48 protein-coding genes, 2 tRNA genes and 1 pseudogene (1 of these 51 running past the window's edge) are annotated in these 57671 nt (G+C 72.4%); 16 read left to right on the forward strand and 35 right to left on the reverse strand.

Annotated elements, in window-relative coordinates:
• The first annotated feature begins 197 nt into the window (after positions 1-197).
• Entirely contained in the window at positions 198-2027 is a 1830-nt protein-coding gene (locus P3T37_RS19495; protein WP_280725010.1) for an alkyl sulfatase dimerization domain-containing protein, read from the forward strand.
• 59 nt (positions 2028-2086) lie between these two features.
• Here P3T37_RS19495 and P3T37_RS19500 read toward each other — a convergent pair whose 3' ends face one another.
• On the reverse strand, positions 2087-2815 hold the full coding sequence (locus P3T37_RS19500; RefSeq protein ID WP_280725011.1) for a VTT domain-containing protein: 729 nt from the start codon (positions 2813-2815) through the stop codon (positions 2087-2089).
• 339 nt (positions 2816-3154) lie between these two features.
• Here P3T37_RS19500 and fbaA point away from each other — a divergent pair, with 339 nt between their 5' ends.
• Positions 3155-4177 carry a class II fructose-bisphosphate aldolase gene (fbaA, locus tag P3T37_RS19505; RefSeq protein WP_280725012.1) on the forward strand — a complete coding sequence of 341 codons (1023 nt, stop codon included), beginning with the start codon at positions 3155-3157 and terminating at the stop codon, positions 4175-4177.
• 163 nt (positions 4178-4340) lie between these two features.
• Entirely contained in the window at positions 4341-6437 is a 2097-nt protein-coding gene (locus P3T37_RS19510; RefSeq protein WP_280725013.1) for a glycosyltransferase family 39 protein, read from the forward strand.
• A 45-nt stretch (positions 6438-6482) separates the two neighbouring features.
• On the opposite strand, the gene P3T37_RS19515 is transcribed toward P3T37_RS19510, so the two are convergent.
• The 5 genes from P3T37_RS19515 to purS all read right to left on the reverse strand — a co-directional run bounded on the left by P3T37_RS19515 (position 6483) and on the right by purS (position 11024).
• Positions 6483-6902 carry a DUF3151 domain-containing protein gene (locus tag P3T37_RS19515; protein WP_280725014.1) on the reverse strand — a complete coding sequence of 140 codons (420 nt, stop codon included), beginning with the start codon at positions 6900-6902 and terminating at the stop codon, positions 6483-6485.
• A gap of 22 nt (positions 6903-6924) precedes the next feature.
• Positions 6925-7773: a sterol carrier family protein gene (locus tag P3T37_RS19520; RefSeq protein WP_280725015.1), complete on the reverse strand. Its 849-nt coding sequence runs from the start codon at positions 7771-7773 to the stop codon at positions 6925-6927.
• Positions 7774-7837: 64 nt separating this feature from the next.
• Complete coding sequence (gene purL, locus P3T37_RS19525) at positions 7838-10093, reverse strand: phosphoribosylformylglycinamidine synthase subunit PurL (protein ID WP_280725017.1); 2256 nt, start codon at positions 10091-10093, stop codon at positions 7838-7840.
• Positions 10093-10770 (reverse strand): phosphoribosylformylglycinamidine synthase subunit PurQ, encoded by a 678-nt coding sequence (gene purQ / locus P3T37_RS19530; protein WP_035799480.1) that lies wholly within the window; start codon positions 10768-10770, stop codon positions 10093-10095. Before purQ ends, purL begins: the two co-directional genes overlap by 1 nt.
• Positions 10767-11024 (reverse strand): phosphoribosylformylglycinamidine synthase subunit PurS, encoded by a 258-nt coding sequence (gene purS, locus P3T37_RS19535; protein WP_083974979.1) that lies wholly within the window; start codon positions 11022-11024, stop codon positions 10767-10769. The genes purQ and purS overlap by 4 nt, the downstream gene beginning before the upstream one ends.
• A 451-nt stretch (positions 11025-11475) precedes the next feature.
• Here purS and P3T37_RS19540 point away from each other — a divergent pair, with 451 nt between their 5' ends.
• The 3 genes from P3T37_RS19540 (at position 11476) to P3T37_RS19550 (ending at position 12164) form a co-directional block, all read left to right on the forward strand.
• On the forward strand, positions 11476-11793 hold the full coding sequence (locus P3T37_RS19540; RefSeq protein WP_280667422.1) for an Lsr2 family protein: 318 nt from the start codon (positions 11476-11478) through the stop codon (positions 11791-11793).
• Positions 11794-11973: 180 nt separating this feature from the next.
• A tRNA-Gly gene (locus tag P3T37_RS19545) sits at positions 11974-12046 on the forward strand.
• A 42-nt stretch (positions 12047-12088) separates the two neighbouring features.
• A tRNA-Gly gene (locus P3T37_RS19550) sits at positions 12089-12164 on the forward strand.
• Between the two features lie 102 nt (positions 12165-12266).
• On the opposite strand, the gene P3T37_RS19555 is transcribed toward P3T37_RS19550, so the two are convergent.
• The 4 genes from P3T37_RS19555 to purD all read right to left on the reverse strand — a co-directional run bounded on the left by P3T37_RS19555 (position 12267) and on the right by purD (position 18313).
• Positions 12267-13166 carry a phosphoribosylaminoimidazolesuccinocarboxamide synthase gene (locus P3T37_RS19555; RefSeq protein WP_280725018.1) on the reverse strand — a complete coding sequence of 300 codons (900 nt, stop codon included), beginning with the start codon at positions 13164-13166 and terminating at the stop codon, positions 12267-12269.
• Between the two features lie 76 nt (positions 13167-13242).
• Positions 13243-14814, reverse strand: a complete 1572-nt coding sequence (locus P3T37_RS19560; RefSeq protein ID WP_280725019.1) for a N,N-dimethylformamidase beta subunit family domain-containing protein — start codon at positions 14812-14814, stop codon at positions 13243-13245.
• A gap of 134 nt (positions 14815-14948) precedes the next feature.
• Positions 14949-16514 carry a hypothetical protein gene (locus tag P3T37_RS19565; protein ID WP_280725020.1) on the reverse strand — a complete coding sequence of 522 codons (1566 nt, stop codon included), beginning with the start codon at positions 16512-16514 and terminating at the stop codon, positions 14949-14951.
• Between the two features lie 536 nt (positions 16515-17050).
• The gene (gene purD, locus P3T37_RS19570) at positions 17051-18313 is read right to left on the reverse strand and encodes a phosphoribosylamine--glycine ligase (protein WP_280725021.1); all 1263 of its coding nucleotides are present in this window, start codon (positions 18311-18313) and stop codon (positions 17051-17053) included.
• Between the two features lie 369 nt (positions 18314-18682).
• On the opposite strand from purD, the gene P3T37_RS19575 reads away from it, so the two are divergent.
• Positions 18683-19477 (forward strand): SLATT domain-containing protein, encoded by a 795-nt coding sequence (locus P3T37_RS19575; RefSeq protein WP_280725022.1) that lies wholly within the window; start codon positions 18683-18685, stop codon positions 19475-19477.
• Positions 19478-19491: 14 nt separating this feature from the next.
• Here P3T37_RS19575 and P3T37_RS19580 read toward each other — a convergent pair whose 3' ends face one another.
• The 3 genes from P3T37_RS19580 to P3T37_RS19590 all read right to left on the reverse strand — a co-directional run bounded on the left by P3T37_RS19580 (position 19492) and on the right by P3T37_RS19590 (position 21918).
• Positions 19492-20139, reverse strand: coding sequence for a hypothetical protein (locus P3T37_RS19580; protein WP_280725023.1), 648 nt, complete (start codon positions 20137-20139; stop codon positions 19492-19494).
• Positions 20140-20214: 75 nt separating this feature from the next.
• Positions 20215-21006 carry a GntR family transcriptional regulator gene (locus P3T37_RS19585; protein WP_280725024.1) on the reverse strand — a complete coding sequence of 264 codons (792 nt, stop codon included), beginning with the start codon at positions 21004-21006 and terminating at the stop codon, positions 20215-20217.
• A gap of 114 nt (positions 21007-21120) precedes the next feature.
• Positions 21121-21918, reverse strand: a complete 798-nt coding sequence (locus tag P3T37_RS19590; protein ID WP_280725025.1) for a carbon-nitrogen family hydrolase — start codon at positions 21916-21918, stop codon at positions 21121-21123.
• Positions 21919-22086: 168 nt separating this feature from the next.
• Between P3T37_RS19590 and P3T37_RS19595 the strand changes: the two genes are divergently transcribed.
• Positions 22087-22920 carry a maleylpyruvate isomerase family mycothiol-dependent enzyme gene (locus P3T37_RS19595; RefSeq protein ID WP_280725026.1) on the forward strand — a complete coding sequence of 278 codons (834 nt, stop codon included), beginning with the start codon at positions 22087-22089 and terminating at the stop codon, positions 22918-22920.
• Between the two features lie 191 nt (positions 22921-23111).
• Entirely contained in the window at positions 23112-23948 is an 837-nt protein-coding gene (locus tag P3T37_RS19600; protein WP_280725198.1) for a Bro-N domain-containing protein, read from the forward strand.
• Between the two features lie 50 nt (positions 23949-23998).
• Here the strand turns inward: P3T37_RS19600 and P3T37_RS19605 are convergent, their stop codons facing one another.
• The 3 genes from P3T37_RS19605 to P3T37_RS19615 all read right to left on the reverse strand — a co-directional run bounded on the left by P3T37_RS19605 (position 23999) and on the right by P3T37_RS19615 (position 28059).
• Positions 23999-25357 (reverse strand): MFS transporter, encoded by a 1359-nt coding sequence (locus P3T37_RS19605; protein ID WP_280725027.1) that lies wholly within the window; start codon positions 25355-25357, stop codon positions 23999-24001.
• A 78-nt stretch (positions 25358-25435) separates the two neighbouring features.
• Entirely contained in the window at positions 25436-26683 is a 1248-nt protein-coding gene (locus tag P3T37_RS19610) for a M64 family metallopeptidase (RefSeq protein ID WP_280725028.1), read from the reverse strand.
• Between the two features lie 137 nt (positions 26684-26820).
• The gene (locus P3T37_RS19615; RefSeq protein ID WP_348533258.1) at positions 26821-28059 is read right to left on the reverse strand and encodes a benzoate/H(+) symporter BenE family transporter; all 1239 of its coding nucleotides are present in this window, start codon (positions 28057-28059) and stop codon (positions 26821-26823) included.
• Positions 28060-28251: 192 nt separating this feature from the next.
• Here P3T37_RS19615 and P3T37_RS19620 point away from each other — a divergent pair, with 192 nt between their 5' ends.
• Positions 28252-29073, forward strand: a complete 822-nt coding sequence (locus tag P3T37_RS19620; protein ID WP_280725029.1) for a hypothetical protein — start codon at positions 28252-28254, stop codon at positions 29071-29073.
• Between the two features lie 81 nt (positions 29074-29154).
• On the opposite strand, the gene P3T37_RS19625 is transcribed toward P3T37_RS19620, so the two are convergent.
• The 3 genes from P3T37_RS19625 to pdhA are packed head-to-tail and all read right to left on the reverse strand — an operon-like array spanning position 29155 to position 32704.
• The gene (locus P3T37_RS19625; RefSeq protein WP_280725030.1) at positions 29155-30567 is read right to left on the reverse strand and encodes a dihydrolipoamide acetyltransferase family protein; all 1413 of its coding nucleotides are present in this window, start codon (positions 30565-30567) and stop codon (positions 29155-29157) included.
• A gap of 12 nt (positions 30568-30579) precedes the next feature.
• Complete coding sequence (locus tag P3T37_RS19630; RefSeq protein ID WP_280725031.1) at positions 30580-31551, reverse strand: alpha-ketoacid dehydrogenase subunit beta; 972 nt, start codon at positions 31549-31551, stop codon at positions 30580-30582.
• Between the two features lie 7 nt (positions 31552-31558).
• The gene (gene pdhA / locus P3T37_RS19635; RefSeq protein ID WP_280725032.1) at positions 31559-32704 is read right to left on the reverse strand and encodes a pyruvate dehydrogenase (acetyl-transferring) E1 component subunit alpha; all 1146 of its coding nucleotides are present in this window, start codon (positions 32702-32704) and stop codon (positions 31559-31561) included.
• Positions 32705-33064: 360 nt separating this feature from the next.
• On the opposite strand from pdhA, the gene P3T37_RS19640 reads away from it, so the two are divergent.
• Both P3T37_RS19640 and P3T37_RS19645 read left to right on the forward strand, forming a co-directional pair.
• The gene (locus tag P3T37_RS19640) at positions 33065-33724 is read left to right on the forward strand and encodes a response regulator transcription factor (protein WP_280725034.1); all 660 of its coding nucleotides are present in this window, start codon (positions 33065-33067) and stop codon (positions 33722-33724) included.
• A 153-nt stretch (positions 33725-33877) separates the two neighbouring features.
• On the forward strand, positions 33878-34969 hold the full coding sequence (locus P3T37_RS19645) for a phosphotransferase (protein ID WP_348533259.1): 1092 nt from the start codon (positions 33878-33880) through the stop codon (positions 34967-34969).
• 9 nt (positions 34970-34978) lie between these two features.
• Here the strand turns inward: P3T37_RS19645 and P3T37_RS19650 are convergent, their stop codons facing one another.
• The 4 genes from P3T37_RS19650 to P3T37_RS19665 all read right to left on the reverse strand — a co-directional run bounded on the left by P3T37_RS19650 (position 34979) and on the right by P3T37_RS19665 (position 40585).
• Positions 34979-36823 carry a protein kinase gene (locus tag P3T37_RS19650; protein ID WP_280725035.1) on the reverse strand — a complete coding sequence of 615 codons (1845 nt, stop codon included), beginning with the start codon at positions 36821-36823 and terminating at the stop codon, positions 34979-34981.
• Between the two features lie 95 nt (positions 36824-36918).
• Positions 36919-38382, reverse strand: coding sequence for a protein kinase (locus P3T37_RS19655; RefSeq protein ID WP_280725036.1), 1464 nt, complete (start codon positions 38380-38382; stop codon positions 36919-36921).
• Between the two features lie 362 nt (positions 38383-38744).
• Positions 38745-39326: a bacterial proteasome activator family protein gene (locus P3T37_RS19660; protein ID WP_280725201.1), complete on the reverse strand. Its 582-nt coding sequence runs from the start codon at positions 39324-39326 to the stop codon at positions 38745-38747.
• A 134-nt stretch (positions 39327-39460) separates the two neighbouring features.
• On the reverse strand, positions 39461-40585 hold the full coding sequence (locus P3T37_RS19665) for a hypothetical protein (protein WP_280725037.1): 1125 nt from the start codon (positions 40583-40585) through the stop codon (positions 39461-39463).
• Between the two features lie 253 nt (positions 40586-40838).
• Between P3T37_RS19665 and P3T37_RS19670 the strand changes: the two genes are divergently transcribed.
• Positions 40839-41606, forward strand: a complete 768-nt coding sequence (locus P3T37_RS19670) for a ferritin-like domain-containing protein (RefSeq protein WP_280725038.1) — start codon at positions 40839-40841, stop codon at positions 41604-41606.
• 5 nt (positions 41607-41611) lie between these two features.
• On the opposite strand, the gene P3T37_RS19675 is transcribed toward P3T37_RS19670, so the two are convergent.
• The 8 genes from P3T37_RS19675 to P3T37_RS19710 all read right to left on the reverse strand — a co-directional run bounded on the left by P3T37_RS19675 (position 41612) and on the right by P3T37_RS19710 (position 49859).
• A complete protein-coding gene (locus P3T37_RS19675; protein ID WP_280725039.1) occupies positions 41612-42355 on the reverse strand; it encodes an ABC transporter ATP-binding protein in 744 nt (247 codons plus the stop codon).
• Entirely contained in the window at positions 42352-43188 is an 837-nt protein-coding gene (locus P3T37_RS19680; protein ID WP_280725040.1) for an ABC transporter ATP-binding protein, read from the reverse strand. The genes P3T37_RS19675 and P3T37_RS19680 overlap by 4 nt, the downstream gene beginning before the upstream one ends.
• Positions 43188-44531 (reverse strand): branched-chain amino acid ABC transporter permease, encoded by a 1344-nt coding sequence (locus P3T37_RS19685; protein ID WP_280725041.1) that lies wholly within the window; start codon positions 44529-44531, stop codon positions 43188-43190. Before P3T37_RS19685 ends, P3T37_RS19680 begins: the two co-directional genes overlap by 1 nt.
• The gene (locus tag P3T37_RS19690) at positions 44528-45457 is read right to left on the reverse strand and encodes a branched-chain amino acid ABC transporter permease (RefSeq protein ID WP_280725042.1); all 930 of its coding nucleotides are present in this window, start codon (positions 45455-45457) and stop codon (positions 44528-44530) included. Before P3T37_RS19690 ends, P3T37_RS19685 begins: the two co-directional genes overlap by 4 nt.
• 86 nt (positions 45458-45543) lie before the next feature.
• Positions 45544-46725, reverse strand: coding sequence for a branched-chain amino acid ABC transporter substrate-binding protein (locus P3T37_RS19695; RefSeq protein WP_280725043.1), 1182 nt, complete (start codon positions 46723-46725; stop codon positions 45544-45546).
• A 194-nt stretch (positions 46726-46919) separates the two neighbouring features.
• Positions 46920-47702 carry a hypothetical protein gene (locus tag P3T37_RS19700; RefSeq protein ID WP_280725044.1) on the reverse strand — a complete coding sequence of 261 codons (783 nt, stop codon included), beginning with the start codon at positions 47700-47702 and terminating at the stop codon, positions 46920-46922.
• 117 nt (positions 47703-47819) lie between these two features.
• Entirely contained in the window at positions 47820-48752 is a 933-nt protein-coding gene (locus P3T37_RS19705) for a helix-turn-helix transcriptional regulator (protein WP_280725045.1), read from the reverse strand.
• A gap of 129 nt (positions 48753-48881) precedes the next feature.
• Entirely contained in the window at positions 48882-49859 is a 978-nt protein-coding gene (locus P3T37_RS19710) for an NAD(P)H-quinone oxidoreductase (protein ID WP_280725046.1), read from the reverse strand.
• Between the two features lie 217 nt (positions 49860-50076).
• On the opposite strand from P3T37_RS19710, the gene P3T37_RS19715 reads away from it, so the two are divergent.
• From P3T37_RS19715 to P3T37_RS19725, 3 genes are all read left to right on the forward strand, one after another.
• The gene (locus tag P3T37_RS19715) at positions 50077-52044 is read left to right on the forward strand and encodes a hypothetical protein (RefSeq protein WP_280725047.1); all 1968 of its coding nucleotides are present in this window, start codon (positions 50077-50079) and stop codon (positions 52042-52044) included.
• Positions 52045-52159: 115 nt separating this feature from the next.
• Positions 52160-52780, forward strand: a complete 621-nt coding sequence (locus P3T37_RS19720; protein ID WP_280725048.1) for a cyclodeaminase/cyclohydrolase family protein — start codon at positions 52160-52162, stop codon at positions 52778-52780.
• Positions 52777-53622: a bifunctional 5,10-methylenetetrahydrofolate dehydrogenase/5,10-methenyltetrahydrofolate cyclohydrolase gene (locus P3T37_RS19725; protein WP_280725049.1), complete on the forward strand. Its 846-nt coding sequence runs from the start codon at positions 52777-52779 to the stop codon at positions 53620-53622. The genes P3T37_RS19720 and P3T37_RS19725 overlap by 4 nt, the downstream gene beginning before the upstream one ends.
• A gap of 4 nt (positions 53623-53626) precedes the next feature.
• Here the strand turns inward: P3T37_RS19725 and P3T37_RS19730 are convergent, their stop codons facing one another.
• From P3T37_RS19730 to P3T37_RS19745, 4 genes and pseudogenes are all read right to left on the reverse strand, one after another.
• Complete coding sequence (locus tag P3T37_RS19730; protein WP_280725202.1) at positions 53627-54664, reverse strand: potassium channel family protein; 1038 nt, start codon at positions 54662-54664, stop codon at positions 53627-53629.
• Between the two features lie 86 nt (positions 54665-54750).
• Entirely contained in the window at positions 54751-55995 is a 1245-nt protein-coding gene (locus P3T37_RS19735; protein WP_348533260.1) for a molybdopterin molybdotransferase MoeA, read from the reverse strand.
• Positions 55992-56926 (reverse strand): annotated as a pseudogene (locus P3T37_RS19740) (NTP transferase domain-containing protein). The gene P3T37_RS19735 and the pseudogene P3T37_RS19740 overlap by 4 nt, the downstream one beginning before the upstream one ends.
• A 19-nt stretch (positions 56927-56945) precedes the next feature.
• Positions 56946-57671: the 3' portion of an MBL fold metallo-hydrolase gene (locus tag P3T37_RS19745; protein ID WP_280725050.1), read on the reverse strand. The gene runs 252 nt beyond the window's last position; 726 of the gene's 978 nt are visible here — the last part of the coding sequence; its start codon lies beyond the right edge, outside the window; the stop codon is at positions 56946-56948.

Here is a 57671-nt window from a genome sequence, read left to right on the forward strand (position 1 = left end):
CGTCGGCCCCGCCGAGCCCCGCCCCCCCGGGGGCGGCCGCCGCCCCCCGCGGCGCCCCCCGGGGGGGGGGGGGGGGGGTTTTGCGTGTGCCCGCGCCCCCCCCCCCGGGCCGTCCGCCGTTTCCGGAGCGGTCGGGACCGCGCCGAGAGGCCCTTCAGCACAGGAGAAAACACCCATAGTGTGACAATCTCGCCCACATGACAGCCACAGCTCCCTCCTTCGACGACACCGAGGACTTCGCGGACGCCGACCGCGGGTTCATCGACCGTCTCGACCCGGCCGTGGTCACCGCGGACGACGGTCGAGTGGTCTGGGACAACGACGCCTACGCGTTCCTCGACAAGCCCTGCCCCGAGACCGCCGACCCCAGCCTCTGGCGCCAGGGCGCACTCACCGCCCGGCAGGGGTTGTACCAGGTCACCGAGGGCATCTACCAGGTCCGCGGCCTGGACCTGTCCAACATGACGCTGGTCGAGGGCGACCGCGGAGTCATCGTCATCGATCCGCTGATCTCCGCCGAGACGGCCGCGGCCGCGCTGCGGCTGTACCGACGCAACCGCGGCGACCGGCCGGTCACCGGGCTGATCTACACCCACTCGCACGGCGACCACTTCGGCGGCGCCCGCGGCGTGCTGCCGCACGGCCATGAGCCCGTCCCGGTGATCGCCCCGCAGGGCTTCCTGGAGCACGCGGCCAGCGAGAACGTCTACGCCGGCAACGCGATGACCCGCCGCGCGGTCTACATGTACGGCGCCCGGCTGCCCAAGGCGCCGGACGGCCAGATCGGCTGCGGCCTGGGGATGACCACCTCACTGGGCACCGTCACGCTCATCGCGCCCACCGTGGACATCACCCGCACTGGCCAGGTGGAGACCGTGGACGGCGTGCGGATCGTCTTCCAGCTCACCCCGGGCACCGAGGCACCGGCCGAGATGAACTTCCACTTCCCCGACCGCAGGGCGCTCTGCCTGGCCGAGAACGCCACCCACACCATGCACAACGTGCTGACCCTGCGCGGCGCCGTGGTCCGCGACGCCCGGGTCTGGGCGCACTACCTGGACGAGGCGCTCGCCCTCTTCGGCGCCGACTCCGACGTCTCCTTCGCCTCGCACCACTGGCCGACCTGGGGACAGCAGAGGATCGCCCGCCACCTCACCGTGCAGCGCGACCTGTACGCCTACCTGCACGACCAGACCCTGCGGCTGCTCAACGCCGGCCTGACCGGCCCGGAGATCGCCGAGGAGCTGGAACTCTCCCCCGAGCTGGTGAAGTCCTGGGCGCTGCGCGGCTACTACGGCTCGCTCAGCCACAACGTCAAGGCGATCTACCAGCGGTACATGGGCTGGTACGACGGCAACCCGGCCCACCTCTGGGAGCACCCGCCGGTCGAGCTGGCCAAGCGCCACACCGACGCGCTGGGCGGCGTGGACGCCACCGTCGCCAAGGCGAAGGAGTACGCGGCGGGCGGCGACCAGCGGTTCGCGGCGACCCTGCTGAACCACGCGGTCTTCGCCCGGCCCGACCACCAGGACGCCCGGCTGGCGCTGGCCGAGGTCTACGAGGTGCTCGGGTGCGGCGCCGAGAACGGCACCTGGCGCAACGTCTACCTGACCGCCGCGATGGAACTGCGCGGCACCCCCGCCACCGTCGAACTCCAGGTGGCCAACCCCGAGATGTCGATGGCCCTCACCGTGGGGCAGCTGATCGACTCGCTGGCCGTCCGGGTCAACGGACCGCGCGCCTGGGGCACCGCGCTGACCGTCGACTGGCTGCTCGGCGACGAGCGGCGCGGCTGGCGGCTGACGCTCTCCAACGGCGCGCTCACCCACCGCAGCGCCGCCCTGGGCAGATCGCTGGGCCGGGAGCCGGCCGACCTCACCCTCAAGCTCGGCAAGGCCCAGCTGCTGGGCCTGCTCGCCGGGGGCGGTCTGGACGGGATCGAGCACAGCGGCGACCCGAAGGCGCTGACCCGGCTGTTCGACCTCCTCGACACCCCGGACCCGAACTTCCCCGTCGTCACGCCGTAAACGCCTCGGCCCCCGCCACGGCGATCGTGGCAGGGGCCGAGTCGTTCACGGGCGGGGCGTCAGCCGCGGCGGTGCCGACCGGCGGTCTCCGCCTCCGGCTCGGCCGCGAAGCCCGCGCCCGCGGCGCCGGCGATCTTGCGCTTCTTGCGCTCGCGGACGACCTCGACCAGGATCGGCGAGATCGAGAGCAGGATGATCAGGGCCATCGCCGGGATCAGGTACTTGTCGATCACCGGGGCCATCGAGTCGCCGAAGAAGTAGCCGATGCTGAGCATCACCTCGGTCCAGATCACCCCGCCGACCAGGTTCCAGACGAAGAACGTCCGGGCCGGCATCTCCAGCGTCCCGGCCACCGGGTTGAGGAAGGTCCGCACGATCGGGATGAAGCGGGCCATCACCACGGCCTTCGCCGGCCCGAACTTCTCGAAGTACTCCTCGGCCTTCACGACGTACTCACGCTTGAAGATCTTCGAGTCGGGCCGGTCGAACAGCTTCTTGCCGACCTTCGCCCCGATCAGGTGGCCCAGCTGCGCGCCGGCCACCGCGCAGAGCGGCGCGGCGATCAGCAGGACGGCGATCGGCATCTGCACGCCGGGACCGAACGCCTTGGCCGCCGCGCTGGAGGCGGCCACACCGGCCAGGATCAGCAGCGAGTCCCCGGGGAGGAAGAAGCCGATCAGCAGGCCGGTCTCGGCGAAGATGATCGCCAGCAGTCCGATCGTCCCGACCGAGGCGACCAACGACTTGGCGTCCAGGAGGTTGACCGCGAGTTCGGTGGAGGTAGTCACCGGCGCAGAATAGCGCGGACGGGTGGCCGGAACCTTACGACCCGGCCCGGTTCGCGACCGCATCGTCCCTTTCGTCCTCCGGCACGGCCGGTTACCGTCCCGACTGGCGGGCGGGGAGGTGAAGCCGGGGCACGAGTCTGGAAAGATGGCACAGGCGTCCGGGCCGCGGTCGCACCTCACCCGCTCCCACCACCCTCGACGGGGCGGAGCACCGCGGCAGCCCGGCGCCGTCGCACCCTGGTACAGCCGCACCGCCGCGAACAGTACCGAGGACGTACCGAGGCGTACGAGCGCCAGACAGGCCGACCGTACGCCGCACACCGACAGGAGCGGATTCGCATGCCCATCGCAACTCCCGAGGTCTACACCGAGATGCTGGACCGGGCCAAGGCGGGCAAGTTCGCCTACCCGGCCATCAACGTCACCTCGACGCAGACGCTGCACGCGGCGCTGCGCGGCTTCGCCGAGGCCGAGAGCGACGGCATCATCCAGATCTCGACCGGCGGTGCCGAGTTCCTGGGCGGCCAGCACAACAAGGACATGGTGACCGGCGCCGTCGCGCTCGCCGAGTTCGCGCACATCGTGGCCGCCAAGTACGACATCACGGTCGCCCTGCACACCGACCACTGCCCCAAGGACAAGCTGGACGGCTACGTCCGCCCGCTGATCGCGATCTCCGCCGAGCGTGTCGCCAAGGGCCAGAACCCGCTCTTCCAGTCGCACATGTGGGACGGCTCCGCCGAGACCCTGGCCGACAACCTGGCCATCGGCCAGGAGCTGCTGGCCCAGGCCGCCGCCGCCAAGATCATCCTTGAGGTCGAGATCACCCCGACCGGTGGCGAGGAGGACGGCGTCTCGCACGAGATCAACGACGAGCTCTACACCACCGTCAACGACGTGGTGCGCACCGCCGAGGCGCTGGGCCTGGGCGAGAAGGGCCGCTACCTGCTGGCCGCCTCGTTCGGCAACGTGCACGGCGTCTACAAGCCGGGCAACGTCGTGCTCCGCCCGGAGCTGCTGCGCGACCTCCAGGACGCGATCGGCCAGCAGTACGGCAAGAAGGACCCGTTCGACTTCGTCTTCCACGGCGGCTCCGGCTCCAGCGCCGAGGAGATCGCCACCGCGCTGGAGAACGGCGTCGTGAAGATGAACCTCGACACCGACACCCAGTACGCCTTCACCCGCCCGATCGCGGACCACATGTTCCGCAACTACGACGGCGTCCTGAAGGTCGACGGCGAGGTCGGCAAGAAGAGCACCTACGACCCCCGCACCTGGGGCAAGCTGGCCGAGGCCGGCATGGCCGCCCGCGTGGTCGAGGCCACCAGGAGCCTGCGCTCCGCGGGCACCCGCCTGAAGTAGTCCGCACGCCCCTGAGCCCCGGTCCGGCATCTGCCGAGCCGGGGCTCGGTCGTTTGACTCGACCATGACCGAGGCAAAATCTTCCCCTTGTCCCGGTATGAACTTCGCCAGCCGGTCGCGTCCCGCTGACGATCTCTCAGCAACGCCGCGTTGTCTGCTACGTATGGCTACCACCGAACTACTCACCGCCCCCGACCTGCCATCCGCCGCCCGAGCGGTCCGCCGCGCACCGTGGAGATCCCCCGCAGGGCAGCCCGCATACGCCCGTCCTGCCCTGCTCGGCATCGCCGCCCTCGCGGGGGTGCTGTTCTTCTGGGGGATCGGCCGCAGCGGCTACCACGTCTTCTACGCCAACGGCGTGCGCAGCATGACCGAGAGCTGGAAGGCCTTCGTCTTCGGCTCCTACGATCCGGCCAACACGATCACCCTGGACAAACTGCCCGGCTTCCTCTGGCCGCAGGCGCTCTCCGCCCGGCTGCTGGGCTTCCACCCCTGGGCGCTGACCCTGCCGCAGGCCGTCGAGGGCGTGCTCTCGGTGCTGGTGCTCTTCCGGACCGTACGGCGCTGGGCCGGCGCCGACGCCGCGCTCCTGGCAGCCGCCGCCTTCACGCTGACGCCGGTGGTGGCCGGGCTGTTCCGGACCGCCGTCGAGGACCCGGCCTTCACCCTGCTCCTGCTGCTCGCGGCCGACGCGGCGCAGCGGGCCGCGCGCAGCGGGCGGCTGGGACCGCTGCTGCTGGCCGGCGTCTGGGTCGGGCTGGCCTTCCAGACCAAGATGCTGGAGGCCTGGGCGGTACTGCCGGCCCTGGGCGCGGTCTACCTGCTCTCGGCGCCGGTCCGGCTGCGCCGACGTCTCGGGCACCTGGCCCTGGCCGGTCTGGTGACGCTGGCCGTCTCGGCCTCCTGGGTGGCGATGGCGACCCTGACGCCCGCCGCCGACCGGCCCTACATCGACGGGACGACCAACAACTCGGCGTACAGCATGGTCGTCGGCTACAACTTCCTGAACCGGTTCTCCTCGGTCGGCCTCAGCGCCCAGGAGACCGGCAGCGTGGTCTCCACCCGCGGCGGCGGCCCGGCCCCGCACCCCTCGGGCGCCGCGCAGACGCCGGGCCCGGGCGGCGGCCAGCAGCACGCCGGCGGGCCGATGGGCGCGGACGGCGGCTGGACGAAGATGTTCGGCTCCCAGTTCGCCCCGCAGACCGGCTGGCTCTACCCGCTGGCGGCGATCGCGCTGCTCTGCGCGCTGGCCTGGCGGCGCCGCGAACCGCGCACCGACCCGCTGCGGGCCGGCTACCTGCTCTGGGGCTGCTGGCTGGCCGTCTTCTTCGCGGTCTTCAGCGCGGGCAGCGTCGGCGGCCACAGCTACTACATGGGCGTGATCGCCGCCCCGCTGGCCGCGCTGAGCGGTGCCGGAACGATCCTGCTCTGGCAGGCCTACCGGGACGGCGGACGGCGGGCCTGGGCGCTGCCCGCAGCGGTCGCCGCCACGGTGGCCTGGAGTGCCTGGCTGGCCCGGGACTTCCCCGGTTTCCTGCCCTGGCTGGCCCCCACCGCGCTGGGCACCGGCGCGCTCGCACTGCTGCTGCTCGGCGCGGCGAAGACCGCCCGGCTGGGCGGGCGCGGGATCGGCCGGGTGCGGCTGGCGACGGTCGGCCTGTTCACCGCGCTGGCCGCGGTGCTGGTCGGTCCGGGTGCCTGGGCCGCCTCGGTGCTGGACCCGGCGTACGGGAACTCCGGGATGGGCACCGTCGGCCCCGAGGCGCGGCACGGCTTCGGCAGTCGGCCGCAGCCGGCCGGCCCACCGCCGGCCGATGCTCCCGCGACGTCCGGCTTCCCGAGTGGCTCGACCCGGCTGACGGCCGCCCAGCAGGCCCTGTACGACTACCTCCGGGCCCATGACGAGGGCGCCCGCTACCTCTTCGCCGCGACCAGCTGGTCGGCCTCCTCGCCGTACATCCTGGCCACCGGCGCCGAGGTGCTCCCGATGGGCGGGTTCACCGGGCAGGTGCCGGCCCCCTCGCTCGACCGGGTACGCGCGCTGATCGGCGGCGGGCAGCTGCGCTTCGTGATGATCGCCAAGGGGTTGGGCTCCCAGGTGACGGGCGCCAAGGGTGCCGGGCCGACCGAGGCGATCGCCTCCTGGGTCCGCGCCAACTGCACCCTGGTCCCGCCCGCCGCCTACGGACAGCCCGCCGAACAGCCCGCCGAGCGGACCGCCGACAAGGCGGCGGAGCAGCCGCTGTACCGCTGCTCCTAGGGTTTGTACGGTCCGCCGGGGCCGCCCGGCGGACCGTACCGGTGCCTACTGCTTGAGCTCGGCGAAGGCCTCCGCGCTGCTGTCGTTGAGGAACTCCCAGCAGCGGTTGGCCTCTTCGGTCTCCTTGATGGACTCGGCGGCCCGGGCCAGCGCGGCCAGGCAGCGCAGGAAGCCGCGGTTGGCGCGGTGGTCCCACGGGATCGGCCCGTGCCCCTTCCAACCGGCCCGGCGCAGCGAGTCGAGCCCGCGGTGGTAGCCGGTGCGCGCGTAGGCGTAGGCCTCGACCGAGCGGCCCGCAGCGAGCGCGTCGTCGGAGAGCATGGCCCAGGCGAGGCAGAACGTGGGGAAGTCGGCAGCCACCTGGGTGGGCGAAGCCGACTGTTCGGCCATCATCCGGTAGGGCTCGTCCTCCTCCGGGAGGAAGGTCGGTTCGGGTCCGCCGAGAAGGTTCTTGTGAATCGCCATGCAGGCAGTCTGCCAGAGGCTCTCAGCCCAGGATCGGCAGATGGGCCGCGAGATCGCTGCGCTCCCCGCTGGCGCTGACCACCGCCGCGTCCAGCGCCGCGGCCCAGTCGAGTCGCCCGGTGGCCAGCCGGATCCAGCTGAGCGGGTCGGTCTCGACCACGTTGGGCGGGGTGCCGCGGGTGTGCCGGGGGCCTGCCACCGCCTGCACCACCGCGTACGGCGGAATCCTCAACTCGACCGATCCGCCGGGTACTTGGTCGGCGAACGCATCCGCGAGCAGTCGGCAGACCGAGGCCAGCGCGAAGCGGTCGTGCGGGAAGTCGGCGAGCCCGAGCGCGTCCGCCAGATCGTCGGCGTGCACCACCGCCTCGACCAGCCGGGTGACCAGCATGTCGGCGAGCGTCATCGACCCCAGTCGGATCTCGAACCGGCGCTGCCCGTCGGCGACTTCGGGCCCCGCCAGCAAGGTCAGCAGGGCGTCGGCCGCCGCGTCGAACTCCGCCGCCACCGCCGCCGGTCCGGCTGCGAACGCCTCGGCCGCGTGCTCCCTGGCTCCGGCGTCCAGCAGTTCGGCCAGCCCGCCCACGCCGGCTGCCCAGGCGCTCAGCGAGAGCGGTGCACGCCCCTCCAGCGGCCGGTCCAGGTGCCGTGGCACCCAGGCCAGTTGCAGCGCCAGATGGGCGACGAGCTCGCGGACCCGCCAGTCCCCCAGCCGGGTGGGCAGCGCGAGCAGCCGCTCCGCCTGCTCGTCCGCGCAGAGCCGCCGCACCGCACCGCGCAGCGCCTCGGTCTGCGCGGCCAGTGCGGCCCGCACCTTGACCGGGTCATAGCTGCGGGCACGACGGGCAGCGGTACCGCGGGAAGTCGCCATGGGCCCACGCTACGCCGAAGGGCGGCCCGCCCCGGAATCCGGAGTGGGCCGCCCTTCGCACGGGTCACGCGAGCAGCGCCTCGATCACGCCGGTGTGCGCGTCCTTCAGCTCGGCCAGCGAGACGGTGAACTCGCCCTGGATCTCCAGGACATCGCCGTCCACCACGCCGATCCGGGTGGCCGGCAGGCCACGCGCGCCGCACATGTCGTTGAACCGGAGCTCCTCGCTGCGCGGGATCGCGACGACCGCGCGACCCGCCGACTCGGAGAACAGGAACACGAACGGGTCGAGACCGGCGGGCACGATCACCCGCGCGCCGTTGCCGCCCTTGAGGCAGCTCTCCACCAGCGCCTGGGCCAGGCCGCCGTCCGAGAGGTCGTGCGCCGCGTCGATCATGCCGTCGCGCGAGGCGGCGATCAGGATCTCGGCGAGCAGCCGCTCGCGCTCCAGGTCGACCTTGGGCGGCAGGCCGCCCAGGTGGCCGTGCGCGACCTCGGACCAGGCGGAGCCGCCCAGTTCGTCGGCGGTGTCACCGAGCAGGTAGAGGTGCTGGCCCTCCTCGGCGAAGCCGATCGGGGTGCGCCGGTTCACGTCGTCGATGACGCCGAGCACCGCGACCACCGGGGTCGGGTGGATGGCGGTCTCGCCGGTCTGGTTGTAGAGCGAGACGTTGCCGCCGGTCACCGGGGTGCCCAGGATCTGGCAGGCGTCCGCCAGTCCGCGGCAGGCCTCGGCGAACTGCCACATCACGTCCGGGTCCTCGGGGGAGCCGAAGTTGAGGCAGTCGGAGACCGCGAGCGGCTTGGCGCCGCCCGCGGCGACGTTGCGGTACGCCTCCGACAGCGCCAACTGCGCACCGGCGTACGGGTCCAGCTTGGCGTAGCGGCCGTTGCCGTCGGTCGCCACCGAGACGCCGAGGTTGGTCTCCTCGTCGATCCGGACCATGCCGGAGTCCTCGGGGGTGGCCAGCACGGTGTTGCCGATGACGTAGCGGTCGTACTGGTCGGTGATCCAGGACTTGGAGGCCTGGTTCGGCGAACCCGCGACCGCCAGCAGCGCGGCCTTCAACTCCTCGCCCGTGACCGGGCGCTGGAGCCGCTCGGCGGTCGGCGCGTCGGCCTGCAGGGCGTCCTGCCAGGACGGCCGGGCGTACGGGCGCTGGTAGACCGGGCCGTCGTGCGCGACGGTGCGCGGGGGCACGTCCACGACCTGCTCGCCGTGCCAGAAGATCTCCAGGCGCTCGCCGTCGGTCACCTCACCGATCACGGTGGCGATGACGTCCCACTTCTCGCAGATCTCCAGGAACCGCTCGACCTTGCCGGGCTCGACGATCGCGCACATGCGCTCCTGCGACTCGCTCATGAGGATCTCCTCGGGCGAGAGCGAGGAGTCGCGCAGCGGGACGGTGTCCAGCTCGACCCGCATGCCGCCGGAGCCGGCCGAGGCCAACTCCGAGGTGGCGCAGGAGAGTCCGGCGCCGCCGAGGTCCTGGATACCGAGCACCAGCTTCTCGGCGAAGATCTCCAGGGTGCACTCGATGAGGAGCTTCTCCTGGAACGGGTCGCCGACCTGGACGGCCGGGCGCTTGGCCGGGCCGGTGGCGTCGAAGGTCTCCGAGGCCAGCACGGAGACGCCGCCGATGCCGTCGCCACCCGTCCGGGCGCCGTACAGGATGACCTTGTTGCCGGCGCCGCTGGCCTGCGCGAGGTGGATGTCCTCGTGCTTCATCACGCCCACGCAGAGCGCGTTGACCAGCGGGTTTCCCTGGTAGCAGGAGTCGAAGACGACCTCGCCGCCGATGTTCGGCAGGCCCAGGCAGTTGCCGTAGCCGCCGATGCCCGCGACGATCCCGGGCAGCACCCGCCGGGTGTCGGGGTGGTCGGCCGCACCGAAGCGCAGCGGGTCCATCACCGCGACCGGCCGGGCGCCCATCGCCAGGATGTCGCGGACGATGCCGCCGATCCCGGTGGCCGCGCCCTGGTAGGGCTCGATGTAGGACGGGTGGTTGTGCGACTCCACCTTGAAGGTGACCGCGTAGCCCTGGCCGACGTCCACCACACCGGCGTTCTCGCCGATCCCGACCAGCATGGCGTCGTTGGCCGGAGCCTTCTCGCCGAACTGCTTGAGGTGCACCTTGGAGCTCTTGTACGAGCAGTGCTCCGACCACATGACGGAGTACATCGCCAGTTCGGCGCCGGTGGGGCGGCGGCCGAGGATCTCCTTGATCCGGGCGTACTCGTCTGCCTTCAGGCCGAGTTCGGCCCAGGGCTGCACCGCGTCCGGAGTCTGTTCGGCGTTCTTGACCGTGTCGAGGGACATCAGGCGCTCACCAACTGCTTCAGTACGGACGTGAAGAAGCCCAGGCCCTCGGTGGTCGGGCCGGTCAACGGCTCGATCGCGTGCTCCGGGTGCGGCATCAGGCCGACGACATTGCCGGCCGCGTTGCTGATGCCGGCGATGTCCCGGTAGGAGCCATTGGGGTTGACGTCGAGGTAGCGGGCGACAATGCGGCCCTCCGCCTCCAACGCGTCCAACACGTGCTCATCGGCGACGAATCGGCCTTCGCCGTTCTTGAGCGGGACCACGATTTCCTGGCCCTGGGTGTAATCCCCGGTCCAGGCGGTCGAGGCGTTCTCGATCCGCAGCTTCTGGTCGCGGCAGATGAAGTGCAGCGAGTCGTTGCGGGTGAGCGCGCCGGGCAGCAGGTGCGATTCGCAGAGCACCTGGAAGCCGTTGCAGATACCGAGGACGGGCATTCCCAGCTTGGCCTGCTCGATGATGGTGTCCATCACCGGCGAGAACCGGGAGATCGCTCCGCAGCGCAGATAGTCGCCGTAACTGAATCCTCCGGGCAGGACGACGGCGTCGACCTGATGGAGATCCTTGTCACGGTGCCAGAGGGCGACCGGCTCGGCGCCGGCCAGCCGAACGGCGCGCTGCGCGTCCCGGTCGTCGAGGGAACCCGGAAAAGTGACGACGCCGACGCGGGTGGTCACTGCGACTCCTCCACCCGAACGGTGAAGTCCTCGATCACGGTGTTGGCGAGGAAGGTCTCAGCTGCTTCGCGGATCCTGGCGAGCGCGGCGTCATCCACCGGGCCCTCCAGTTCCAGCTCGAAACGCTTGCCCTGGCGGACATCGGCGATCCCGTCGAATCCGAGACGGGGCAGTGCTCGCTGCACCGCCTGTCCCTGGGGGTCGAGGATCTCCGGCTTGAGCATGACGTCGACTACGACGCGTGCCACTGGCACTCCCGATGGTGTGGTGCGTGAAGGCGGGGGACCTTCAGAGTACCGGGGTTGAAGGGCCCGATCGGTGCCCGGGGAGCGCAACGCGCGTAGACCTCCACCCCTTACGCCCCAAGGGTTCCAGGCTCCCGCACGCCCGTTTTCTCCCTCTTTAATGAAACTCTCAGGTTCATGGATCCACCACTTCAGGAGTGCCCGAATACCGGCACACCGGACAGATCGACCAGGGATACCCCCTATCGGTGCGACGTCGAAGGAAGGTGAATATCCAGAAAAGAATGCAGTTCCCATCGATTTCCACTCCCCGCGGGTGCAGAATAGGGCCACCGGTGGTGGCAGGAGCTGCGCAACCGGCAGGCCTCCGGTCTGCCCGTATGCCCTTGAGCGACCGGCGCACAAGGGCCCCCGGGGCACACCGCGCCCGGCGGCCGAATTGCCGAGAGGATTGACACCCATGGCTCAGCGTGTAGTTGTCACGCTCTCCGACGACCTGGACGGCGGCGCTGCCGCAGAAACCGTCCACTTCGGCGTCGACGGGAAGTCGTACGAGATCGACCTGTCCCTGGACAACGCGGAAAGGCTGCGGGAGGCGCTCGCCCCCTTCGTTGCGGCCGGCCGCCGCCAGAGCCGTACCGGAAAGTCGTTCCGTCGCACCGCGCTCGCGCCGGACCCGGCCGCCGTGCGCGCCTGGGCCCAGTCGCGCGGGATGGAACTGCCGGCCCGTGGCCGGATCCCCAAGCACGTCTACGAAGCCTTCGCCGAGGCCAACTGACCCGGTCGGCCGCTGGTCACCCCCGTGCGGGCCGGTGACCAGCGGTGCCGCCCTTCCACCAGCGCCCGTGCGGCGGCGCCGGAAGGGCGGCGCGACCAGCCCCGAGGATGGGGTAGAGTAATTCTCGTCGCCGCAACCGGGAAGCCCGGGGGCAGCGACAGGTTCCTTCCGAGGGACCAAGCGGACGTGGCTCAGTTGGTAGAGCATCACCTTGCCAAGGTGAGGGTCGCGAGTTCGAATCTCGTCGTCCGCTCGTAGGTGCCGTACAGGCAGTTGCAGAACAAATGAAGATCATGCGGACGTGGCTCAGTTGGTAGAGCATCACCTTGCCAAGGTGAGGGTCGCGAGTTCGAATCTCGTCGTCCGCTCCACAGTCGAAAAGGGTCTCCTTCGGGAGGCCCTTTTCGCGTTTCCCAGCACGCTCCCGCTTCCCCCGGGATCCAGGACCCCGGGGGAGGCGGGAGCGACGGGTGCTACACCCAGTCCGTCCCGGTGAGGCGCTCGTACGCCTCGACGTACTTGGCCTGGACGCGCTCGACGACCTCCGGCGGCATGGCCGGCGGCGGCAGCTCGCTGTGGCGGTCCCAGCCGGAGGCCGGCGAGGCCAGCCAGTCCCGGATGATCTGCTTGTCGAAGGAGGGCTGGGAGTGCCCCGGCTCCCACTGGTCGGCCGGCCAGAACCGCGAGGAGTCCGGCGTCAGCACCTCGTCGCCGATCACCAGCTCGCCGTCCAGCAGACCGAACTCGAACTTGGTGTCGGCCAGGATGATGCCGCGCTCGCGGGCGATGTCCCGGGCGCGGCTGTAGACGGCCAGCGTGGTCTGCCGCAGCAGGGCGGCGTGGTCGGCACCGATCCGGCGGGCGGTCTCCTCGTAGGAGACGTTCTCGTCGTGGTCGCCGACCTCGGCCTTGAGAGCCGGGGTGTAGATCGGCGCGGGCAGCTCGGAGCCGTCGACCAGGCCGTCGGGCAGCGCGATGCCGCAGACCGTCTGCTGGTCCTTGTACTCCAGCAGGCCGGAGCCGGCCAGGTAGCCGCGGGCCACGCACTCCACCGGGAACATCTCCAGGCTCCGGCAGACCAGCGTGCGCCCCGCCCAGTCGGCGGGGGCGCCGGCCGGGACCTCGGTGGAGATCACGTGGTTGGGCACCAGGTCGGCGATCCGCTCGAACCACCAGAGCGAGAGCTGGGTGAGGATCCGGCCCTTGTCGGGGATCGTGTTGGGCAGCACCCAGTCGAAGGCCGAGGTGCGGTCGCTGGCCACCATCACCAGTCGGCCCGCGTCGTCACGGTAGAGGTCGCGGACCTTTCCGGTGTGCAGGTGGACCAGGCCGGGCACCTGGACCGGCTCGGGCTTGGTGACAAATCCGCTCAAGGTCGTCTCAGTCCTTACGAGTGGGGGTCGCAGCGCAGGAGACCCTGAGTCTTTCATGCGCCCGCGGACGCCCAGCTCAGCCGCCCTTGCAGAGCTCGTCGAGCAGGTTGGCGGTGGCCCGCTGGACCCGCTCGTCGGTGTGCCCGGGCCGGTCCAGCGCCGGCGACCAGGCGAAGGTCCCGGAGGCGAAGACGTACGCGCCGCTGGGTGCCCGGTAGAGCGAGGTCTCCTGGTGCCGCAGCTTGCCCAGCTCGTCGCGGTAGGGCGAGTGGGCGAGCAGGATCCGCTCGGTGTGCACCGGCAGCGCCACCTTGGGGAAGTAGCGGTCCGCCTCCCCCGCGACCAGGTTCTCCAGCCGGCCGCCGTCGCGCAGCCCGGTGCCGGCCCAGAGCCAGTGCGCGCCGTTGGCCACCACCAGCGGCGCCGGTTCGGCGACCCGGCCGGTGTACTGGATGCCCAGCAGGTGCTGCTCCGGCTCGCCCGCGTCCCGCCAGAGCGCGCCGGCCGCGCCCGGCAACCCGGCCGCCGGGGTGCCGGCGGGGACCCGCTGGCGCTTGCGGCAGTTGAGCAGCCGGCCCGGCACGCCCGAGGGACCGGCCGTCAGGTCGACCCGCCAGTACATGGTGTTGGCGGAGAGGAAGACCAGCGACGTGCCGCCGTCCCGGGCCTGCTCGGCGGCCCGGCGCATCGGCTCCGACCAGTACTCGTCGTGGCCGGGGAAGATCAGCGCGCGGTGCCGGGACGGCTCGACCAGGCCCGCGTGCAGGTCCGAGGCGGTCGCGTACGCGAGGTCGTAGCCGTAGCGCTCGGCCCAGCGGATGAAGTCGTAGGCGTGGCCCACGTGCAGCGGCAGCCCGGCGCCGGCGTGCGGGCGGTCGAAGGAGACCGTGACGGCGGCCTGCTCCTCGCCGAGCAGCCCGCCCGCCCCGTCCCAGGCGTGATAGAGGCTGGCACCGCTGTGCCCGTCCTCCGGGAACAGGTTGTACGCCTGCCAGGTGACGTCCGGCAGCACCAGCAGCAGCTCGGCGGCCGGCCCCGGGGACAGCGGGTCGCGGACGGTGAACGGGATGTGGCTGCGGTGGCGCTGGTCCGCCGTGGTGAGCACCGCGACGTACGCGCCGGGGCGCCAGTGCCCGGGGATCTGCAGGCGCCAGGAGTGCCACCAGTGGTGGCAGCTGACGGTCCGTCCCACCACCAGCGGGGCGGGCTGCTGCAAGCCCGAGATCCGCGGACTGGCCGTCATGTGCTGGGCGCCGGCGCCCGCGTAGTGGCCGATCCGGTAGACGTCCACGATGAACTCGCGCGGCGGGTTCACGGTGACCCGGAAGTCCACCGAGCCGCCGGGATGGATCACCCCGGCCGAGGCGAAGCCCTTGATCTGCTGCACGACGTCGTCGGAGTTGCGCGGGGTGCCCGGCAGCTGCGGCGGCGTACCGCCGCGCGGCGGGTGCTGGCCCGGGGCGTCGGTGCTGGCGTACCAGGGGATCGCTCCCCCGGTCCCGGCCAGATACTGGTCCGGGCTGCGCAGCCAGGGCAGCGGCCCCTGTCCGAACGGATCCGAGACGCCGTGCGCGAGCGTCCCGGACTCCCATCTCCGGCCCGGCTCCTGGTCCACGCGCCCCTCCCACGGTGCACCCTCCGGCGGCATGTGCCACCGGTCTTTGCGTGCCGTCTAGCACACCACAGAGTGCTGGCGCTGCGTCACCCAACGGTAGCAACAAGTGGTAACGGTTCTCCGCGCGCTCCGTGCGGCCAGGACCGACCGGCAGCTCTCCGGTCCGATCAGCCGAGCCGCACCGGCTTCTCGGCGCGGACTCCGGCGGCCTCCAGCCAGGCCCGGAGCGGACCGGCCCGGCCCTGCTCGACCGCCTCGGCGACCGGGCCGGCGAGATCGTTGCGACGGACCCCGCCGAGCAGCAGGACCGGCCCGTCCAGCCAGTCCAGACCGGGGCGGGCACCGGCGCTGTCGACGGCCGCGCAGCACACCAGGGCCGTCACGCAGTCGGCCAGCAGCTCACGGCCGCCGCGCTCGGGCTCCCCCGGCACGGCGGCGGGCGGAGCGGCGGCCAGCGCCAGGGCGAGCTCGTCGCCGCCGCCCTCGGCCAGCCGCCCCAGCAGCTGCACCAGCGTCGGCGCCTGCGCGGCGGCCGGGCCGGGGTGGCGGTCCCGACCGGCGGGCCCGGCAAGCCCGGGCACCGCGAGCCGGTCCAGCGCCTCCTGGAGGGCGGCCGCCTGGAGCCGCCAGCCGCGGTCCACCACCTGCTCCGGGTAGTCCTCCCAGTCCAGGTCGGCCTGACCGCCCGGGACCGGGCCGTGGAAGAGCTCGGCCGCCAGCAGCGAGACCGCCGCGTCCACCGCGCCGGGCTCCTCCAGCAGGTCGCAGGCCGGCCGGTCGCCGAGCCGGCTCTCGTACCCCTCGGCCAGCCGGTCGCGGCGGGCCAGTTCGGTCAGCGCGGAGACCACGCCGGCGTTCAGCTGGGCCGGGCAGCGGCCGAGGCGCCAGGCGGGCCCGGCGACCCGGGTCAGCAGCCGGTCCCAGCCCGCGTAGGCCAGGCCGACCTGGCCCTGGGCGGCGATCCGCAGGCCGTAGTCGACCGCCTTGGCCTGTTCGGAGGCGGCGGCCGCGACCGCCCGCTCCAGCTCGGCGATGTGCTCCCGGCAGGCCTGCAGCAGCCGGCCGGTGATCCGGTCGAGCAGCCGGGCCGACGGCGTGCGGCGGCCGGTGCCGAGCGCGGCGTCCAGCCCCCGGACGAACCGCCGGGCGGCCGCGATCTCCGGGTCGGCGGCGGCCGCGGTGCCCGCCACCACGGGTGCCAGCAGCGCGCGCAGCTCGCCGGCCCGCATCCACCACAGGAACGGCGAACCGATCACCAGGACCGGGGCCGACGGCACCGGCGACTGCGCGCGGACCGGCCGGACCAGGGCGAGCAGCGAGCTCGGCACCGGGTGCGGCTCCTCCAACCAGCTGTCGCAGTCCGGAGTCAGCGCGATCGCGGCGGGTGCGGGCACCCCGAGGCGGTCGGCGAGCTCGTGGATCAGCCGGTAGAGCTCCGGGGCCTCCCGCCGGTGCACCGTGACGGCCGGCGTCTGCGGCGGGACCGCAGAGGCGTGCCGGTGCCCGGCGGCCAGCGCGATCAGGCCGACGACCAGCGCGATCGCGACGACCACCCAGCGGACGGCGTCCCAGGCGGTCCCGTCCGGCGAGCCGGGCGCGCCGATCCGGCCGGTCAGGCGCCCGGCGACCAGCACCACGGCCAGCGCGGCCGGCAGCACCGCGACGGCGCGTGCCAGGCCGCGGATCCGCAGGACGGCGTGGGCACGGGCGCGTGCGTCATCAAGAGTGGCCATCCGGCGCTGCACCCCCTTCGGAGTCGGACTTCGGAGTCGGACGTTCGGAGTCGGACGTTCGGGATCCACACGATCAGTTCAGGTCGCAAGGCGCCGACAACCGATCGCCGCCCGACAACCCGCGTAGTCCTTCTGCCAGTTCTGACGCACGCGGACGAGTGGGTGTTCCAGATCGCCCCGGTTTCCACTCGTCCCGGTGACAGAGCGTGCATTTGGGACCACGGGCCCCGGCTCGCATGCCTGTGCCTGCCGACGACCCGTTCTTGCAGCTTCCCCCCACACGGGCCCGAGCACCCGGCGGCGATCGCGTGGACGCCGGCCGGGTCACGACCCGTGGCACCGCGATTCAGCGCACCCTACGGCCGCCGAGACCGCCGCGTCAGCCCGATGCCACCGCATTCACCCGAAGGGCTGGAATCCGCCCGCCGATCAGGACCCCGCCCCGGCCGCACCCGGCTGCCCGAACGCGCAGGGGCGCTGCGTCCGGTGGGATGACCGGAGGCAGCGCCCCTGTGTGTGTTCGGTTGTGGGGAGTCTCAGCTCTCGGCCTGCTGGCGCGCCGCCTTGAGTGCGATGTCGGTGCGGTGCTGCGAACCGTCCAGGCGGATCTCGGCGACGCCCGCGTAGGCGCGGTCGCGGGCCTGCGCCAGGTCGGCGCCGGTGCCGGTGACCGACAGGACCCGGCCCCCGGCGCTGAGCACCCGGCCCTCCTCGTCGGCCCGGGTGCCGGCGTGCAGCACGAAGACCGTGCCGTCCGCGGCCTCGGCCTTCTCCAGGCCCTCGATCGGGTCGCCGGAGCGCGGCGCGGCCGGGTAGCCCTCGGCGGCCACGACCACGGTCACCGCGGCGCCCTCGTCCCAGCGCAGCGGCTCCAGCGAGGCCAGCGTGCCGTTGGCGGCGGCCAGCAGCACGCCCGCCAGCGGGGTGCGCAGCCGGGCCAGCACCACCTGGGTCTCCGGGTCGCCGAAGCGCGCGTTGAACTCGATCACCCGGGTGCCACGCGAGGTGAGCGCCAGACCGGCGTAGAGCAGGCCGGAGAAGGTGCTGCCGCGCCGGTGCAGCTCGTCCACGGTCGGCTGCAGGACGTTCTCCAGCACCTCCGCGACCAGGCCCTCGGGCGCCCAGGGCAGCGGCGAGTACGCGCCCATGCCGCCGGTGTTGGGGCCCTCGTCGCCGTCCAGCGCGCGCTTGAAGTCCTGCGCGGGCTGCAGCGGGACGACGGTGGTGCCGTCGGTGATCGCGAAGAGCGAGACCTCGGGACCGTCCAGGTACTCCTCGATCACCACCCGGTCGCAGGAGGCGGCATGCGCCAGCGCCTCGGCACGGTCGGAGGTGACCACCACGCCCTTGCCGGCCGCCAGGCCGTCGTCCTTGACCACGTACGGCGCGCCGAAGGCGTCCAGCGCCTCGGCCGCCTCGGCGGGGGTGGTGCAGACGTAGGAGCGCGCGGTCGGCACGCCGGCCGCGGCCATCACGTCCTTGGCGAAGGCCTTGGAGCCCTCCAGTTGGGCAGCCTCGGCCGACGGGCCGAAGACCGGGATGCCGGCCGCGCGCAACGGATCGGCGACCCCCGCGACCAGCGGGGCCTCCGGACCGACCACGACCAGGTCGGCGGCCAACCGCTGCGACAGCGCCAGGACCTGCGCGCCGTCCAGCTGGTCGACCGGGTGGACCGTCGCCACCTGCGCGATCCCGGCGTTACCGGGGGCGCAGTGCAGTTCGGTGACGGCGGGATCTTGGGACAGAGAGCGGCACAGGGCGTGTTCGCGGGCGCCGCCGCCGATGACGAGGACCTTCACGGTTGGCAAGGGTAGTCGGTGGCTCGTTCCCGCTGGTCCACCGGGCTGTCCGAACCTCCAGCCGAAGCCCGGAAATCCGCTCCGGTCTTCGTAGCTTCGGCTGATCCGAGGATCGGGTCAGCCTCACGGCACACCGGCCGCTCCCTCGGAAGAGTGAAATCCCGCCGACTTCCGCACCGCGCTCACCTTGGGTTCATGACGCCATTTCGCGTAACGATCATTGGGGAAGCGACCACACGCTCAGCCATTTGGCGGTAAGAAGTGCTGTTGGATAGCCAGCAGTGCCAGCAGCAGCCCCCGCAGCAGCCGGGCCCGTCCGAGCGGTCGGACCTGTCCGATGCAGTCAGGCCCGTCAAGGGAGCCCCACAGGTGAGCCAGCCCGAAATGCAGCCCGAGGAGAGTCCCTGGGGCAAGGACGTCGGCGAGGAGGACCAGTCCACCACGACGGCCGCCGTCGGCCGGGACCGCGCCGCCACCCGCCGCCGCGCCGACCTGAGCGCCCGCCAGTTCCCCCTCGGGGACTGGGGTGAGCCCGCCGAGCGCCTGGAAGAGCTCTACCGCTGGTCGGAGGAGCGGGCCGTCGAGGCGATCGACTGGTACCGCCGCGACCGGATCTGGAAGCGCCGCCTGGCGCGGCTGTTCCGGTTCGGCGCGGTCGGCTTCGGCGTGGCCGGCGTCACCCTGCCGCTGGTCTCGCTGACCGGGGTCTGGGACCGGGCCGACGGCTGGGGCTACGTCGGCCTCGCGCTGGCGGCCGGCTGCCTGGCCACCGACCGGGCCTTCGGCCTCAGCTCGGGCTGGATGCGGGACGTCAGCACCGCGCAGGCGCTGCAACGCCGCCTGGAGGCGTTCCAGTTCGACTGGGCCTCGGAGTGCGTGCGCGAGGTGCTCGGCCCCACCGAGGGAACCGCCGGCGAGGCCGCCGAGCGCTGCCTCGGCGTGCTGCGCCGGTTCTGCGAGGACGTCTCGGACATGGTCCGCAGCGAGACCTCGGAGTGGATGCTGGAGTTCCGGGCCCGGATGACCCAGCTGCCGACCCAGGCCCCGGGGGCGTGGGGCGGCCGCAACGAGATCGTCTCGGGAGCGCAGGTGCGGGTGCTGCCGGCGCCCGGGACCCGGCCCACCATGCCGCGCCAGCGGCCGCCGGAGGGCCCGCTGCGCTGACCCGCGGCGCTCTCTCAGGCGAAGACGACCATCGAGCCCTGGGTCAGGCTGCGGGTCGCCGCCGCGTACAGCCCGGCCCAGGCGTGCCGCTCGCGGGCGTACGGATGCACGTCGTCCAGCGGCGGGGCGAACGGCTGCTCCAGGCCGGTCGGCGCGAGCGGCCTGGTCGGCCGCGGCGGGTCCATCGGGTCGAGGCCCAGCACCGGGGCCACCTGCTGGAGCTCGCGCAGCAGCCCGTACGAGGAGCCGAGCGGGCCGCCCGAGGACAGCAGCGCCTCGTCGACCAGCGGGATCTCGAACTCGATCGGGACGTAGGCCCCCGCGTGGTCGAAGTGCCAGACCAGGTGCGAGTGCTCGGCGGTGCTCTCGAACATCTCCAGCAGCTGCTCGTAGTCGCCGCCCAGCGCGTCCACCGGGGTGATCTGGAAGCCGGTGCGGTGCAGCAGGTAGGCCCGGCGCAGGAAGTGCAGCGAGTCGTAGTCGAAGGCCGCTATCGGCTCGACCTCGCCGGTGATCCCCGGGGCGTACTCGAACACCGGCACCTGGGGCAGGCCGCTGGCGACCAGCGCCGCGTTGTAGACCGTGAGGTCCTCACGGAACGGGTTCTCGGGGCTGTGGCTCAGAACGTCCACAAGCGGAACGAGCCAGAGGTCGCAGGCCACGGACCAGCGCTTCCTCTCCGTTGGCGGGCGGGTGTCGGCAGGTTGTCGCCCGGTCGGCCGACAACCCGATCCACCCTACCGGCCCAGTGGACCGTACGGGGAGGGCAGCAGTGACCGGGGCTGCGGCAGCGGGCCGGAGGCCGGCTCACCGGTCAGCAGCGGCAGCACCGAGACGCTCTCCAGCGGCTCGCCGGTCAGCGCCGCCAGCAGCCGCACGGTGGCCAGGTTGGAGTCGTTCACCAGCGTTCGCACCCCGGGCAGGTCCCGGGCCTCGATCAGGTCGACCAGCTCGCCGTGCCGGGCCCAGCTCACCCCGGCCAGGTTCTCGCGGGCCCGCAGGTAGGGCGCCGCGAACATCCAGGACTGGACCCGCAGCCAGTCCAGGTAGTCGGCGATCCGCCGGTTCTCCAGGAAGAGGGAGAGCTCCTGCCAGAACCGCCGGTCGCAGCCGACCAGCACGTCCAGCTGCCCGGTCCGGGCCGCCCGCGCGGCCGCGTCGGCCCGGCGGCGCAGCGACGGCAGCCTGGACCAGTCGTAGCCGCTGGCCCGCGTCGCCAGCTGGCGGAAGGCGCTGTCGGTGAGCAGCGCCCGGGCCTCGAAGATCTCCAGGAAGTCGGACCAGCCCAGCACCGGGACGGTGAAGCCGCGGTGGTGCTCGGTGCGCAGCAGACCCTGCGCCGCCAGGTCGACCATCGCCTCGCGGGCGGGGGTGGCGGAGACGCCGTACAGCTCGGCGATCTCCTTCACGGTGAAGTTGCTGCCCGCCGCCAGCCGTCCGGCCATCATCTCCTCGCGCAGCGCCCCCGCGATCTGCTCGCGAAGGCTGTTGCGCTGGATCGGAAAGCGTCCGAGACCGGTACTGACCATGGGCACGACCTCCTCAGGCGCTGGGCGGGCGGGGTGGAGGGGTCATCTTCTCAAACCTGTGAAGATCACGCACACATCCACCGCCGCCTTCCGTTCGACCCGAGGCGGGAGGGCTCAGCGCTGGACCGGAGCGGGGATGCCGAGCAGGCGGTCCCGGTGCACCGGGAACTCCGCACGGGCTTTGGCGACCTCCGTCGGATCGAAGTCCACGGTCAGCACCTGCTCCCCCGCGCCGGCCTCGGCCAGCACCCGGCCCCACGGGTCCACCACCAGGCTGTGGCCCGCCTGTTCGACGCCGCCGTGCGTCCCCGCGGCGTTGCAGGCCAGCACGTACGCCTGCTCCTCCACCGCCCGCGCCCGGGCCAGCAGCGTCCAGTGCTCGCGGCGGCGCTCGGGCCAGGAGGCCGGCACCACCAGCAGCTCGGCCCCGGCGTCCAGCAGGGCCCGGAACAGCTCGGGGAAGCGCAGGTCGTAGCAGGTCGCCAGGCCCAGCACGCCGAAGTCCGAGGCGGCCGTCACGATCTCCTGACCGGCGCCCATGGTGACCGCCTCGCCGCTGTCGAAGCCGAAGCGGTGGATCTTGCGGTACGTGCGCACCAGCTCGCCGTCCGGCGAGAAGAGCAGCGAGGTGTTGTAGATCGGCCCGTCCGGGTCGCGCTCGACGATGGAGCCCGCATGCAGCCAGACTCCGGTGGCCCGAGCGGCCGTTGACATCGCGTCAGCGGTCGGCCCGTCCAGCGGCTCGGCCCCCGCGGACCAGGCCGCGTCGGCGAAGGCGCCCAGCCCCCAGAGCTCCGGCAGGACCACCAGGTCGGCGGCCTCCTGGGCACGGATCAGCGCTACCGCCCGGGCGCGGCGCTCGGACATCGGTTCGGCGTCCGAGACGGAGAGTTGGATCAATGAGGCGCGCACATTACCACCGTCCACGACAAGAGGCCTACGATCGTCACCCGAAAGCGCTGCTCTGCTCTCCCCGGCAGCGTAACGTGCGGTTAGCGCGTGCGCCCGGAAGCCGGGATTCCCGTCTTCACCTGTCCTGGGCGTGCGAGTAGGCAGCTGACGGAGGACCGGAGAACACCCGTGACCGACAATCAGGCCGTGCAGGCCTACACCGATGCGTGGACGCAGTCGATCGAGGCCATATCGGAACTCGTCGCACCGCTGCCCGGCGACGCCTGGAACCGGGCCACCGAGCTTCCGGGCTGGTCGGTCCGGGACATCGTCTCGCATGTGATCGCGATCGAGTCCGAGCTGCTCGGCGACCCGCGTCCGATCCACTCGCTCCCCAGCGACCTGCGGCACGTCAAGGACGAGCTGTCCCGCTACTACGAACTCCCGGTCGACAAGCGGCGCTGCCACACCACCCCCGAGATGACCGGGGAGCTGGACTACGTGATCATCCGGCGCTCGCGCGCCCTGCGCACCGCCAGGACCGAGGCGACCGAGATGGTGCGCTGGCCGGCCGGCCCGTTCTCCTACGACGTCCCGTACCACCAGCTGCTGCGGCTGCGGGTCTTCGACGTCTGGGTGCACGAGCAGGACCTGCGCCGCACCCTGCGCACCCCCGGCAACCTGGCCTCGCCGGGCGCCGCGGTCACCCGCGACGTGCTGGTGGGCGGCCTGCCCAAGGTGGTCGCCAAGCTGGCCGGCGCTCCCGCAGGCAGCACCGTCGCCTTCGACGTCACCGGCCCGCTGGAGTTCCTGCGCACCGTCCGGGTGGACGACACCGGGCACGCCTCGGTCGACGGCCAGGTCACCCTGGGCCCCGACGTGCAGTTCACCCTCGACTGGGAGACCTACCTGCGCCTGGCCACCGGCCGCGTCCGGCCGGAGGCGGTGGCGGGCTCGGTCCGTGCCGACGGCGACACCGAGCTGGCCGAGCGCATCCTGGCCAACTTCTCGGTGACGCCCTGACGCCCTGCCATCCTGACTTCTCAGCACGACACGCCGACGGGGCGTTACAACCCTTTTGGCGTACACGTACGACCGCGCGCCGGGCGAGCACTCCTCGCACACCCGCGCGGTCGTGCGGTGCCAGTACCGCAGGCGTTCGACGTCGTTGATCCGGACACATCCCATTCCTAGAGAAAGTGGGGGTGCCCGAGATGGACGACGTCGGCATGGTGCTGATGAGAACGAGCTTCCCGGTGACGGGGCAGCCGATCCGGGTGGTGATGATCGCGGGAGACCCGTGGTTCGCCACCACGGACGTCTGCCGGATCCTCGGCCGAGGCAACCCGAGCCGGGCCAGCAAGCTGGTCGCGGAGAGTGAGACCACTACCGTCGACTTGAGGCGGGCAACCCTTACTTCAAGTAAGGGTTGGGGCATTTCCGCAGGTGGTCTGCCCTACACCAACAACAACCCCCTCCTGAACGTGGTCAGCGAGGCGGGCCTCTACACCTTGATCATGAGGTCGAAGAAGCCCTCCGCCGCCCCCTTCCAGGAGTGGGTCACCAGCGACCTCCTCCCCTCCATCCGGCGCGGCGACACCGACATCCCGACGCAGCGGCAGCGGATGGCGGAAACCCTCGCGGAGGCGATCGGACAGCAGATCCAGATCGTCGCCGAGATCGATCGCGACGGCTCGCCCGGCATCCACGTGCGCTCCGACGGGACCGTGCACTGTCGGCACGGCGAGATGGAGTTCCACGTGCCGGGGCGCGCGGAGGACAGCGGTCCGCCGTTCGGGGCGTACTTCCAGTGCCCGAGCGTGGAGCTTGTTGGCATCCGGGGTGGCAAGGCCATACCGCGCTGCGGGAAGCTCAAGCTGGTCGAGCTGATCCGGCGGATGTCCGCCGAACCGGCCACCGACCAGACCGTTCCGGAGCCGGAGCCCGAGCCGTTGGTCTCGACCGGCCTGATGCTGGTCGAACTCGGTGAGGCGAGGATCCACGGGAGCCCGCAGCAGGTCGCCGAGCTGATGCGGTACATGGCTGCGTGAATGAACGCGGTAACCCTCGTCTGAAACGAGGGTTACCGCGTTTCCACAGCTCAGAAACCCTTCACCTTCCCCCGCAGCCGCAGAATCATCGCCATCCCGACCAGCATCGGCACGTACATCCAGCAGAACGCCACCCGGTACGCCCCCGCCGAGTACGTCGCGCCGGTGCCCGGGGAGAGGGCGTCCAGCAGGACGCCGATCCCGAGGAGGGTGATCACCATGGCGATGAAGCCGCCCATGTTCGCGATGCCCGACGCCGTGCCGAGGCGCTCGGCGGGGTTGTACGAGCGGGCGTAGTCGAGGCCGACCAGTGAGGCCGGGCCGTTGCTCCCCATCACGATCAGCAGCAGCACCAGCAGCCAGAACGGCGGGTGTCCGCCCGGCCAGGCCAGCGCCGCGGCCCAGCAGCAGCCGGTGGCCGTGATCACCGTGAGGACGATCGGCATCCGGGCCCGCGCCGAGCGGGCCAGCAGCCGTCCGATGAGCAGCGAGAAGAACATCGTGCTGAAGACCAGCACGGTCAGCATCGCGCCCGCGTCGGCCCGGCTCATGCCCTGGCCCTCCACCAGGTACGGCAGGCCCCAGAGCAGCGAGAACGCACCGGCCGGGAAGGCGGTGGTGAAGTGCACCCACATGCCCAGCCGGGTGCCGGGCTCGCGCCAGGAGCTCCTGATCTGGGCCCGTACGGGCACCCGGACCGGTGCCGCCGGCTGCGCAACCACCGCCGTCCCCGGCGCCTCGCGCAGCAGCAGCGCGACGAGCGCGAAGCCACCGACGCCGAGCAGGGCGACGGCGGCGAAGGTGGGCGTCCAGCCCTCGGAGTGCAGGGCCTGCGCCAGCACCACGGTGGTCACCAGGTTGCCGACCATCCCGGCCAGCCCGGTGAGCTGCATGACCAGCGCGTTCCGGGCGGCCGGGAACCAGCGGGCGGCGACCCGCAGGACGCTGATGAAGGTCATCGCGTCCCCGCAGCCCAGCACCGCGCGCGAGACCAGCGCGGGCCCGAAGGCGGAGCTGAACGCGAACGCCAGTTGGCCGACGCTGAGCAGCGTGATGCCCAGCATCAGGACCCGGCGCGGCCCGAACCGGTCGACCATCAGGCCGACCGGTATCTGCATGGCCACGTAGACCAGGACCTGGAGGATCGAGAAGGTCGAAAGTGCCGAGGCTCCCACCCCGAACCGCTGGGCGGCGTCCAGTCCGGCCACCCCGAGGCTGGTGCGGTGGATCACCGCGAGGACGTAGACGCTGACGCCGATGGCCCAGGCGAACCACGCGGCGCGCCCGCCGGGAGGCCCGGCCGCCGGATCAGCCGCCGGATCGGCGGCCGCCGGCGGCACCGCGGTCGGGGCCGCTGAGGTGCGGGGACCAGGGACGGACGGGGAGCGGGTGGCACTGGCTGGGTCCACGGGCATAGTGCGCCCAGACTAGTCATCCCACCTATTGATCGCACACATCGGGTTTTCCGGATGCCCGCGAACTCCCCTTCATCCCTTCAGCACCCAGCGCACCGTGCGCGTCATGTGCTGGTCCCGGAACGCCTCGTCCCGCACCCAGTCCGTGGTGTCCCGCACGGTCGCGGTCACCGCCACGCGTTGGCCGGGCGCCAGCGCCAGCGAGCCGGGGTCGAACCAGGTCCGGTCCTCGGACTGCGGGTCCACCGTCCGCCCGTCGACCTTCCACTCCACCTGGAGCTGGCGCGGGCCGGTCAGCGGGAGCGGGCTGACGGAGAGCCGGGGGCGGCCCGTGACGTCGCCGGGGGCGGGCGAGGCGCCGTCCGTCGGGGAGAGCCGGCGGTAGATCTGCTCGATGATCGCCTCGCGCGAGGGCAGGTTGTAGCTGCCGCCCAGGGTGCGCATCACGGAGTCGGCGGTCGGGCGGTAGATGCCGTTGGCGCTGCGGTAGGCCCCGACCGTCCCGCCGCCGTCCGGCGACTGCGCGCCGAGCCAGCGCCACCACTTGAGGTGGTCCCGCTGCATCACGTCGGCGCCCTGGGTGGAGAGGTTGGGGTAGTCGGCGTCGTTCGGGGCGCTGTCGTACTCGTCCCCGAGATCACCCACGGTGTGCCCTATCTCGTGCTGGATGATCCGCCCGGCGTCCGAGCTGCCGCCCGAGAGGGTGGTCACCCCCGTCCCCCCGGCGCCGCCGTACTCGGTGGAGTTGGCCAGCGCGATCAGGTACTGCGGCCCCTCGCCCTCGCCCGCGTACCGGGCGGTCGCCGCCTCGTCCGCGCAGAGCAGCCGCGCGGTGCCCTCGCACCAGAAGTGCATGCCGAGCGGGGTGCTGGGCTTGCGGTTCTTGGTGTCGCTCTCCGCGATCCCGGAGACCGGGGAGATCACCTCGACCCGCCTTATGTTGAAGTAGCCCTGGTAGGTCCGGAACGGCTCGATGTCCATCAGCGCGCGCCAGGACTGGTCGGCCTGCTGCCGGAACAGGTCCTGCTGGCTCTCGGTGTAGCCGTCGCCGAGCAGGACCAGGGTGATCCGGTTGGCCGGGTCGCCGGTCCGGCGTATGTCGACCGTCGGGGCCGCTCCCACGCTGCGCAGGTGCGCCGAGACGACGCCCGAGCGCTCGTGCGGCGGCACCGCCCGGTCGGTGGCCGCTCCGGCCGACGGGCCGATGACGGCGAACGGCGCCGGACCGGCCACTTCCAGGGCGGCCGGCAGCACGGCTGCCGCGAGCAGGACGAGTGCGGCCAGACTCCGGATGAGACGGCCAGGGTTGCCAGGCGTCATACGGACGGGTCCTCGGTGCTCCGGTCACCCGGCGGGCGCTCGGGTGGGGGTCGCGAACACGTACCCCGCCCCGACCGACTAACCGACTTCCTGTCGAACATCTCACCGGACTGGCGCAACGGATCACCCGGCCGGCCTCACCCGCGTCGCGGCCACCAGCCGCGCAGCACCAGGTGGGTGCCCACCCCGAGCAGCAGGCCCCAGAAGGCCGCGCCGATGCCGAACAGCGACATCCCCGAGGCGGTGGCCAGGAAGGTCACCACCGCGGCGTCCCGTCCCTGCTCGTCGGCGACCGCGGCGGCCAGGCTGCCCTGGAAGGACCCGAGCAGGGCCACCCCCGCGACCACCGCGACCAGCGCGCCCGGCAGGCCGGTGAAGAGGCTCACCAGCACCCCGCCGAAGCTGCCGACCAGCAGGTAGAACAGGCCGGTGGCCATCCCCGCGACATAGCGGCGGCGCGGATCGGGGTGGCTCTCGGGGCTGGTGCAGATCGCGGCCGTGATCGCGGCGATGTTGATGCCGGGCGAGCCGAAGGGGGCCAGCAGGACCGACGCCGCGCCGGTCGCGCCGATCAGCAGCCGGTCGTCGGGCTGGTAGCCGGAGGACCGCAGCACGCCGAGCCCGGGGGCGTTCTGCGAGGCCAGCGCGACGATGGTGAGCGGCAGCGCGAGTCCGACCAGCGCCGCCGGATCGAAGCCGGGCGCGGTCACCACCGGGTGCGCGAAGCCGCCGTGCCCCAGGTGCAGCGGGAGCCCGACGGTGAGCGCGGCGGCCAGGCCGCCGGTCAGCAGCGCGATCGGGACGGCGTAGCGCGGGAGCAGCCGCTTGGCGAGCAGGAAGGCCGCAAGGGCCGACAGCACCACGGCCGGCGCGGTGTGCAGCGCGGTGAAGACATCGGTGCCGAAGCTGAACAGGATGCCGGCCAGCATCGCGTTCACCACGCCGGTCGGCACCGTCCGGATCAGCCGTCCGAACAGTCCGGTGACTCCGAGCAGTGCCACGACCACGCCACTGACCAGGAATGCACCGATCGCCGATGGGTAGGAGTACGAACCAAGGCTGGTGACGAGCAGTGCCGCACCAGGCGTCGACCAGGCGGTGATCACCGGCGTCCTGGTGTACCAGCTGAGCAGCAGCGAGGTCAGCCCGCTGCCGATCGCGACGGCCCATATCCAGGACACCGTGTGCGCCTGGTCGAGCCGTCCGGCGGCAGCGGCAGCGAGCACCACCACCAGCGGTCCGGAGAAGCAGACGACGATGGCGATCATCCCGGCCAGCACCGCGGGGAGCGAGACGTCCCGGCGCAGCGCGTACGCGTGCAGGACCTGCGTCCCATCGGAGTGGGAGGTGGTCTGGAGGGTGCCCGGTTCTGCCACCTGAGCAGTATTCAGGAAGGCTCGACAACCGGCTCGAAAATAATCTGATCCCACCTGCAACCCCCGGAGGGGATGCACGTCCATACAGATGAAGGCAGGTAGAGCGAGACCGGCAGGGGCCGGGGGGACATTCGAGAACCGGCCACCTTCACTCCAAGCACTCGTCAGCACCAGGCCCTAAGGAAACACGTCATGCGAGCGTCCGTTACCTCCGCCTTCGCGAAGAACATCCCCTCCGCCCTCCCGCGCCGCGCCCTGGCCACCGCGGCGGCCGCGCTGCTCATCAGCGCCGCCGTTCCGCTCCTCCCGGGCGGCACGGCCGCCGCCTACGCCTGCGGGGACGCGTCCGCGTCGGCGGCCGGTGGGCATGTGGTGAGCTCCGGCGAGGGCGGGTTCATCCCCGTCGTCCCCGACAGCATCACCGCCGGGGGTCCCGCGATCGAGGTGGGCGAGGAGGTCGGCCCGGTCGCCGGGAGCGCCGGCGGGCTGATCGCCCCGGACCTCGCGTTCTACAACCCCGACGGGGGCCAGCCGGGCGGGGCCGCCCTGCGGCCCGCGGACTTCACCGTCCAGGCGATGGTCGCCGGCCAGTGGAAGACGCTGCCGGTGCTGCCCGGCTGCGACCCGACCATCCACGCCGACACCTCCTCGGTCGCCCAGCAGGTCGCGGCAGGTCACGCCATGCGGGTCGAGTTCCGGATCGCGCTCTCGGCCGCCGCGCCGAGCAGCCAGACGCAGATCCTGATGTTCTCCAGCCCGGACGCCTACGGCCGGCCCATGTCGCACACGCTCAAGGTGCTGCGGGCCGCCTCCCCGAGCGCAAAGCCCGCCGCCGCGGTCGCCGCGAGCCCGGCCGCCGCGCAGCCGACGCCCCCCGCCACCGCGGCTCCGCGGCTCGCCACCACCGCTTCCGACAGCCCGGCCGCGCCGCTGTTCGGCGCCGGCGGTGCCCTGGTCGTGCTCGGTGCCGGCGCCTTCGTCCTCGGCCGGCGGCGCCGCTCCACCCACCGGTAGGCGCCGCTCCGCCCACCGGTAACGGAGAAGGGCCCCATCCTCCGGGCGGGGGATGGGGCCCTTCGGCCGTTCAGCGGGGCGTCAGCCCCAGGTGATCAGGCGCTTGGGACGCTCCAGGATGGCCGCGACGTCGGCCAGCACCTTGGAGCCCAGCTCGCCGTCGACCATCCGGTGGTCGAAGGAGAGCGCCAGCGTGGTGACCTGGCGGGGCACCACCTTGCCCTTGTGCACCCAGGGCAGCTCCCGGACCGCGCCGAAGGCCAGGATGGCGGCCTCGCCGGGGTTCAGGATCGGGGTCCCGGTGTCGACGCCGAAGACGCCGACGTTGGTGATGGTGACCGTGCCGCCCTGCATGTCGGCGGGCGAGGTCTTGCCCTGGCGCGCGGTGTCGATCAGCGAACCGAGCTCGACCGCGAGACCGGACAGGGTCAGCGCGCCCGCGTTCTTGATGTTCGGCACGATCAGGCCGCGCGGGGTCGCCGCGGCGATCCCGAGGTTGACCTGGCCCTTGAGGACGATCTCCTGGTTGGGCTCGTCCCAGCTGGCGTTGATCTCCGGGTGCCGCTTGAACGCGGTGAGCAGCGCCTTGGCGACCAGCAGCAGCGGGCTGACCCGCACCCCCGCGCCCAGTTCGCCGGTCTCCTTGAGCGTGCGGACCAGCTTCATCGTGCGGGTGACGTCGACCTGGACGAACTCGGTGACGTGCGGCGCGGTGAAGGCGGAGGCCACCATCGCCTGCGCGGTGGCCTTGCGGACGCCCTTGACGGGGATCCGCTGGTCGGCGCCGGTGGCGAGCACGGGGGCCTCCACCGAGGCGGCGACCGGGGCCGGCGTCTCGACCACGGCCGGCGCGGCCGGGGCCGCGGCGGCGTGGACGTCCTCGCGGGTGATGATCCCGTCCGGACCGGTGGGCCGGACGGCCCGCAGGTCGATGCCGAGGTCCTTGGCCAGCTTGCGGACCGGCGGCTTCGCCAGCGGCCGCTCGCCCGTCTCGACGACCGGGGCGGCCGTCTGGGCCACGGCGACCGGCGCGACAGAAGCCGCGACCGGAGCCGCCACGGCAGCCGCGGCGGGCGCGACCGTCCGGCGGGCCCGGCGCTGCACGGCGCCGGTGCGCGGCCCGTACCCGACCAGCACCTCGCGGCGGGCCGGCTCGGCGGCCTCCTCGGCTGCCGGAGCAGCCGCGGGGACGGGAGCGGGCGCCGCGGCCGGCGCGGCGGCCGGTGCCGGAGCGGCGCCGAGGACCGCGACCGAGATGATCGCGGTGCCGACGTCGACCGTCGACCCCTCGGGGAAGAACAGCGACTCGACCGTCCCGTTGAAGGGGATCGGCAGCTCGACGGCCGCCTTCGCCGTCTCGACCTCGCAGACGACCTGGCCGTCTGTCACGGTGTCGCCCGGCTGGACGTACCACTTGAGGATCTCGGCCTCGGTCAGCCCCTCGCCGACGTCGGGCATCCTGAATTCACGGAGCGAACGAACTTCGGTGGTCATCGCCACTCCCTCTCAGTACGCCAGCGCGCGGTCGACGGCGTCCAGCACCCGGTCCAGGTCGGGCAGGTACTGCTCCTCGACCCGGGACGGCGGGTACGGCGCGTGGTAGCCGCCGACCCGCAGGACCGGCGCCTCCAGGTGGTAGAAGCACCGCTCGGTGAGCCGGGCGGCGAGTTCCGCGCCCATGCCCATGAAGACCGGTGCCTCGTGCACCACGACGGCCCGCCCGGTGCGCTTGACCGACGCCTCCAGGGTGTCGAAGTCGACGGGCGAGAGCGAACGCAGGTCGACGACCTCCAGGTGCCGGCCGTCCTCCTCGGCGGCCGCGGCCACCTCCAGGCAGACCTTGACCATCGGGCCGTACGCCAGCAGCGTCAGGTCGGTGCCCGACCGGACCACCTTCGCGGTGTGCAGGTCCAGCGCCGGGGCGGCACTGATCTCGGCCTTGTCCCAGTAGCGGGCCTTCGGCTCCAGGAAGATCACCGGGTCGTCGGACTCGACCGACTGGCGCAGCATCCAGTACGCGTCGTCCGGGTTGGACGGCGTGACCACCCGCAGACCGGCGGTGTGCGCGAAGTACGCCTCGTGCGACTCGCTGTGGTGCTCGACGGCGCCGATTCCACCCGCGTAGGGGATCCGGATCGTGATCGGCATCTTGACGTGGCCCAGTGCACGGGCGTGCATCTTGGCCAGCTGGGTGACGATCTGGTCGAAGGCCGGGTAGACGAAGCCGTCGAACTGGATCTCCACGATCGGCCGGTAGCCGCGCAGCGCGAGGCCGATCGCGGTGCCGACGATGCCGGACTCGGCGAGCGGGGTGTCGATCACCCGGTCCTCGCCGAAGTCCTTCTGCAGGCCGTCGGTGACGCGGAAGACGCCACCCAGCTTTCCGACGTCCTCACCCATGATCAGGGTCTTGGGGTCGGTCTCGAGGCAGTGGCGCAAGCCTTCGTTGATGGCTTTCGACATGGTGAGCTTGGACATGATCGGACTACTCCCCGCCCTCGAAAGACTCCGCATACGCGACGTACTCGGCCCGCTCCTCGGTCACCAAGGCATGCGGCTCGGCGTACACGTGGTCGAAGATCAGGGTCGGATCCGGGTCGGGCATCGAGCGGACGCCCTCGCGCACCCGCAGGCCGAGGGTCTCGCTCTCGGCGTCGATCGCCGCGAAGAAGTCCTCGTCGGCCAGGCCCTCACGCTCCAGGTGCGCCTTGAGCCGGGAGATCGGGTCCTTGGCACGCCAGGACTCGGTCTCCTCGGCCGCGCGGTAGCGGGTCGGGTCGTCGGAGGTGGTGTGCGCACCCATCCGGTAGGTGAAGGCCTCGATCAGCACCGGGCCGCCGCCGTTGCGGGCGCGGTCCAGCGCCCAGCGGGTGACCGCCAGGCAGGCGAGCACGTCGTTGCCGTCCACCCGGACGCCGGGGAAGCCGAAGCCGGAGGCGCGGCGGTAGAGCGGGATCTTCGTCTGGTTGGTGGTGGGCTCGGAGATCGCCCACTGGTTGTTCTGGCAGAAGAAGACCACCGGGGCGTTGTAGACCGAGGCGAAGGTGAAGGCCTCGTTGACGTCGCCCTGGCTGGAGGCGCCGTCGCCGAAGTAGGCGATCACGGCGTCCTCGGCGCTGTCCTTGGTGATGCCCATCGCGTAGCCGGTCGCGTGCAGGGTCTGCGAGCCGATCACGATCGTGTACAGGTGGAAGTTCTTCTCGTTCGGGTCCCAACCGCCGTGGTTGACCCCGCGGAACATCCCGAGCAGGTTGAGCGGGTCCACCCCGCGGCACCAGGCCACGCCGTGCTCGCGGTAGGTGGGGAAGGCGTAGTCGTTCTCCCGCATCGCGCGGCCGCTGCCGACCTGGGCCGCCTCCTGGCCGAGCAGCGAGGCCCACAGGCCCAGCTCGCCCTGCCGCTGGAGCGCGGTCGCCTCGGCGTCGAACCGCCGGACCAGCACCAGGTCCCGGTAGAGCGAGCGCAGCTCGTCCGCCTCGATGACCAGCGGGTAGTCCGGGTTCTCGACCCGTTCGCCTTCGGGGGTGAGCAGCTGAATCAGCTCGGCCGGGGCGTCCTTCCCCGCGTGGAGGTTGTCAGGGACGCCGGGGGCGGCCTTCTTGCGCGCCCTCGCCGTGCTTTTGACGGTCACGTTTACTCCTCGGTCTGTCCGGCCGCCCGGGGTCGCCGGTGACCGGTCCGGTCACCGCCTCGCACAGTGCGCAGGGTGGGCGCACCGACTACGGGGCTGGTGGTGATCCTTTTCCGACGGCGTCTCACCAGAACGTTACCCAGCGGGCGCTCGTGTCGCGCCTGAATGAGGACGTCCTAGTTGTTCCGACCTGGGTGTGGGTCGGGCCGGGCTCGAACCTCGCTCCGGCGGTGCCGTACAGGACACCTGCGCACGCTATCCGGGCAGCGCGTTTCGCGTAAGGGGGTGGATCAGACAGATTGTGTGGGCGCCCGGTGCGGGCGATAGGCCTTCTCTATGACCATATGGGAGCCTTTACCGGTGACTGGAAACGGACAAATCAGGGTTTTCCTGCTAGATGATCATGAGGTGGTCCGGCGAGGGGTTCACGAATTGCTCACCGTTGAGGACGACATCGAGGTGGTCGGCGAGGCCGGCACCGCCGCCGAGGCGATCACCCGGATCCCCGCCGTCCACCCCGACGTGGCGGTACTCGACGTCCGGCTGCCCGACGGGAACGGCGTGGAGGTCTGCCGCGAGATCCGCTCGCAGCACCCCGACATCCGGTGCCTGATGCTCACCTCCTTCTCGGACGACGAGGCGCTCTTCGACGCGATCATGGCCGGGGCCTCGGGGTACGTCCTCAAGGCGATCCGCGGCAGCGACCTGCTCTCCGCCGTACGGGACGTGGCGGCCGGCAAGTCGCTGCTCGACCCGGTGGCGACCGGGCGCGTCCTGGAGCGGCTGCGGCAGGGCGGCGAGAAGGAGGACGAGCGGCTCGCCCAGCTCACCAAGCAGGAGCGCCGGATCCTGGAACTGATCGGCGAGGGGATGACCAACCGGCAGATCGGCAGCGAACTGCACCTGGCCGAGAAGACCGTCAAGAACTACGTGTCCAGTCTGCTCGCGAAACTCGGCATGGAGCGCCGCACCCAGGCCGCCGCCTACGTCGCCCGGCTGGGCGCGGAACAGAACCGGTGACCCGTCCGCCCCACTGATCACTTGCGGCACGGTCCGCGCAGGGCCGGACAGTTCACGCTCCGTCATCGACGGTGAAGATCAGACTGATGATCATAAGCAGGCATTTTCGAGCATCCGGGCCGCGTTCGGCGCCCGTCGCTACGATGACCGAGCGTGACAGAGAGTCAGTTCACCTCCACAGCAGTCGTACTGGAGGGACCGGATGCCACCGCTCCACCCGTCGGGACGATGAGCCCGCCGGTTTCGCGGTTCGTACTCGCCCGAGTGTTGCGCGGCTACCGCGCCGGGCGGCTGATCGAGGCGCAGCCGGTCGCCGAGGGTCTGCTCAACCGGGGCTACCGGGTGACCAGCAGCGCCGGCGTCTACTTCCTCAAGTGCTACGTCGACCGCGCCACCGCGACCCTGCCCGCGATCACCGCCCAGCACCGGGCGACCACCGCGCTGTACGCCCGCGGACTGCCGATCGCGCCGCCGCTGGCCGGCCGGGACGGGCAGACCGTCACCGACTGTGACGGGCGGCGGTTCGCGCTCTTTCCCTGGGTACCGGGCGCGCACCGCACCGGATCCGAGCTCGAGCTGCTGGAGTGCGAGGAGCTCGGCGCGCTGCTCGGCCGGCTGCACGGCGCACTCGCCCGGGTCTGCGCCCCCGTTGTGCAACCGTCCAGGCAGCCGACGGCCGACCCCCGGGCCACCGCCGCCCTGCTCGGCGAGCTGCTGGAGCTGGCCCGACGGCACCGCCCGTACGGCCCGTTCGACCGGCTCGCCGAACGCCGGCTGACCGAGCGCGCCGCCCTGCTGGAGGCGTACGGCCACCGGCGGCCCGCGCCGGAGGCCGCCGGGCCGGCCGGCTGGGTGCACGGCGACTTCCACGGCCTCAACCTGCTGCACCGGGACGGGCGGGTGGTCGCGGTGCTGGACTGGGACCGGCTGGGCGTCCGGCCACGCGGCGAGGAGGTGGTCCGGGCCGCCACTCTGATCTTCAACGACCCGGTGACCGGCGAACTCGACCTCGCCCGGGTCCGCCGCTACGCCCGCGGCTACCGCGAGGCCGCCGGCGCGCCGGCCGAGGAGCTGGCGGCGGCGGCGCACCGGGTCTGGTGGGAGCGGCTCAACGACTTCTGGATGCTGCAGTGGCGCTACCAGCGCGCCGACCAGCGCGCCGACCAGCTCTTCCCGGCCGCCGCCGCACAGACGGTGTGGTGGTGCCAGGAGTACGAACAGGTGCTGGACGCGTTCGTGAACTGAGGGCTGCCGCTACGGGACGGACAGCGGCGGGGAGGCGTGGCTCGTGGGGGGCACGGGCTTTTCCGAGGTCGACGCGGAAGACGCCGGGTTCGACGCGGGAGAGCTGGCCGACGACGACGCCGACTCCGAGGCCGACGAGGACGCGGAAGCCGACGAGGAGGCCGAAGCCGAGGACGACGCCGAGGCGGACGCCGAGGCCGAACGGGACGGCCGCGTGTAGCTGTTCGACGGGGTCTGCGGCGGGTAGTCGCCGCTCGACTGGGTCGGGACGTGCGTGCGGGCCGGGCTCGGCGACGGCGTCACCGACGGCGTCTCGGTCGACTGGTCCGTCGACGGGTCGACCGGCGCGGTGGACTGCGTCGGGGTCGTCGGCGAGTTGGAGCTGTTGTTCACCGCCATGGCGATGCCGACCCCGCCGCCCGCCACCAGCAGCAGGCCGACCACCCAGGCCAGCGCCGTGCGCCGGCGGCGCGGCGGCTCGTCGTAGCCGTCGTCGTGACCGCCGCCGTGCCCGTTGTGCCCGTTGTAGCCGTTCTGCCCGCCGGAGCCGCCGTGGCCGCCCGAGCCGTACCCGCCCTGGCCGTAGCCGCCGGAGCCGGAGTCCGCCCCCTGGTAGTCCGCCCCCTGGTAGGGCGCGGCCGGCGTGCCGAACGCCGCGGTGGGCGCACCGTAGGGCAGCACGGTGGTCGCGTCGGACGGGTTCTGGGCCATCCCGAACGCCTCGGTGACCGCCGTCCCGTCACTCGGCGTGCCCTGGTAGCCCGGGTACCCGCCGCCGAGGGTGCCGCCGGCAGCGCCGTGCATCTCGCGCAGCGCGTGCTGGAGGTGCGCGCGGAACTCGTCCGCGCTCTGGAACCGGTCGTCCGGGCTCTTGGCCAGCGAACGCAGCACCAGCGCGTCGAACTGCTGCGGCACCCGCGCGTTCACCCGGGACGGCGGTACCGGCGCGTCCTGGACGTGCTGGTAGACCACCGCGAGCGGGGTGTCGCCGGTGAACGGCGGGCGCAGCGTCAGCAGCTCGTAGAGCATGCAGCCGGCCGCGTACAGGTCGGAGCGGTGGTCCACCGGCTTGCCGAGCGCCTGCTCGGGCGAGAGGTACTGCGGGGTGCCCATCACCATGCCGGTCTGAGTCATGGTGCTGGCCGCGCCGGTGAGCGCCCGGGCGATGCCGAAGTCCATCACCTTGACCGCGCCCGAGGTCGTGATGATCACGTTGGCGGGCTTGATGTCGCGGTGCACGATGCCGTGCCGGTGGCTGTAGTCCAGCGCCTCCAGCACCCCGGCGATGATGATCAGCGCCTGGTCGACCGGCGGCGCCTCCTCGTCCACCAGCAGCTCGCGGACGGTGCGGCCCTCGACCAGCTCCATCACGATGTACGGGGTGGACTCGCCGCCGAGGAAGTCCTCGCCGGTGTCGTAGACAGCGACGATCGAGTGGTGGTTGAGCCCCGCGACGGAATGAGCCTCCCGGGTGAACCGCAGCCGGGCCACCTCGTCCTGGGCCAGCTCGGGGCGCAGCAGCTTGACCGCGACGGTCCGGCCCAGCCGGACGTCCTGCGCGGCCAGCACCTCGGCCATGCCGCCGCGGCCGAGCCGGTGGGTCAGCCGGTAGCGGCCGTCGCCGAGGGTGCCGAGCGCGGCGGCGGTGCCGCGGCTCGGGGTGGCCGGGCCCTCGGCCGCGGGGGCCTGGCCCGCCGCGCGGGCGGCCGTGGTCTCGTCGGGTGAGGAGGCGCCGCGGTCCCGGTCGGGGAAGCGGGGCGTCTCGCGGGTGGCGTCGTTCTGCTCCGGCTCCTGGCCGGTGCCGGAGGCGAGGTGGTCTCCCTCGCCGTCGCCCGGCTGCTGCGTCTGTGCCATTACTCCTCGCCCCGGGCCGACGCTCTCGTCGCGGTCGCCCATTCGATTCACTTCACCAGAACGCTACCGCCTCGGGCACCCGGGCGCGGAATGCGTCACAGGACGGGCGGGAGCCCTCCGGACCCCGGGGAGAGCGGCGCGACGACCGCCGCGGGCCGCGGCGCGCTGCCGTACGTGCCGCCGTCGGTGCTGTTGGTGTTGGTGGTCTTGCTCGCCACGATCGCGATGATGATCGCGACCAGCACGATGAGGCCGATGATCACACCGATGATCACCAGCGCGGTCGAGCACCCGTTGGTGCCGCTGGGCGCCACCGGGCGCTGCGGCGCGTACGGCCCGGCCTGCTGCATCGGCGGCGGAGTGTGCGCCTGCTGCTGCTGCGGGAAGGCGGACGGCGGCGTCTGGTACTGCGGCGGCGGGGTCTGGTAGCCCTGCTGGAAGCGCGGCGGCGGGGTCTGCTGGACGAACGCCGGCGGCGGGGTCTGCGGACCGTACGCCGGCGGCGCCTGGGTCGGCTGGTACGGCTGCTGGACCTGCGGCTGCGGCGTCCGGATGTCGCCGCCGACCTGCGGGAAGTTGGTCAGCGAGTGCGCGGCGTGCGCGGCCCGCGGGCCCTCGCCGATCACCAGCGGCGTGCTGGCCATCAGCGGCGTGCCGCCCTCGGTGGCCGCACCGCCGGCGACCCGCTCGACCTCCTCGCGCATCGTCTCGGCGGTCGGGAACCGGTGTCCCGGGTCCTTGCGCAGCGCGCGGGCGACCAGTGCGTCCACCGCCGGCGGGACCGCCCGGTTGAGGCTGGACGGCGCCGGCGGCTCCTCCTGGACGTGCTTGTACGCGATCGAGAACGGCGAGTCGCCGTCGAACGGCAGCTGGCCGGTGAGCAGCTCGAAGAGCATGCAGCCCACCGAGTAGAGGTCGGAGCGGGCGTCCACGCTCTTGCCCAGCGCCTGCTCGGGCGACAGGTACTGCGGGGTGCCGACCACCATGCCGGTCTGGGTCATCGACGTCACACCGGACTGCATGGCCCGGGCGATGCCGAAGTCCATCACCTTGACGATGCCCTTGGTGTTGACCATGACGTTGCCGGGCTTGATGTCGCGGTGCACCAGGCCCTGGTCGTGCGAGGTGTCCAGGGCGGCCAGCACCGCGGCGGTGATCTTCAGCGCCTGCTCGGTGGGCATCGCGCCGTGCTCGGCGATCGCCTGGTTCAGCACGTCGCGCAGCGAGGGGCCCTCGACGTACTCCATGACGATGTACGGCGTGGTCGCACCGTCCGTCGCGACCTCCTCGCCGCTGTCGAAGACCGAGACGATGTTGGTGTGCTGCAGCCGGGCCACCGCCTGCGCCTCGCGGCGGAACCGCTCGCGGAAGGACTGCTCGCGGCCCAGCTCGGTGTGCAGTGTCTTCACCGCCACCTGACGGTCCAGCACCGTGTCGTACGCCAGGTGGACGGACGCCATGCCGCCCTGGCCCAGCAGGTGCTGGAGGACGTACCTGCCGTTGCCCAGCGAGTGCTGTTCCTGCGGCTGGCCGTGACCCGTGCTGCCGTCCTCGCTCATCGTCCTCTGCTTCCCCCTCGGCACGGCCGAACACCGCTGCCGCGACGTGGTTGATCGGATGCCCTGTCAGATGGCCTGTCAGGTGATCTGTCGGGTGGCCCGTCGAAAAGTCCGCCGGACCGGCCCCCCGTGGACCGGACCGCCGCACAGCCTGCCGAACGGCTCGTCAGAGCCGCCCGCACCGACCCCGCCGACCGGGCCGACCCGGCCGGCGGCCGGTATCGGCCGTCGACAGGGGCCAGGGTATCGGCACCGCGCCCCGACGGGCGGTGCAGGGGCGGCCGGGCCCGCGTCCGGCGGTGGCACGCGGGGTCCTCCAGGTACGGACGGTTGTGCGGGGCCGCCGGTTCCGGCGACAGGCCCTAAAGGTAGGGGCCGGACCGCATGCTGTGGCCGTCGTCCGGATCGTCGAAGTCGTGGTCGGCCGGCTGACTGCCGGGCGGCAACGCGCGACGCATCTGCTCCAGCTGCGCCCGGGCCGCCATCTGCTGGGCGAAGAGCGCGGTCTGGATGCCGTGGAAGAGGCCCTCCAGCCAGCCGACCAACTGGGCCTGCGCGATCCGCAGCTCGGCCTCAGTGGGGATGGTGTCGTCCATGAACGGCAGCGACAGCCGCTCCAGCTCCTCGACCAGCTCCGGCGCCAGGCCGAGCTCCAACTCCTTGATGGAGCTGGCGTGGATGGCCTTCAGCCGGACCCGGCTGGCCTCGTCGAGAGGAGCCGCCCGCACCTCTTCGAGCAGCTGCTTGATCATGCTGCCGATCCGCATCACCTTGGCCGGCTGCTCGACCATCTCGGTCACCGGGAGTTCGCGCGGACCGCCCTCGTCACCGGACCGTCCGAAGGCCCGGCCACCGCCTCCCGGGGCACTGCCGACCGCCATACCGTCCGGGCCCACGATCAGTACCTGCTGCGGCCCGTCCTTCGACGGTCCGGTCGATCCCATCGATCCCTGATACGGCTCGTACTCCGGCCGTTCGTCCAGCGGCTTCGTCATAGCTCCTTCATATGCTTCGGGCATCGGGAGGGTCAACCGACCTGGGTCCCGCAATCCGGCGGCGGACCTGTCGCTTTGCCTGCTCAGCCGCGCCGCAGGCGGTAGCCGACCAGGGCCAGGCCCAGTCCGATCAGGGCCAGCCCGGCGCCCAACGGCAGTTGGAGGTTGGACGGATCGGCCCAGCGGGCGGCCGACTGCACGCCCGCCGCCGGCGCCGCCGGGAGCACCGAGGCCACCGCCCCGCCCGCGACGGGCCCGCCGCCGGCGGGGTCGCCCGGAGCGGGCGGGTTCGCCGCCGCGTCGTCCGTCGATCCCGAACCGCCGCCGTCCGCTGCCGCGGGAGCCGTGGCGGTGGCAGTCGGCGGAGCAGCCGCCGCGGGCCGCCCCGCGGCCCAGTGGCCGGGCCATACGTGAGCGGGGTATCCGGACGGATCCGGACCGCCGCTCGGCGCCGAAGCGGCGGAGTCCGAGGCCGAGGGAGCCTGCGCGGAGGCGGAGGCAGATGTGGATGCAGAGGCCGACGCGGACGCGGACGGCGGGGCCGACGCCGGGGCGGTCGTCGCGGGCGCGGTGGTCGAGGGCGCCGGGGTGGGGCTGCCGGTGTGGCTCGGTCCGGCGGAGGCCGTGGCCGTCACGGGTGCGGGAGGCGCTACCGGTGCGGCACCGGAGGGACCGGCTGACGGTGGGTCAGCATCGTTCGGCGGCGGTTCGATCGGGGCGACCGCGTCAGGAGGGTCGGGTGGTTCACCGGGGGCGGCGGGCGCCGAGGTCAGCGACGTCGGCGCCAGGGGTATCGGCCGCAGCTGCACACGCGTCGGCGGGCTGCCGACCGCCCCGGCGGGAACCGCCGCGCTGCTCAGCACGCCGCGCGCCGGCACCGCAACGGCCGGCACCGCAACGGCCGGCACCGCAACGGCCGGCACCGCAACGGCCGGCGCCGCCTGCGCAGCCGCGGCGGGCACCACCAGCGACAGCAGCACCGGCGCCGTGAGCCCCGCACCGGCCACCAGCCGGCGGGCCAGCGCCCTGCGCAGCGACACGGCCCGCACCCGGGCCGGCCGGGCCGCCCGAGCGGCCCGCAACGCCCGGCACCTGCCGAAGGCGGCCCGGGTACGGGAGAACGGCTCCGCCGGCCCGGCAGGCGCATCGCCGGCAGAACACCGGGCGGCCGGAGCAAGCGGGGACAGCGAGTGCGAGGTGATGGCCACGGACGGACAGTCCTTCCGACGGCCGGCGGCCCGAGGGCGGCACCGGCAGCGGGACAGCTCCGGACCAGCGTCACACAGTCCGCCACGCCCGGCATCTCAAGCCTGACGGCCGCTCCGGACCCGCCCGCCTCCCCCGTGCAGCGCAGGCCGGGGACGCTCCGGTTGCGACCTGTCACGGGCTCGCCCTTGACTGGATCGACCATGCCCGCAAGGGACTCGATCGGCGCTGCGGCGGCCGGGAAGGCGGTACCAGGTGATCTCGGCCCGCAGCCTGTTCCAGGAGATCCACGACAACGACGACGCCTTCCGCCTCTTCTGCAGCATCGCCGCCAAGGGTGAGGACCAGGGCGGCTGGGAGAACGGCCGGATCGCCGCGCTGGTCACCGACCAGGAGCTCGCCCCGAAGATCGCCCGGCACGGCGCCGACGAGGACAAGCACGGCCGGATCTTCAACGCCCTGCTGCACAAGCGCGGGCTCCAGCCCGTCGGCGTACCGGACTCGGCCGACTACACCATGCTGCTGGAGCGGCAGGGCATCGGTCTGGCGCACAGCCGGCTGCGCCGCGAGGACCCGCTGACCGATCACGACGTCCTCGTCTACCTCGCGCACAGCCGGGTCACCGAGCAGCGCGCGTCCGAGCAGATGCGGCTGCTGGTCAGGGTCTTCGGCACGAACCCGGAGATCGGCCGCGCGGTGCGGATGATCTCCGCCGACGAGGACAACCACCTCGCCTACTGCCACGAGGAGTTGCTCCGCCTGTCGGCCGCCGGACACGGCCCCGAGATCCTCGACGTCCTGCGCCGCACGGCCCGCGCCGAGATCCGCACCTACCGGGACGTCAGCCTGGCCGTGATGGCCCAGATGGGAACCATCCTGCGCTGGTCGCGGCCCAAGTCGGCGGTGCTGGCCCTCGGCATCCAGCTGACCTACCTCTACGACCGGCTGGGCGGGTGGCGCCGGATGACCAGCCTCAGGACGCCGGCCATCCACAACGCCCTGGGCGAGCCCGCCCCGGCCTGACCCGGCTACTCCGCGCCCTCGCCGAGGTAGGCGGCGCGGACCCGCGGGTTGCTGAGGAGTTCTCGGGCCGGTGCGCTCATGACGATCGTGCCGGTCTCCAGCACGTAGCCGCGGGCGGCCAGCTTCAGCGCCTGGGCCGCGTTCTGCTCCACCAGCAGCACGGTCGTCCCCTGCTGGTTGATCTCCTGGATGATGTCGAAGATCTGACTCACGATCAGCGGGGCGAGTCCCATCGAGGGCTCGTCCAGCAGCAGCAGGTTGGGGCGTCCCATCAGGGCCCGGCCGATCGCCAGCATCTGCTGCTCGCCGCCGGAGAGCGTGCCGGCCTCCTGGTTGCGCCGCTGGGCGAGCACCGGGAACAGGCCGAAGACCCGGTCGAGTTCCTCCCTGGGCACCCGCCGGAACCGGTAGGCGCCCATCCGCAGGTTCTCCAGGACGGACATCAGCGGGAACACCCGCCTGCCCTCGGGCGCGTGGCCGATTCCGAGCGCGACCACTTCGTGCGGCGGGATGCCGTCGACCCGCTCGCCGTGGAAGCGGATCTCGCCCGCGCGGGGCTTCAGCAGGCCGGAGATCGCCTGGAGCGTGGTGGTCTTGCCGGCGCCGTTGGCGCCCAGCAGGGTGACCACCTCGCCCTCGTTGACGACCAGGTCGACGCCCTTCAGTGCCTCGATGGCGCCGTACGAGACATGCAGACCGCGCAGCTCCAGGACCGCCGTGGAGGAGCTCGAAGGTGCCTCGGAGGTCATGGCTTCTCCTCGGTGGATCCCAGATACGCCTCGACGACCACCGGGTCGCGCTGCACCTCTTCAGGCCGGCCCTCGGCGATCACCCGGCCGAAGTTGAGCACCGTCACGCGGTCGGCCACCGACATGACCAGCTTCATGTCGTGCTCGATCAGCAGCACGGTCACGCCCAGGTCGGTGTTGATCCGCCGGATCAGCCCCTCCAGCTGGCGTTTCTCGGTGGGGTTGGTCCCGGCCGCCGGCTCGTCCAGCAGCAGCAGCGCGGGATCGGTGGCCAGGGCACGGGCGATCTCCAGTCGCCGCTGCACGCCGTACGGCAGGGAGGAGGCCAGCTCGTCGGCCACCTGGCGCAGGCCGACGAAGTCCAGCAGCTCCCGGGTGCGGGCGTCGCTGCGGCGCTCGTTGGCCCGGGCGTGCGGCAGTCGCAGCATCGCTCCGATCGGTCCGGTGCGCTGCCGGGTCTCCGCCGCGATCTTCACGTTCTCGAAGGCGGAGAGCGCGGCGAACAACCGGATGTTCTGGAAGGTCCGGGCGATCCCCGCCCGGTTCACCACATGCGGTTTGCGGCTTCTGCGGCGCCGGGGCGGGCCGCTCACCAGCTGGGTCGGGGTGCCGTCCGCGGTGATGAACTCGATCGTGCCCTCCTGCGGGGTGTAGACCCCGGTCAGGCAGTTGAAGAGCGAGGTCTTGCCGGCGCCGTTCGGCCCGATGACGGACCGGATCTCGCCGCGGTACAGGCTCAGATCGACCTCGCTGAGACTGGTCAGCCCGCCGAACCGCAGGGTCACCTTCCGCACGGTCAGCAGCGCCTCCTCGCGCGCCTGCGGGGTGGCCATCACGCCCTCCCTTCCGGCGTCTCGGACATCGCGTCGGCGTCCGAGACGCCCTGGGCCGCCAGCCCCAGTTCCCGCCTGCGCCGGCGGGACGGGATCAGCCCCTGCGAACGGAAGATCATCATCACCACCAGGATCGCGCCGATCCACATCGGGATGTCCTCCTGGCGGACGATGTTCTGCTCCTGGAAGACCGCCGGCAGGAAGGTCAGCAGTGCCGCACCGACGATCACGCCGACCAGCGAGCCCATGCCTCCGAAGATCACGTACGACAGCACGGTGATCGACAGCACCACGGGGAAGCTCGCCGGGTTGATGTACCCGATCCGCGAGGCGTAGAGCACCCCGGACAGGCCGGACGTCGACGCGCCGATCGCGAAGGCCATCAGCTTGTACTTGACGGTCGGCACGCCGTTGGCCGCCGCCGCCACCTCGTCCTCCCGGATCGCCGTCCAGGACCGGCCGACCTTGGAGTGCTCCAGGCGGTCGAAGAGGAACACCAGGACGGCCAGCATCGCGATGAAGAGGTACCAGTACGGCAGCGACGCCAGGGTCCACTGGTAGTGGATGCCGAAGATGTTGATCGAGAAGTGCGGAATGCCGAACGCGCCCTGGTTGCCGCCCGTCCAGTTGTTCTTGTTCACCAGGAACAACTGGACGATCTCGTGGAAGCCCAGCGTCACGATCGCCAGGTAGTCGCCGCGCAGCCGCAGCGTCGGTGCGCCCAGCAGCAGACCGGCGACCAGGCAGACCACGACCGCGACCGGCAGGATCACGAACGGATTGAGGTGGAACGGCGGCTTCACCGGCAGCGCCCTGGTGAAGTACCCGGCGGTGTAGGCGCCGATCGCGAAGAAGGCGACGTAGCCGAGGTCGAGCAGACCGGCCCAGCCGACCACCACGTTGAGGCCGACCGCGAGCAGCACGAAGACCGCCACCTGGTCGACCAGGACCCGCTGGTAGAACTCGCTGAGGAACTGCGGAATCACGATCGCGGCCACCGCCGCGATCCCCAGGAACAGCCAGTGGGCCCGGCGCCCGCCGGTGATCTCGTGCCACCGGCCGCGCACCCCGGCCGTCCGCCCTGAGACCACCGTCCCCAGGCCCCGGGCCCGCCAGACCTCCAGCAGCGCCCAGACGATCGCGCCCGCCAGCAGCCAGCCGATCAGCTTGGTCGAGCCGAGCGCGGTGCGCACCACCAGCCAGTGGTCGCTCGGGGTGCCCTCCTCGGTGCTGGTCATCACGCACAGCAGGGCGCCGAGCACCAGCCAGCCGCCCAGCCGCAGCCAGCGCGGATCGATCCGGCGCGGGCGGCGCACGGCGAGCGGGAGTTCGCCGACCGTCATGCCGCACGCCCCAACCGCTGCCCGAGAATGCCGGTGGGACGGAACATCAGCACCAGGATCAGCACCACGAACGCCACCACGTCGATCCACTGACTGGACATGCAGGACTGGCTGACGCTCTCCACGATGCCGAGCAGCAGGCCCCCGAGCATCGCGCCGCGGATGTTGCCGATGCCGCCCAGGACCGCCGCCGCGAAGGCCTTGATGCCGGGCAGGAAGCCCATCTGGTAGTGCACGTTCAGGTAGCTGCCGAACAGGAAGCCGGCCGCGCCGCCGAGCAGGCCGCCGATCACGAAGGTCTGCGAGATCACCCGGTTGATGTTCACGCCCATCAGGCTGGCGGTCTGCGCGTCCTGGGCCACCGCCCGGATGCCGGCGCCGAGCTTGCTGCGGTTCACCACGGTGTCCAGCAGAAGCATCATGGCCAGCGCCGTTCCGATGATCACCAGCTGCTGGACCCGGACCTGGGCCCCGAACAGGGTGAAGACCACGTCGTTGGCGTAGAGCTCGGGGATGTTCGTCCGGTCCCGGCCGAAGAGCTTGCCGGCCAGGTTGGACAGGAACAGGGACGCGCCGATCGCGGTGATCAGGTACACCAGCCTGGGCGCGTTCCGCCGCCGCAGCGGCCGGTAGGCGACCCGCTCCAACAGGAAGGCCACGACGGCGCCGAACACCGCGCCGCCGACCAGCCCGGTCACGGTGTAGAGCACCGAGTCGGCGCCGTGCGGGGTCAGGCCGGCGGTGACCAGCGCCTGGGTGATGAAGAGACCGGCGAAGCCGCCTGTCATGAAAACCTCGCTGTGCGCGAAGTTGATCAGTTGCAGCACGCCGTAGACGAGCGTGTAGCCGATCGCGATCAGCGCGTACAGCGAACCCAGGGTGATGCCCGGGACGAGGAACTGCCAGAAGTGCTGGGTGAGACACACGGTGGGTCTTTCCTCCACGCGGGCCGGCGGACGCCCGCGTGGCCGTGGCCCCGCAGGCGTCCGCACCGACCGGTGACCGGGACGGGTCAGCCGGAGATCAGCTTGTCCACCGTGCCGAGCTCGGTGATCTGGCCGCCCTTGACCTCGTAGACGAAGATGCCCTTCTCGGTGACGTCACCGTTCGGCTGGAACTTGATCTGCTTCGTCAGACCCGTGTAGTCGACGGTCCGCAGACCGTCGACGACCTTGGCCCGCGTGACGCCATTGCCGATCGACTTCATCACGGTGATGAGGGTGTTCGTGGTGTCGAAGCCCTCCGGCGAGTACGTTCCCGGAGGCTGCTTCGCCAGCGCGGTGTAGTCGGAGACGAACTGCTTCGTGGCGGTGTCGGTGGCGGCCACAGCCGACAGGCAGGGGCAGGTGAACTGCCAGCCCTCGCTCGCCGGGCCGGCCAGCGAGATGAACTTCGGGTCGTTGCTGCCGTCGTCGGACATCGTCTTGCCCGCGAAGGAGGTGTTCTTGATCGCCTTGGCCAGCGGAGCCGCGTCGGCGTAGTAGCCCGCGTAGTAGATCGCCTGGGCACCGGAGTTGGCGACCTTGGTGGCCACCGCGGAGTAGTCGTTGGTGCCGGCCGCGACGCTGTCGCTGATCACCTGGACGCTGTCCGTGCCCAGTTGCGTCTTGATGTCGCCGGCCAGACCGACGCCGTAGTCCGACTTGTCGTCGATCAGATAGACCGACTTCACCTTCAGGACCTTGGCCATGTAGTCGGCGGCCGAGGTGCCCTGGGCGGAGTCCGGCGGCACGATCCGGAAGAAGGTCTTGAAGCCGTTGCTCGGATCGGTGAGCGAGGAGTTGGTCGCCGACGCGCTGACCGAGGCCAGATCGGCCTGGGTGAACAGCGGTTCGGCCGCCTTGGTGGCGCCCGAGAAGGTCGGACCCACCACGCCGACCACGGTGCTGTCGCCGATCAGCTGCTGCGCCGCGGTCGGTCCCTTGGCCGGGTCGCCCTGGTCGTCGGCCTCGGCCACCTTGAGGGTGAACGGCAGGTCGCCCTTGGCATTGGCCTGCTGGACGGCGAGTTTGACGCCGTAGTCGATGTTGATGCCGAGCTGGGCGTTCGGCCCGGTCAGCGGTCCCTGAAACCCGATCGTGTAAGTCGGCTTGCCGCCCCCGCTGCTGCTGCTCTTGCTGCTGGAGCACGCGCTGAGAGCCAGGACTCCCGCGAGGAGCGGCACGCCGGCCACGATGATTCGTCTTCTGTGCATAACGCACCTTTGCCCTGTGCCCGTGGCGACGCCGGCCAAGGCTCTGGTCCAAGAGGTGCTGCCCGGCTCGCACTTGTGGTTACAAATGTGGGGAGTCAAGCACGCACCCTGCCACCCGACCGGATCCTGCCGTTCAACACTCCGTTCCTGGCCGGAGTTCACCTGGCAGGGCTAACTGGGAAGGGCTCGGGGGATCAGCTGTTGCTCAGCCGCTCGGCCTGGTACATGCCGCAGGCCGCCGTCTGGAAGTAGCCGGCGGACATCCAGTAACCCGCCGGGATGGGCGAGTCCGCGCAGGCGGTGATGCCGTTGTAGACGATGTCGAGCTTCCCGCCCAGGTACATGCCGCAGCTGCTGATCTGGTAGTTGGCGGTGATCACATAACCGGCCGGGACCGGCGAATTGCCGCAGAACTGCATGTCGTTGTACGCGGCGGTGAGATTACCGCCCTGGTAGATGCCGCAGGCGCCGAGCTGGTAGTCGGCGGTGATCACATAACCGGCCGGAATCGGCGAGTTGCCGCAGAACTGCATGCCGCTGGACACCGTCCTGATCACTTCGCTGTAGTACTGGCCGCAGGGGCCGGGAGGGCCTTCGGAGGTGATCACGTAGTTACCGGGGATGGAGCCGTTGCCGTTGCCGCAGATGGTGATGCCGCTGTACGGCGTGTTGAGCCGGCCGCCCTGGTAGCTGCCGCAGCTGTTGGTCGTGTAGTCGGCGGTGAGCACATAGCCGGACGGGATCGGCGAGTTGTCGCAGATGGCGATCCCGTTGTACGGGATCTGGATGGTCTCGGTGAGATAGCCCCCGCTACAGGAGTTGGTGAGCGACTCCGAGGTGATCACATATCCCGGCGGCACGGGCGAACTCCCGCAGACCGTGGCCGCCTGCGCGCTGCCGGCCAGCCAGACGACCCCGCCGGCGAGGAGCGCCAGCGTGGCCAGCAGGCGGCCCAGCCATATTCCGGTGAATTTCACGCGGTCCCCACTTTCTCTCGTGCCGGCCCGGAGGCGGACCAGGCAGCGGCCACCACACTGAAGGCACGGGGATCGGTAGCCAACACCCGGTCGGCGCGGACAAACAACCGCGGAAAATCACCCTGCCGGTGCCGGGCTCGGAGTGCTGCTCACCCAGCCCTCGTTGGCGTCCACGGTGGCGAGCGGGGCGACGGAGGTGCCGCCCGCGGTGCCGAACGCGGCGCAGACCGGGGTCGAGCTGTCGAACTGCACCAGCGGATTGCGCGCGCTGGCGTCGAGCTTGCTGAAGAGCAGCAGGGTGCCACCCGCCGTCTGAGCCGGGTCGCCCGGCTGGACCGTCACCGAGTGGCGCCAGGCCCACTGGCCCCAGGTGAGGGTGGCCGCCGTGCCGCTCGGCCACGGGCCGGGGGTCGACAGCAGCACGTACACCTGCCCGGTGAAGGCCTGCGGGTACTGGTAGATCCACTGGGTCCGCGCCTGGCAGCCGGAACCGGCCGGCGGCCAGGGGACGGGCGAGGGCGCGGGGACGACCACCACGGACGGCATCGGGTGCGGGACGGTCGCGGCGGAACCGCGGGTGGGGCTCTGATGCAGGCCGGCGCCCACGGGGATGCCGATCGCCAGTCCCAGGACCAGCACGGCGACGGTGCGCAGGCGGGTGAGAAGCCGCTGCGGCCAACGGGGCGTCAGGTGATCGGGGGCGGTTGGCTCCACCGTCTGCGGGGTCGTCGTCTGCGGGGTCACCGCTTCGATCGGCGGCGGGAGGGTCGGGGCGGATCGCGCGACAGCGTCCTGCGCCTGCTCCCAACGCGCCCGCCAGGCGGCCGTTTCGGTGTGGCCGCAGGCGTGGACGAACGCCTCGACCGTGGCCCAGGTCGGGAACTCCACACCCCCGGCCGCCTCGGCGAGCGCGGAGATGGAGCGGTGGGCCCGCCGGCTCATGGTGGCGAAGGTGGGGTTCCCGGCCGCCTGACGGGCCTGCCGCAGTTCGGCCGCGAATTCCGCGGCCGGGCCGCCTGATATATCCAGGTCGCGCTGTTTGCGGCCCATGTCGGCTTCTCTCCCCGGTCGGGACTGGACGGTTGGTTCCGTCCGTACTCTGCCCACGGGAGGGCAGCCGGCGGGAGGCGAAAACCAGCCGCCCGGCAGGAGCGCTGCCGGACGGCCGCTCCGGCACGGTCAGGCCTGCAGGATGACCTTGCCGACCTGCTCGCTCGCCTCCACCACCCGGTGCGCGGCCGCCGCGTCGGTCAGCGGGAGGACGCGGTCCACCACCGGACGGACCACGCCCGACTCCACCAGCGGCCAGACGTGCTCGCGCACCGCCGCCACGATCGCCGCCTTCTCCGCGAGCGGCCGCGGACGCAGCGAGGTCGCCGCCACGGCGGCCCGCTTGGCCAGTAGGGTGGAGAGGTTCAACTCCCCTGTCGCACCGCCCTGCAGACCGATAATCACCAAGCGGCCGTTCACCGCCAGCGCGTCCACGTTCCGCTGAAGGTACTTGGCGCCCATGATGTCCAGGATCACGTCCGCCCCGGCACCGCCGCTGGCCTCGCGCAGCACCTCCACGAAGTCCTGCTCGCGGTAGTTGATCCCGACATCCGCCCCCAGCTCGGCGCAACGCGCCAACTTCGCCGCACTGCCGGCCGTCACCACCACCGTCGCGCCGATCGCTTTGCCCAGCTGGATCGCCATCGTCCCGATCCCACTGCCCCCGCCGTGCACCAACAGGGTCTCCGCAGGCCGCAGATGGGCCACCAGGAAGACGTTCGACCAGACCGTGCACGCCACCTCGGGCAGCGCTGCGGCCGCCACCAGGCCCAGCCCCTTCGGGATCGGCAGCAACTGCCCGACCGGCACCGCCACCAGCTCGGCATAGCCGCCACCGGAGAGCAGGGCGCACACCTCGTCCCCGACCGCCCAGCCCGAGACGCCCGGGCCGAGCGCGACGATCCGTCCCGAGCACTCGAGCCCGGGGTAGGGCGACGCGCCGGGCGGCGGGTTGTAGAACCCCTGACGCTGCAACAGGTCGGCCCGGTTGACCGCGGTCGCGGCCACCTCGACCAGGACTTCACCTTCACCGGGCACCGGATCGGGCACCTTGGCCCACACCAGCGCTTCAGGGCCACCCGCTTGAGGAATCGTGATTGCGTGCATGGCCCGACGCTACCTCCAGGAGCCGCGCGCGGGGCGGACCGACGACGGATGGCTCCCGGCATCACCACCAAGATCGGTGGCTGCTTAGATCACGTGACCAACGCATCATCAAGAAAAGCGAGTTGGTATGCATCGTATACAAGTGCGACGAATTGTTCCGATTGCAGCGGTATTGTCCGCTGCCGTCGCACTCTCGACACTGACCGCTCCTGCGGCGATGGCCGCGCTGCCTGGCACACCGGGACTGCTGGCGGGGATCAGGACCCTCCCCGACGGCACAACCACGACCTCCACCGAGAATCCGGACGGGTCCCGCCTTGTCCAGGCCGTCGGAAACGGCGGTAGCCCGGACCTGGGCCACAATCCCACCTGGTCCCCCGACGGCAGCAGGCTCGCCATCCAGAACGCGGGCGGCTTTGTGATCACTTATGCGCCCAACTTGACCGGCTGGGCGGCCCTGGACCAGGGCGGCGAGGGCGAGCCGGCGTACACCGCCGACGGTGCGGACATCATCTCGGCCACCTCCGACCTGACCGGAGGCTACTTGCAGTACTCCCCAGCGAACTGGAACGAGGCACAGCACCAGGGCCAGGGGGACCAGCAGCCCTGGCTCTCCACCCGGACCGGCGGCAATGACTCCTCTCCCACCGTCTCAGCGAAGAGCGGCGCAGTCCTGTTCCAGCACGACGCCAACGGCGCGTCGGACATCTGGACCGACCACGGCAACCGCACCGGCGGCCTGCTGATCGCGGACGGCACAGAGCCGGACGTCTCCCCCGACGGCTCGACCCTCGCTTTCGTGCGGCCGGTGGGCGGCTTCAGCCAGCTCTTCCTCCAGGCCGCCGACGGATCGGGCTCCGCCAGCCAGGTGACCAGCGGCTCGGTCAACCACACCTACCCCAAGTGGTCGACCGACGGCCTGTCGATCTACTACAACGCCAACCCGGGCACGGATTACCAGTCGACCGTGGGCCACCACCTGGTACTCGCCTCCAAGGCCGACACCCTCACGCCCAACGGCCTCGCCTGGGTGCAGCAGCAGCCGCTGCCCGCGCCGACGCCGCCGGCCGCCTCCACCTTCCACTCCACCGGCCCCACCCGGCTGCTCGACACCCGCGACGGCACCGGCACGCTCGCCGCGGGCGCCGTCCCGGCAGGAACGATCGTCCCGCTGCAGATCGACGGCGCCGCCGGCATCCCCCTCGCGGGCGTCACCTCGGTGGTCCTCAACGTCACCGTCGCCGACACCACCGGCCCCGGGGTGCTGAGCGTCTGGGGTGACGCGACAGCGCGCCCGACGACCTCCAACCTCAACTGGGACAAGCCGGGCCAGCTCATCTCCAACCTGGTGACCGTGCCGGTCCCCGCCGACGGCGAGGTCGACCTCTCCGCCAACAGCACCACCGACGTCATCGCCGACGTACAGGGCTACTACACCGCCGACAGCACCGGTGCGACCTTCACCAGCGAGGCGCCGACCCGGATCCTGGACACCCGCTCCGCGCTCGGCACCCCTGCGGCGGGCCAGGTCACCAACAACACGATCAGCGTCAAAGCCGCCAACGCCAACGGCGTGCCGGCCGATGCGACGGCCGTCGTCCTGAACCTCACCACCGCCCCCACCGCCAGCAGCGCCGGCTTCCTGGAGGCCTACCCCGAGGGCGGCGCCGCACCGACCGTCTCCAACGTCAACTGGTCCTCGGCCGGCGCTCTGCTCTCGGGCCTGGCGATCGTTCCCGTCGGCGCCGACGGAAACGTGAGCATCAAGGTCAACGGCACCACCGACGTGGTCGCGGACGTCTTCGGCTACTTCACGAGCGGCACCGCCGGCGCGCGCTTCACCTCCGCCGGCCCGGCCCGGATCCTGGACACCCGCGAGTCGGGCGGCCCGCTCGCCGGCGGTCACACGCTCGCCCTGCAGGTCACCGGCACGAACGGGATCCCCGCCGGCACCACGTCCGTGGTGCTGAACCTGACCGTCACCGGGAACTCCGACGCCGGGTTCCTGGAGGCCTGGGCCGACGGCACCACCCGTCCGGCGGCCGCGTCCAACGTCAACTGGGTCGCCGGCCAGACGATCCCCAATCAGGTCATCGTCCCGGTCGGCGCGGACGGCAAGGTGGACCTGTACGTCAACAGCACCACCCAGGTGGTCGCGGACGTCTTCGGCTACTTCAGCAGCTGACGTCCCGTCCCGGGCCTGGGCGACGAACGTTCGCCCAGGCCCGGCGGGGAACTGATCTGACGGAGGGTCAGCCATGGGAGGATGCGACCACCGATCCCCCGGAGGAAGAGCCCCCGTGCGCGACGAGACGATCAGCGATTTCCTGGACCGCCTGGCCGACCGGGTACCCGCCCCCGGCGGCGGCGCGTCGGCCGCCCTGCACGCCGCCCAGGCGGCCGCCCTGCTGGGCATGGTGGCCCGCTACACGACCGGCGAGAAGTACGCCGCCCACCAGGAGGTGGTCGAGCGGATCCGCCGCGAGAGCGACACCCTGCGGGCCCGGGCGCTGACCCTGGCCGAGCAGGACGCGGCCGCGTTCACCGCCGTCACGGACGCCTACCGGCTGCCCGGGGAGAGCGACCAGGAGCGGGCGGCACGCTCCGCCGCGATCGCCGAGGCGCTGGCCGGCGCGGCGCGCCCGCCGGCCGACGTGATCGCCGCCGCCCTGGACGTCGTCGAACTGGCCGAGGCGCTGCTGCCGATCGGCAACCCCAACGTGGTCACCGACATCGCGGCCGCCGCCGAGGCCGCTCGCGCCGCGGCCACCACTGCGCGGGTCAACGTCGAGGTCAACCTCGGCGGAATCCGGGACGACCGGGTGCGCAGCGGGCTGCTGGCCGAGACCGCCCGGGTGGACGAGATCGCCACCCGGGCCGAGCAGATCACCGCCGCCGTCCGCGAGGAGATCGCCAAGTGAGCACCGAGATCCTCTCCGGCCGCGAACTCGCCACCCATCTCCGCGCCGAGGCCGCCGCCCGGGCCGCCGAACTCAGCGCCTCGGGACGGCCGCCGCGGCTCGCCGTGGTCACCGCCACCGCGGACGAGTCCAGCGCCTGGTACGTCCGCTCGATCGCCAAGGCCGCCGAGAAGACCGGCCTGGCCTGCGACGTGCACGACCTGGGCCCGGAGGCGGCACCGGCCGCGATCCGCGCGCGCCTGGAGCAGTTGAGCGCGGACGACACCGTGCACGGCATCATCCTGCAGACCCCGCTGCCCTCCGGCGCCGCGCTGGAGGACCTCGCCTCGGCCATCGCGTTCGAGAAGGACGTCGACGGCGCCAACCCGCTCTCGCTGGGCCGACTCGCCAGCGGGCTGCCCGCCTTCGCACCGGCCACCGCCGAAGCCGTGGTGGTGCTGCTGGAGCACCACCGGGTCCCGTTGGCGGGACGCCGGGTCGCCGTGGTCGGCCGTTCCACCGTGGTCGGCAAGCCCGCCGCCCTGCTACTGCTGGATCGCCACGCCACGGTGACGGTCTGCCACTCGCGCACCACCGACCTGGCCGCCGTCACCGCTGAGGCCGACGTCCTGGTCGCCGCCGTGGGCCGGGCCGGCCTGATCACCGCGGCCCACGTGAAGGAGGGCGCAGTGGTGATCGACGTCGGCACCAACCCGACGGCGGACGGCGGACTGACCGGCGACGTGGACGCCGCCTCGGTGGACGGCCGGGCCGGCGCGCTGACCCCGGTACCCGGCGGCGTCGGCCCGGTCACCACCGCGCTGCTGCTGCGGCACACCGTCCAGGCCGCCGAACGGGATTGAGACCTCAGGCCGTCGGCACGGTCTGGATGGTGATCACCCGGTCGGCCAACTGCAGGGTGGCTGCCTCCGGTTCGGCGAAGGTGAGCAGCCGGCGGCCGCGCAGCACCGCGACGACGAGGTCGGCGCAGTCCCGCGGACTGCGGCCGGCCTCGGCCCGGGTGACCGGGCGTTCCACCAGGTCGAGTCCGTGTCCGTAGGTGAGCAGATCCTCCATCACCGCACCGGCGTTGGGGCTGAGCATCGACATGCCGAGCAGCCGCCCGGCCGAGCTGGAGCTGGTGACCACCACGTCGGCGCCGCTCTGCCGTAGCAGCGGGGCGTTCTCGTCCTCGCGAACCGCCGCCACCACGATGGCGCCCCTGTTGAGCTGACGTGCCGTCAGGGTGACCAGCACCGCGGTGTCGTCCCGCTCGGTGGCCACCACCACCTGGGCGGCCTTGGGGAGTTCGGCGCGCAGCAGGGTGTCGGTCCGGGTGGCGTCGCCGACCACGCCCACCAGCCCGTCCAGGGTGGCCTGTTCGATCACCTTGCGCTGAGGATCGACCACCACGATCGACTCCTTGGCGACCCCCTGGCCGAGCAGGGTCTCCACGGCGCTGCGGCCCTTGGTTCCGTAGCCGACGATCACGGCGTGGTCGCGCAAGGAGGACCTCCAACGTCCGACTCGCCACTGCTGGCGGGTCCGTTCGGCCAACACCTCCAGGGTGGTGCCGACCAGGATGATCAGGAAGACCACGCGCAGCGGGGTGATCACGAGGATGTTGGTCAGCCGGGCCGCGTTGCTGACCGGTGTGATGTCGCCGTAGCCGGTGGTGGAGAGCGTGACGGTGGCGTAGTAGGCGGAGCCCAGCAGGTCCAGGGTGCCGCGCGCGTTGTCGTTGTAGCCGCTGCGGTCCAGCCAGACGATCAGCGTGGTGGCCGCCAGCACCCCGAGCGCCACCGCCAGGCGCAGCCCGACCTGACGCAGCGGCGGCGCGGCCGCCCTGACCGGCAGCACGATCCGGCCGGCGGACTCCGCGTCGGGACGGCGGCCCACCCGCAACCGGGCCGGACCGCCCCGCGAACTGCGCTGCTCGTCGGTGCTCACAGCACCAGGATGCGGTCGCCACAGCCCCGACTGGCGGACCCTCAGGGCGTGGCGAGCAGCTCGACGCGCTCGCCGGCCGGCACACCGCCCGGCGGCACGACCGCCAGGGCGTCCGCGAGCGCGAGGCCGCGCAGCATCGCCGGACCGTCGAAGGCCAGCGCCACCGGGCCGTGCTCGGTGTGCCGCACCGGCAGCAGCCGGGTATCGGACCGGTGGCCGGGCAGCTGCTCGCCCGCCCGGACGAACCGGCCGGGACCAGCCGGACGGCCGCAGAGGCGGTGCAGCAGCGGCAGCGCGAAGGTCACCGCGCCGGCCACCGCGGCCAGCGGGTTGCCGGGCAGGCCGACCAGATGCCGGGGACCCGTCGCGGGACCCGTCGCCGGCAGCTCGGCGAGCAGCATCGGGTGCCCCGGACGGACGGCCACCCCGTCCACCAGCAGCCGGCCGCCGGCCGCCGCGAGCGCCGCGTGCAGGAAGTCGACCGGCCCGGCCGCGGTGCCGCCGGTGGTCACCACGACGTCGGCCGGCGAGTGCCGCACAGCGTCCCGCAGCAGCCCGAAGTCGTCGCGGATCCCCCGGCGGCCGATCAGCTCGGCGCCGGCCGCCCGCAGCCACGGCTCCAGCAGCGGTCCCAGCGCGTCGCGGACCAGCCCGGGGCTCGGCAGGCCCGCGTCGAGCAGCTCGTCCCCGAGCACCAGCAGCTCGACGGTGGGCCGGCGGCGGACCGTCAGCCGGTCGTAGCCGCAGGCCGCGGCAAGGCCGATCACCGCCGCGGTCACGGCGGTCCCGGTCGGCAGCAGCGGCTCGTCGCGGTGGCACTCCTGGCCGCGCGGGCGGACGTCCTGGCCCGGCGGCAGCCCACCGGGGGGAAGCTCGCGCAGCGTGCCGCCGTCCGCGGCGCGGCCGTGCTCGCGGCGCAGCACCGCGGTGGCGCCCGGCGGCAACTGGGCGCCGGTGGCGATCTCGGTGGCCCAGCCGTCGGCGAGCGGCGGCGCCGTGCGGCCGGCCAGCACCCGCCCGGCCAGCCGCCACGGTCCGGGGCCGGCCACCGCCCAGCCGTCCATGGCGGAGGTGTCGAAGGCGGGCAGGTCGGTGAGCGCGGTGAGCGGGCCGGCCAGGGTGCGGCCGAGCGCGGCCGCGAGGTCCACCGGCTCGGCGGGCAGCGGCGCCCGGACGGCCCGCCGGGCCGCCTCGCGGGCCTGCGGCCAGGGGCAGTCGTGCCCGGCGGCGGCCGACCGTGCCCGGCCGTCGCGGCCCGTGCCGAGCCCGGGCGCCGCCGCGTTCACTCCTGCTCCGGCGCCTGCTGGTCCGCCCAGCGCTCGGCCAGGGCGGCGATCCGCCGGTTGGCGGCGGCCACCTCGGCCGTGCCGCCACCGCGGGTCGCTGCCGCGTAGCCGACCAGGAAGGCGGTCAGCGGCGCGGCCGGCCGGGCCACCCCGTGCGCGACCACCCGGGCCAGGTCGAGCAGTTCGGGGATGTCGACGGCCAGGTCGATGCCCAGCTCGTTCTTGGCCTCGGTGATCCAGTCGTCCAGCGTGCGCTCCATGGTGGACATGCTGCCCGATGACCGGCCCGCCACCGTGCCGCGGGGATGGCCTGCGTGCTTCTTTTCGCTCACACCGCACCACCGCGGCCCGTGCGGCGCCGGGCCTCGGCCAGCTGCTCCCAGGTGTCGCAGTCGTACGACGCGCCGTCACGGTCGGCCAGCCGTACGGTGCGCAGGCCCGCGGTGAGCCTGCGCAGCGGCGCCCCGGCGGGATCGCCGAGCGCGTCCAGCGCGGCCCGCAGCGCGGAGGCCCGGTAGGCCGCCGTCAGCGGCTGGTCGCGGCCCTCGGCGTCCACCAGGACGGCGGCCTCCACCTCGCCGCAGACGGCGGCCGCCAGCCGCCGCAGGGTGCCGTCGTCCAGGAACGGCAGGTCGGCGGCGAGCAGCAGCACCCGCTCGGCCGTGATCTGCGGTCCGGCGAGCCCGGCCGCGACGGCGGCCACCGGTCCGCCGCCGGACGGGCGTTCGCGGGTCCACCACAGGTCCGGCCGGGACGGCGGAGCGGTCGCCGGTCGGGGACCGACCACCACGATCCGCCCGGCACCGGCGCAGGCCGCCAGCACCCGGTCCAGCAGGGCGCGGCCGCCGACGGTCAGCTGCGGCTTGTCCGCGCCGTCCAGCCGCCGGGCGGCGCCACCGGCCAGCACGATCGCGTCGTAGGGCGTCGTCATGCGGCCAGTATCCGGCCTCTCAGGCCGGATCGGCCCCCGCGTCGGGCTCCGCTCCCTCGTCCGCAGCCGCGTCCTCGTCCGAGTCCTCGGCCTGTCGCGCGGTGTTCGCGGCGGCGCTCAGCTCCAGGATCACCGGGAGCGTCAGCTCGCCGTAGAGCTCGCTCATCGCGGTGACCAGGCCCTCCGGGTCGCCGGGGTGCTCGGCGAGCTGCCGGTCGAACTCCTTCAGGTAGTCGTCGGTGAAGGTGAGCACCCGCGCGGCGTCGTCGTCCTGGTCGGGCGCCCGGTGCCCGGCGATCACCCGCTCCACCCCGAGGTCCGCGATCCGCTCCAGGTTCCGCGCCCAGTCGCGGCGCTCGGCGGCGGTGGTCTCGGCGGTCCAGACGTGCGTGCCGTTGTACGCCAGGTCGCCGGCGATCACCGTCCGGGCGCTGGGGACGTGCACGACGGTGCAGTGCGCGCAGTCGCCCTGGCCGAGGTAGAGCACCCGGATCAGCTGGCGGTCGATCATCAGCGGCTGCGGCAGCAGGGCCCGCGGGACCACCGGGGCCTCGGGGAGGTCGTCGCCGAAGACCGGACGCCACTGGACGACCTTGGCCGCCGCCGTCCGGACGATCTCGTCGACCACCTGCGGCGCCGCCAGGACGTGCGCCTGCGGGAACAGCCGCAGCACCTCCTCCACCCCGAAGTAGTGGTCGGGGTGCGGGTGGGTGATCACGACGGCCAGCAGGTTGCGGTCCTTGCC

The sequence above is a fragment of the Kitasatospora sp. MAA4 genome, from assembly GCF_029893355.1.
Lineage (GTDB): Bacteria > Actinomycetota > Actinomycetes > Streptomycetales > Streptomycetaceae > Kitasatospora.

Bases quoted from the DNA above. Each gene is read 5' to 3' on its own strand.
- P3T37_RS19495 (WP_280725010.1), top strand. From the start codon at position 198: ATGACAGCCACAGCTCCCTCCTTCGACGACACCGAGGACTTCGCGGAC.
- fbaA (WP_280725012.1), top strand. From the start codon at position 3,155: ATGCCCATCGCAACTCCCGAGGTCTACACCGAGATGCTGGACCGGGCC.
- purL (WP_280725017.1), bottom strand. From the start codon at position 10,093: ATGTCCCTCGACACGGTCAAGAACGCCGAACAGACTCCGGACGCGGTG.
- P3T37_RS19685 (WP_280725041.1), bottom strand. From the start codon at position 44,531: ATGACGGTCGGCGAACTCCCGCTCGCCGTGCGCCGCCCGCGCCGGATC.
- P3T37_RS19625 (WP_280725030.1), bottom strand. From the start codon at position 30,567: ATGACCACCGAAGTTCGTTCGCTCCGTGAATTCAGGATGCCCGACGTC.
- P3T37_RS19510 (WP_280725013.1), top strand. From the start codon at position 4,341: ATGGCTACCACCGAACTACTCACCGCCCCCGACCTGCCATCCGCCGCC.
- P3T37_RS19630 (WP_280725031.1), bottom strand. From the start codon at position 31,551: ATGTCCAAGCTCACCATGTCGAAAGCCATCAACGAAGGCTTGCGCCAC.
- P3T37_RS19695 (WP_280725043.1), bottom strand. From the start codon at position 46,725: ATGCACAGAAGACGAATCATCGTGGCCGGCGTGCCGCTCCTCGCGGGA.
- P3T37_RS19565 (WP_280725020.1), bottom strand. From the start codon at position 16,514: ATGGCCACTCTTGATGACGCACGCGCCCGTGCCCACGCCGTCCTGCGG.
- P3T37_RS19560 (WP_280725019.1), bottom strand. From the start codon at position 14,814: ATGCCGCCGGAGGGTGCACCGTGGGAGGGGCGCGTGGACCAGGAGCCG.
- P3T37_RS19650 (WP_280725035.1), bottom strand. From the start codon at position 36,823: ATGGCACAGACGCAGCAGCCGGGCGACGGCGAGGGAGACCACCTCGCC.
- P3T37_RS19660 (WP_280725201.1), bottom strand. From the start codon at position 39,326: ATGGGATCGACCGGACCGTCGAAGGACGGGCCGCAGCAGGTACTGATC.
- P3T37_RS19540 (WP_280667422.1), top strand. From the start codon at position 11,476: ATGGCTCAGCGTGTAGTTGTCACGCTCTCCGACGACCTGGACGGCGGC.
- P3T37_RS19675 (WP_280725039.1), bottom strand. From the start codon at position 42,355: ATGACCTCCGAGGCACCTTCGAGCTCCTCCACGGCGGTCCTGGAGCTG.
- P3T37_RS19710 (WP_280725046.1), bottom strand. From the start codon at position 49,859: ATGCACGCAATCACGATTCCTCAAGCGGGTGGCCCTGAAGCGCTGGTG.
- P3T37_RS19705 (WP_280725045.1), bottom strand. From the start codon at position 48,752: ATGGGCCGCAAACAGCGCGACCTGGATATATCAGGCGGCCCGGCCGCG.
- P3T37_RS19515 (WP_280725014.1), bottom strand. From the start codon at position 6,902: ATGGCGATTCACAAGAACCTTCTCGGCGGACCCGAACCGACCTTCCTC.
- P3T37_RS19715 (WP_280725047.1), top strand. From the start codon at position 50,077: ATGGCCGCGCTGCCTGGCACACCGGGACTGCTGGCGGGGATCAGGACC.
- P3T37_RS19600 (WP_280725198.1), top strand. From the start codon at position 23,112: ATGGACGACGTCGGCATGGTGCTGATGAGAACGAGCTTCCCGGTGACG.
- P3T37_RS19680 (WP_280725040.1), bottom strand. From the start codon at position 43,188: ATGGCCACCCCGCAGGCGCGCGAGGAGGCGCTGCTGACCGTGCGGAAG.
- P3T37_RS19610 (WP_280725028.1), bottom strand. From the start codon at position 26,683: ATGACGCCTGGCAACCCTGGCCGTCTCATCCGGAGTCTGGCCGCACTC.
- P3T37_RS19520 (WP_280725015.1), bottom strand. From the start codon at position 7,773: ATGGCGACTTCCCGCGGTACCGCTGCCCGTCGTGCCCGCAGCTATGAC.
- P3T37_RS19585 (WP_280725024.1), bottom strand. From the start codon at position 21,006: ATGGTCAGTACCGGTCTCGGACGCTTTCCGATCCAGCGCAACAGCCTT.
- P3T37_RS19620 (WP_280725029.1), top strand. From the start codon at position 28,252: ATGCGAGCGTCCGTTACCTCCGCCTTCGCGAAGAACATCCCCTCCGCC.
- P3T37_RS19655 (WP_280725036.1), bottom strand. From the start codon at position 38,382: ATGAGCGAGGACGGCAGCACGGGTCACGGCCAGCCGCAGGAACAGCAC.